Here is a 47,414-nt window from a genome sequence, read left to right as displayed (position 1 = left end):
AAAGAGTCGGGCCTTCCGAGCGGTGCTGATGCCGCGACTTTTCAAGAGTTGCGACCGAGGGTCGGGGCGGTCAGACCTCGACGTAGCCGCCGGTGCGCCAGTAGAGGCCGTCGGCGCGGGCCATCAGGCCGGCTTCGATGAGGTAGCGGCGCAGGGAGACCCAGTCGGTCTCGTAGAAGGCGCGCAGCACCGCGTCGACCTCGCGCTCGGTCATCTTCACGCCGGGCTCGAACGCCGCGACGATGTGCTCCAGCAGCACCTGGCGCTTGCCCGCCTTCGCCGGCATCGAGATCAGCCGCCCGTGCTCGTCGAGGAACGTCCGGAGCACCTTCTCCGCGTCCGCACCCATGGTTCCTCCTCGCCGTGCCCGAACATCCCGAATCCCGGGCCGTGTCCGTGAAAGTACCCGGCCCGGCCGCGTCCACGCGTTCTCATTTACGGCGGGTCCGCGAACCCGTTACCTCGGCGGGGCGGAGATCCGATAAGTTCTCGCCATGGCCCGCTATTCGGACGACCTTGGGCTTGCCCACGTGCTGGCGGACACCGCCGACTCCATCTCCATGTCCCGGTTCAAGGCGCTCGATCTCTACGTGGAGTCGAAGCCGGACCTGACACCCGTCTCGGACGCGGACACGGCGGTGGAGAAGGCGCTGCGCTCGACGCTGGCGCGTACCCGGTCGCGGGACGGCGTGCTCGGCGAGGAGTTCGGGGTCACCGGCAACAGCGGCAACCGGCAGTGGGTCATCGACCCGATCGACGGCACCAAGAACTTCATCCGCGGCGTGCCGATCTGGGGCACCCTGATCGCGCTGATGGAGGGCGACGAGCCGGTCGTCGGCATGGTCTCCGCCCCGGCGCTGGGCCGCCGCTGGTGGGCCGCGCGCGGGCTGGGCGCGTTCGCGGGCCGCCACCAGGCCGCAGCGCAGCCGATCCGCGTCTCCGGCGTACGCCGGCTGGCCGACGCGAGCTTCTGCTACTCCTCGCTGGACGGCTGGGAGCAGACCGGCCGGCTGGCCTCGGTGCTCGACCTGATGCGCAAGACCTGGCGCAGCCGGGCGTACGGCGACTTCTACGGCTACATGCTGCTGGCCGAGGGCGCGCTCGACATCATGATCGAGCCGGAGCTGATGCTCTGGGACATGGCCGCGCTCGTGCCGATCGTCACCGAGGCGGGCGGCACCTTCACCGACCTGTCCGGCCGCACGGGCGCGGGCGGCGGCTCCGCGGTGGCCACCAACGGGCAGTTGCACGATGACGTGCTGGAACGGTTGAGCCCGGCCGGACTTCGCGCGCTGTAGTCACTCTCATTCACTCGGTGAAGTCGCCGGGCGGGTAGGGCGCAGCCGACCCCTAAGGGTCTAAGCTGCGTGGGTGGTGTCCTCTGGCTGGTGGTTCCTGGTGGCGATGATCGCCGCGTACGGCATCGCCAACCTGCTGCAGTCCATCGCGGCGACACGCACAGCGACGACGGACAGCCTCGATCCAGGCCTGCTGCTGCGCCTGTTCGGCAACTCGACGTACCTGCTCGGCCTCGGCTGCCAGATCCTCGGATTCTTCCTCGCCCTCGGCGCACGACGCGACCTTCCGCTGTTCCTCGTGCAGTCCGCGGTGACCGCAGGCCTGTGCGTCACCGCGTTCGCCGGGGTCGTGCTGCTCAAGTGGAAGCTGCCGCTCGCCGAGATCCTGCTGCTGTTCGGGGTCATGGCGGGCATCGGCATGCTGGCCGTGTCCGCCGAGCCCGGCCACGCCGAGCCGCTGGACACCAAGGGCGTGATCTCGCTGGTCGTCGCGCTGGTCGCGATAGCCGGGGTGAGCGCGTTCGCGGGCAAGGTCAAGGGCGTGCTCGGCTCGGTGGTGCTCGGCTCGCTGGCCGGTCTCTGCTTCGCCTCCGCCGCCATCGCGGCCCGGCCGCTGGCCTCGGCGCAGACCATCGTCGAGTTCGGCCTGAACCCGCTGCTCTACCTGGTCATCGCGCACTCGCTCACCGGCCAGCTGCTGCTGGGCCTGGCCATGCAGCGCGGCTCCACCAACGCCGCCGTCGCCGCCATGGACGCCGCGGGCGCGGTGCCCGCCGCCGTGATCGGCATGCTGCTGCTGGGCGACAAGATCCGCCCGGGCATGTCGTGGGTCGCCGCGCTCGGCTTCGTGATCACGCTGGGCGCGGTCATCGCGCTCACCCGCTACGCCGAGCCACAACACGACCTGGTCGCCGAGCCGGTGCCGCTGCCGGTGCGGTTCAGCTCCGTCTCCGTGCCCGGCCTGCCCGAGCATCCGGCGCGCGGCGTGTTCCAGGTGCCGGGCGCGGGCGAGGCGGGCCCGCGTACGGGAACCATCCCGCTGCCCACCCGCACCCCCGACCCGGAACCGTCGCCCGGCGGCTACGTGCCGGTGATGGTCCCCGTGTCGACGAGTCACACCCCCGGCAACGGCCACGCGACGGGCAACGGCCACGCCGCCGGCAACGGCCACGTGCCCGCGCCGGCCGACCCGGGCGCGGCCAGCGGGCACCACCCGGCCGGGCACCCGCCGATGACGCTGCCCGGCCCGGTCCGCCGCCCGCTGCCGGTCAACGCCGACTGAGCGCCGGCCCGATCACCGGACCGGTCAGCTCCGCCGACGGATACCAGACGCCCCGCCAGGCCGGGTTGCCCAGCCGGCCACGCCACGCCGGATCGATCGCCGGGTAACGCAGGGCACGCTCGACCGCCGGCAGCGGCTCACCGGCGTACGCCTCCAGCAGGCGCAGACAGTCCTGCTCGTCATAGCCGGTCACGCCCGCCCCGCGCCACAGCAGCCCGTACAGGGTCGGCGTGCAGTCCATCACGAACCCGCCGCCTTCAGGTTCAGGCCGCGGCGGGGGACGGTGCTCGGTCAGGTCGAAGACGAACCAGTAGCGGACCAGACCGGGGTTGTCGATCTCCACCGGACGAGTATCAGGCGGGCTCGACCCGCGCGCACTTCCTTTGCATACCCGGGACATATCGCATCATCTCTGCGTACCGTGCGGTAAGGCGCGGCACGCGGCCGCGCGAGAGGTGCGCGTCATGTCCATCGCCAAGGAGATCCTGGCCGCCATCGGCATGCCCGAGCGCCTGGACACCCAGCTCGGGCAGTTCGGCTTCCACGACGGCCTGCCCACCGCGGACGGCGTCGACCGGCTGTTCGACGCGCTCGACCTGGTCCGCGCGGTCGAGGCGTTCCTGCTGGCCATGCCGGGCGCGGCGCTCGCGGCGATGCGGGCCGGCCTGCGCAACGTGGGCGTCACCTCGGCCCGCCAGATCGGCGTCACCGCACCCCGGCCCAGCAGCCTCTACCTGACTCCCGACCCCGACCTCACGTACGGCCAGACCTTCCTGAACCTGGACACCGACGGGCCGACGGTGGTCGAGGTGCCGCCGAACACGCTGTGCGCCGTCGACGACTTCTGGTTCCGCCACGTCACCGACCTCGGCCTGACCGGGCCCGACCAGGGCCGGGGCGGCAAGTACCTGTTCCTGCCCCCGGATCACGAGGAGGAGGTGCCCGACGGCTACTACACCTTCCGCAGCCCGACCTTCACCAACCGGGCGGTGTTCCGGGCACTCGACGGCGTCGAGGCGATCAGGCAGGTCCGGGTGTACCCGCTGGCGCAGGCCGCCTACCCGCCGCCGAACGAGTTCGTCGACCTCGCCGACCGGCCGCACAACACCGTGCACGCCGGCGACGCCGCCTTCTACGACGAGGTCGACGTGGTGGTCCAGGAGGAGCCGCTGGAGTCGCTCGACCCCGAACGGCGCGGCATCCTGGCGAGCATCGGCATGGTCAAGGGCGACGTGTTCGGGCCCGACCAGCGGATGCGCGCGATCCTCGCCCAGGCCGCCCCGCTGGGTGCGGGCATCGCCCGCGCGCTGGTCTTCCGCCCCCGCGACCCGCAGGCCTACCTGTACCCCGACTCCTCGTGGAAGCACCTGTCCGTCGGCGGCCGCGAGTTCCTGGACGAGGGTGCCCGCCTGCTGGACGCCCGCACGATGTTCCACTACCTCGCCACGGCGGCCACCCCGGCGGCATCGCCCGTGGGCACCGGCTCGGCGAGCGCCTACACCGCCGAGGACGCCGACGGGCGCTGGCTCGACGGCGGCCACCCGTACCGGCTGCGCCTGCCGCGGCGCATCCCGGCGAAGACGTCCTGGTCGGTGTGCGTGTACGACTGCCAGACCCGCTCCCTGCTCATCACCGACCGCCCGCAGCCGAGCGTGAGCAGCCTGTCCGGCACGGTCGAGGCCGACGCCGACGGCAGCACCGACGTGCACTTCGGCCCGGTGCCGCCGCCCGGCCGCGAGCCGAACTGGATCCCGACCGTGCCCGGCAAGCACTGGTTCACCGTGCTGCGCCTGCACGGCCCGCTCCAACCCTGGTACGACCAGACCTGGCGACCCGGCGAGATCGAACGCACCGGCTGACTCCCCGTCCCTTAGCATGTGCCCGATGGATGGCGGGCGGGGAACCGGAACATTCATGGGGCGGCTCGGCAGGTTCCGGCGCTGGGTCGGCACCCCTTTGCGCAGGCGATCGCATCGGTTCCGGGTCGATGCGCACAGTCTGGCGCTGACCCGGGGCGACTGGGCGACCGAGGTGCTCTGGTCACAGGTGGAAGCCGTGATCCTGTACCGGGGACCGGCCGCCGACGGCCGTGTCGTCTGCCGCCTGCTCCTCGTGCCGGTCCCGGACGCGATGCTCGACCGAGGGCTGGTGCACGCGCCCAACCCGGTCGACGGCCGCCCGTGCCGGGTGCTGCTCGACCTGGCGAAGGTCAAGGACACACCGGATCAGATCGCGGCCACACTCACGACGTACGGCGGCGCCCGCTTCCTCGACCACCGTCCCGCCTGAACAGGGCCGTCCACCAGGTTCGAGCGTTCGGCCGAGTCTCCGCCTCGCGCGACTCGGCTACCGTGCCACCCGGCACCACCGACAGGCCACGGGGGTACGGACGATGCGACAGCACCAGCAGAGGCGACTGCCCGGCGGATTCAGCCTGCTGGGCCGAGAGTAGGACCCTCCGATGGAACTGCGGCCAGGTCCGCACTGGGGTTGGCCCGCGACACTGTTCGCGGTGGCGGCCCTGCAACTGTCGTCGGCGTCGCTGGCAGACGACTGGGGCAGGCGGTTCGGGCCGCTGCTCTGGGGAACGCTCTACCTGACGGCGGCCCTGGTGACGCTGCTCATGCGGCTGCGCCCGTTCCGGTTCCGCATCGACGAGCGGGGCCTGACGATCCGGCACCGGGCTTACGAGATCGCACCGGCCTGGTCCGAGATCGAGATGGTGATCCTGGCGCAGTCACCGCCAACTGCCAGGACCTTCGGCGTCCGTAGGCCGGAAGCCCGGCTGTTGCTGGTGCCCGCCCCCGACGTGGACCTCGGTGTCCCGCTCACCGCCCGCAGCCCGCTGGACGGCCGACCCTGCCTTCCGGTGATCGACTTCGAGCTGGTCAGGGACAAGCCTCGGGCGGTGGCCGCGACACTGGCGCTGCACGGCGGCGACCGGTTCGTCGACGACCGGAAGTGGCTGCGCAAGGCGTTCAAGCAGCCGGACTTCACGGTGCGGCCGTTCGGATACGACCGCGCGCACATCGACGACGTCATCCGGCGCGGGCGGAACATGCTGGACTCGACGGACTGGCGGGCGCGGCGCGACCTGGCCCTCGAACTGCTCCCGCCGCATCCCATCAAGTCCGACGGCTACGACCGCGCACAGGTCGACAAGTTCACCAGCCGCCTCTCGGCCTTGATCGCCACTTTGCCCGGCGTCCCGCCGCCGCCCGACTGACCACCGATGAATCTTGTGCGGTTCGGGTCGTCCCGGCGACACCAACTGCACAAGATCCGATGTCGTCCGCGTCCGCTTGCGGCGATCCTCAGGAGCTGACGCTATTCGGCGGTGAGTTCGGCGGCTGCGCCCCGGGCGAGCTGACGGCCCGCGATCTCGTGCGGTTCGTCCGTGTGGTTGAAGAGCCAGACCCCGCCGGGGGCGCGCACCGCTTCCACGCCGTCGGGCAGATCGGGCAGGATCGGGGCGGACCCGGCGGCGGCACAGATCCCGTCGAGCACGCGGGCCGTCGCCGCCTCGTCGAGGGCGCAGGACACGTAGTACGCGACGCCCGCGCCGTGCTCGCGCCGGGTCACGGCCGGGCGGCCGTCCGGGTAGCGGGCGAGCACCACCGCGCCCGGCGCGGTCAGGTGCTCCGTCCAGCCCGTGGCCAGGTCACCGGTGTCGAGGGTGATCACCGCACCGGGCGGCAGCGGGTCGAACTCCTCGACCCGGATGCCGAGCAGATCACGCAGCGCACCTGGATAGCCCCCCGTCCGCACCCGCAGGTGCTCGTCCACGATCCCGGACAGGTAGGTCACCACCAGGTGCCCGCCCTCGCGCGCATACTCGTCCAAGCGGCGCGCGGACTCATCGGTGAGCAGGTACGCCGCCGGCACGACCAGCACGCGGTACCCGGCGAGCGTCGCCGTGGGCGGCACGACGTCGATCGGATACCCCCGCCGCCACAGCGCGCGGTGCCAGCTCTCGACGACGCCCTGATAGTCCAGCGGCGCGGGCAGGTGCGACGCCACGACGGCCCACCCGCACACCTCGTCGAACCACACCGCCACCTCACCGCGGCCGGCAACCCCCTCGCCGTCCGCTGCCACCGCGTCCGCCTCCGCACGCCGATCGGCTGCCCTCGCGCCGGACCCGCCTTCGCCGACCTCCGCCCCAGCACCGCCGGGTCCGTCGGTTAGGAAGGGCACCTTCTTATACGCGGAGCGATAAGAAGGTGCCCTTCCTTCGCCTGCGAGGGTTTCGCCGAGGGCGCGGAACTCGCGGTAGAGGCGGGTGTCGGGGCCGGGGTGGCCCACGATCGCGGTGTGCCACTGCTCGGCGCCGCCGGAGCCGGCGCGCCACTGGAAGTACATCGCGCCCTGGGAGCCGCGGGCGAGGTGGGCGAGGGCGATGCGGGCGAGCATGCCGGGTGGCTTGCGGCGCTGTACGCCGTTCTCGGTGACGTGCGCGGGGGCGTGTTCCATGAGCAGCCAGCGGCCGTCGTAACCGGCGGCGGCCGACCAGCCCCGGGCGGCGTCGGCGGCGAACGCGCTCTGGGCGGGGGTGCCGTCGAGGGAGGACGGGTAGTGGTCGATGGCGACCAGGTCGACCTCGCGGGACCAGCGGGCGTGGTCGACCGGCACCCAGCCGCCGAGCACGAAGTTCGTGGTGACCTGAGCGTCCGGCGCGACTGCTTTGATCGCGTCGCGCTGCTCGGTGTACGCGGCGAGCATGCTGTCGGACAGGAAGCGCCGGTAGTCCAGCTCGTGGGCGGGGTTGCCGAGGTACTGGGTGGCGCGCGGCGGGAGCACCTGCGCCCAGTCGGTGTAGCGCTGGCTCCAGAAGTCCGCGGTCCAGGCGTCGTCGAGGGCGGCCGTGGTGCCGTGGCGTTCGCGCAGCCAGGTGCGGAAGGCGCGGGCGCAGTGGTCACAGAAGCACCAGGTGCCGTACTCGTTGTGCACGTGCCACAGCCGCACGGCCGGGTGCCGGGCGTACCGCTCGGCCAGCGCGGTCGCGACGCGCAGGCTCGCGGCGCGGTACGCGGGGGCGTTGACGCAGTACGTGTCGCGGGAGCCGTGGACCAGGCGTACGCCGTCGCGCCGCATCGCGAGCGCGCCCGGGTGGGCCTGGGTGAACCAGGGCGGCGGGGAGGCGGTCGGGGTGGCCAGCACCGCACCGATGCCGTGCTCGTGCAGGCCGTCGAGGACCCGGTCGAGCCGGCCGAAGTCGTACAGCCCCGGGCTCGGCTCCAGGCGCGACCAGCTGAAGACGCCGACGGTGGCCGCGGTGACGCGGGCCTCGCGCATGAGGGCGAGGTCCTCGGCCTGGACGTGGTCCGGCCACTGCTCGGGGTTCCAGTCGGCGCCGAAGAAGTACGGGTTAGTTGGCACGGCGGCCAAAGTAGAGGGATCACTCACGAGCGTCAACCGTTGACGTTTGTTTGGCTACACGGAAAACTAAAAGGGACGTACCTGCAGCAGACGCCGCACTGGGAGCCGATCATGCCGTTCCGTCCACCGCTGGTGGCCCACGAGTACTTCTCCGCCGACCCACCGGAACTGCCCCGGCGCGCGTACGGCGAGCACGGCCCCGAGTCCGTCGTGTGGGCCGAGCTGACCGGCAAGGACTCCACCGGTGCGACGCTGCACGCGCACACCGACGCGGGCACCACGCTGCAGCTGCACGTCGGTGCGGCCGGCGACGGCATCCTGCGGGTACGCCTGTCCGAGGAGTCCGGCGCGCGCAGCCGCAGCGCCCGGCTGCTCCCGCTCACCCAGCCCGACCCGGGTGCGGTGGCGACCGTGGTGACCGGCGAGAACACCGTCACCGTCACGGCCGGCCCGCTGACCGCCGAGGTGACGCTGAGCCCGTGGCGGCTGTCCTTCCACGACGCCGACGGCCGCCGCCTGCTGGGCGCGGACCCCGGGCTCACCGACATCTCCGGCCGTATGCGCACCCTGCCGCTGGGCTGCTCCCGGGTGGACGGGCGGATCGTGGCCTACCACGAGAGCTTCCTGATGCCCGCCGACGAGGTGCTGTCCGGCACCGGCGAGCGCTTCACCGCGCTGAACCTGCGCGGCCAGCGGCCGGTGATGTGGAACTTCGACGCCTTCGGCAGCGAGTCCGACCGGGCGTACAAGAACGTGCCGTTCTACCAGTCCAGCCGGGGCTACGGCATCGTCGTCGACTCCGGCATGCCGGTCGAGTTCGACTTCGGCGCGTCGACCGGCAGCGTCACCCAGCTGATCGTGCCCGACGACCTGATCGAGTACTACGTGCTCGCCGGGCCCACCCCGGCCGACGTGCTCGCCCGGTACAACGCGCTCACCGGCCGCCCGGCCTGCCCGCCGAAGTGGGCGTTCGGCTCCTGGATCTCGTCGGGCTTCTGCCGCGACAGCCAGGAGCAGGTGCTGGCCCGCGCGGCGACGATCCGGGAGCACGGCATCCCCTGCGACGTGCTGCACCTGGACACCTACTGGCAGGCCGAGGGCACCTGGTCGCACCTGCTGTGGGACCCGGTGGCGTTCCCCGACCCGGACGCCATGCTGGCCACCCTGCACGAGCAGGGATTCCGGGTGTGCGTGTGGATGAACTCGTACCTGTCGCACCGCACCGACCGCTTCGCCGAGGCCGCCGAGCGGGGCTTCCTGCTGCGCCGGGCCGACGGCGCGGTGTACGTCGCCGACTCCTGGCACGGCTCGTTCCCGGCGGGCGGCATCGTCGACTTCACCAACCCGGAGGCGACGGCCTGGTTCCAGGACCTGCTGCGGCCGCTGGCCCGGCAGGGCGTGGACGTCTTCAAGACCGACTTCGCCGAGGGGGTGCCCGCCGACGCGGTCGCCTTCAACGGCATGACCGGCACCGAGCTGCACAACGTGTACGCGCTGCTGTTCAACGACGCGGTCGCCGAGGTCACCCGGGAGGTGCACGGGCACTCGACGGTGTGGGGGCGCTCGTCGTACCTGGGCGGGCAGCGCCATGCCGCGCAGTGGGGCGGGGACACGATGTGCTCGTACGAGGCCATGGCGTCGTCGATGAACGGCGGGCTCGCGCACGGGCTGTCCGGCGTGCCGTACTGGTCGCACGACAGCGGCGGCTTCTGCGGCACCCCCAGCGACGACCTCTACCTGCGCTGGGCCCAGTTCGGGGCGCTGTCGCCGCTGGTCCGCTTCCACGGCACGACGACCCGCGAGCCGTGGCGCTTCCCGGCCGTCGAGGCCGACGTGATCGAGGCGCTGCGGCTGCGCTACCGGCTGCTGCCGTACCTGTACTCGGCGGCGCTGCGCTCGGCGGAGACCGGCGAGCCGATGATGCGGGCGCTCGGCGTGGACACCCCGGCCGACCCGGCGTCGTGGCGGGCCGAGCACGTGTACCGCCTCGGAACGGATCTGCTGGTCGCACCCATGATCAGCGCGAGCCAGCAGCGCGACGTCTACCTGCCGCCCGGCGAGTGGGTGGACTGGTGGAGCGGTGACGTGCTCGGTGGCGGTGGCACGCATCACGTCGATCCCCCGCTGACCCAGCTGCCGCTGTGGGTACGCCGTGACGCTCTGCTACCGGTCACCGCACCCGCCGCGCACCTGGCCGACGGGCCGTGGGCGCAGCTCACGCTGCTCAGCTTCGGCGGCGGCGACGCCGTGTCCGAGATCCGGGACGACGGTTACGTAAGCACTGTCGCGGCGCGGCGGGACGGGGATACGCTCTCGGTGACCATCGCCGGGCCGGCCCGGGTCACGGCGATCGCGTTCCCCACCGTCGCCGGCGGCACCCCTCCGGCCACCGTGCTGGTCAACGGCGTGCGGGCCACGCTGGGCCCGGTGGACGGCCTGCTCACGGCGACCTGGCAGGCACCAGGAGACTGAACCCCATGGCACTCGTCGCCGGCATCGACTCCTCCACCCAATCGTGCAAGGTGGTGGTCCGCGACGCCGACACCGGCGCGCTGGTCCGCCAGGGGCGGGCGAGCCACCCCGACGGCACGTCCTGCCCGCCCGACGCCTGGTGGCAGGCCCTGCAGACGGCGCTCGGCGAGGCGGGCGGGCTCGACGACGTCGCCGCCGTCTCGGTCGGCGGCCAGCAGCACGGCATGGTCTGCCTCGACGCCGACGGCCAGGTCGTCCGCGACGCGCTGCTGTGGAACGACACCCGCTCCGCACAGGCGGCCACCGACCTGGTCGCCGAGCTCGGCGGCGGGCGGGCTTGGGCGGACGCGGTCGGCAGCGTGCCGGTCGCCTCGTTCACCGTGACGAAGCTGCGCTGGCTGGCCCGGCACGAACCGGACAACGCCGCCCGTACGGCCGCCGTCTGCCTGCCGCACGACTGGCTGACCTGGCGACTGGGCGGCACCGGTGACCTGTCCGCGCTGGCCACCGACCGCAGCGACGCCTCCGGCACCGGCTACTGGTCGCCGAGCACCGGCGAGTACCGCCGCGACCTGCTCAAGCTGGCCTTCGGCCGGGACCTGCTGCTGCCCACCGTGCTTGGCCCCGACGGCTCGCCCGGTCGCACCCCGGGCGGTGTCCTGCTCGGCCCCGGCGCGGGTGACAACGCCGCCGCAGCGCTCGGCGTCGGCGCGCAGCCGGGCGACGTGATCGTCTCCATCGGCACCTCCGGCACCGTGTTCAGCGTCGCGACGGTCCCCGCCGCCGACGACACCGGCACGGTCGCCGGGTTCGCCGACGCCACCGGCCATTACCTGCCCCTGGTCTGCACGCTCAACGCCGCCCGGGTGCTCGACGCCGCCGCGACCATGCTCGGCGTCGACCACGCCGAACTGTCCCGGCTGGCCCTGGCCGCCCCCGCCGGCAGCGACGGCCTCGTGCTCGTCCCGTACCTGGAGGGCGAGCGCACCCCCAACAAGCCCGACGCGACCGGCTCCCTGCACGGCCTCACCCTGGGCACGTCCACCCCCGCCCACCTGGCCCGCGCCGCCGTCGAAGGCATGCTCTGCGCGCTCGCCGACGGCCTCGACGCCCTGCGCGGCCAGGGCGCGACCGTCAACCGGGTGGTCCTGGTCGGCGGCGGCGCGAAGTCCGAGGCGGTGCGCCGCATCGCCCCGTCCGTCTTCGGCTGCCCCGTCGTCGTCCCCCCGCCCGGCGAGTACGTCGCCGACGGCGCCGCCCGCCAGGCCGCCTGGATCGCCACCGGGGCCGCCCCCACCTGGGCCCTCGACGGCCTGGAGTCCTTCGAAGCCGCCCCCGTCCCCGCCCTCCGCGCCCGCTACGCCGAAGCCCGCGACCTCACCCTCTGAAAGGAAGGGCACCTTCTACAACGCTCCGCGTTGCAGAAGGTGCCCTTCTTAACACCACGGCCACTACGGCATAGGTCAGGGCCGCGTGCCCGGCGTCGGCCCGGATACCGGCGAAGCAGGCCGCGGTCCGTCGCGGGCCCGGTGGGCAGGCCCGCCGTGGACCGGTGAAATCGCCGATGCCGCGGCGACGGGTCGGTACGCAAACTGATCAAGTAGCCGCCGGCACCGTGCGCCCTGGCCTCGCGTGCCCCGGTGGCATGCCCGGCCGGGTGCGGCGGCTCCGAGCCCTGACCTGATCGGAGAGCCGCATGCAGACCTTCCCGTCCTTCGACGGCACCATCCTGGCGTACCACACCTGGGGCGAACCCACCGCCGCCCTGCCGCCCGTGGTGCTGCACCACGGGTTCAGCACCTCCGCGGCCGCCAACTGGAAGGCCCCCGGCGTCGTCGACGCGCTGGTCGGCGCGGGCCGCCACGTCATCGCGATCGACGCCCGCGGCCACGGCGCGTCCGAGAAGCCCCACGACCCCGCCCGGTACGGCGAGGACAAGATGGCCCGAGACCTGGCCGCCCTCTTCGACCTGCTCGGCCTGGCACAGGTGGACCTGGTCGGCTACTCCATGGGCGGGGTCGTCGCCCTGCTCACCGCCGCCGCCGACCACCGCATCCGGCGGCTGGTCACCGGCGGCATCGGCGCGGGCGCGGTGGAGCAAGGCGGTGTGGACCGCGCCGCCCTGCCCGGCCGCGCACTGATCGACGGCCTGCTCACCGACGACCCGAGCACCATTACCGACGAGAAGGTGATGGGTTTCCGCCTGTTCGCCGACGCCTCCGGCGCGGACCGCCGGGCCCTCGCCGCCCAGGCCGAGGCAGGCCACCGCACCCCGATCGCCCTGGACCGCATCACGATCCCCACCCTGGTCCTCGCCGGCACAGACGACTGGCTGGCAACCCGCCCCGAGGTCCTCGCCGCCGCCCTCCCCGACGCCCGCTGGAAGGTCCTGGCCGGCGACCACCTCACCGTGGTCCGCAACCCCGAGTTCGCCGCCGCCATCGCCTCCTTCCTCGCCTAACCCACCCCACCCCCACCCCACCCCACCCGCCCCCTAGATCGCGACGATCTTGCGCGAACTGTTGGCGCTATACCCCATATGGGCGTGTCGTACCCACAGCCCACGCAAGATCGTCGCGATCTAGGCGGGTGGGGGGTGGGGAGATCGCCGCGGCGAAGGGAGAGCCGCGGCGATCAGTCTGGGGGTCGCGGCAGCCGCCGCGACGGGTCAGCCCTTGAGGGCGCCGGTGATGACGCCCTTGGTGAAGTGGCGCTGGATGAAGGGGTATACGGCGACCACGGGGATGAGGACCACCACGACCACGGCCATCTTGACGGCCAGGCTGGGTGGGGCGTTGAAGCCGAGGGCGGGTGGGGAGCCGATGCCGGCGGGGCTCTGGCCGGCGATGATGTACGCCTGCAGCACCTGCTGGACCACCCGGTCGTCGGCGTCGTTGAGGTACAGGACCGCGTTGAAGTAGATGTTCCAGTAGCCGACCGCGTAGAACAGGCCCACCACGGCCACCACGGCCTTGGACAGGGGCAGCACGATGCGGGTGAGGATGGTCCACTCGCCGGCGCCGTCGATCCGGGCGCTGTCGAGCAGTTCCGCCGGGATGCCCATGAAGAACTGGCGTACCACCATCAGGTTGAACGCGTTCACGGCGGCGGGCAGGATCAGCGCCCAGTGCGAGTCCTTGAGCCCGAGGCTGGTCACCACCACGTAGGTCGGCACCAGGCCCGGCCCGATCAGGAACGTGATCAGGAAGAACATCAGCAGCGGGCGGTGCCAGAGGCTGCCGGGCCGGGACAGGCCGTACGCGGCGAGCACGGTGCAGAGCACGCTGAGGGTGGTGCCGACGACGGTGACGAACATGCTGTTCCAGACCGCCTGCGACACCTCGCCCCGGGTGAAGATCAGGACGTACGCGGAGATGTCGAAGTCGCGCGGGAGGAACACCATGCCGCCCGCGTCGGCGATCGCCTTCTGCGACGAGAAGCTGGTCACGATCACCGACCACATCGGGATCAGCACGGCCAGCACGACAGCGGTGAGCAGCACGCCCTTGCCGATCCGCCCCGCGATCGTGGGCGGCTCCTCCCAGGCGGGCCGCTGGGCGCGTCGCCGACGGGACCTCATGGCCGGAGTGACGACAGTCATGCCTTCTCCTCGCTGTGCTCGTCGGCGGCATCGTCGGGCCATCCGATTCGCTCGCTCATGACCGGACGAACACCCCCTCCTCGCCGAAGCGGCGGGCGACCCGGTTCGCGACCAGGATCAGGATCAGGCCGATGACGGCCTTGAACAGCCCGGCCGCGGCGCCGACGCCGTAGTCCTGGGTGAGCAGGCCGAGGTGGTACACGTAGGTGTCGAGCACCTCGGCGGCCTGCCGGCCGACCGCGTCACGCTGCAGGATGAACTGCTCGAAGCCGACCGACAGCGCGTTGCCCAGCTGCAGGATCAGCAGCAGCACCACGACGGGACGCAGGCCGGGCAGGGTGACGTGCCACAGCCGCCGCCACCGGTTGGCCCCGTCGGAGGCGGCCGCCTCGTACAGGCTCTGGTCGATCGCGGTGAGCGCGGCCAGGAAGATGATGGTCCCCCAGCCGACGTCCTTCCACAGCGACTCCGAGCTGACCAGCAGGATGAACGTGTCGGGATTGGTCATGACGTCCCACGGTTCCAGCCCGTTGTCCCGCAGCACCTGGGCCAGCAGGCCGGAGCCGCCGAGCATCTGCAGGAAGAACGTGATGACGAGCACCCAGCTGAAGAAGTGCGGCAGGTACACCACGGTCTGCACGAAGCCGCGCAGCCGCGTCGACACCACGCTGTTGAGCAGGATCGCCAGCGCGATCGGCAGCGGGAAGAAGAAGACCAGCTGGAACGTGGTGATCAGCAGCGTGTTGCGCAGCGCGTCCCAGAACTGGGAGTCGGCGAACAGCTCCGCGAAGTTGGTGAAGCCGATCCAGCGGCTGTTGAGGATCGCCTCGATGGCGGTGTCGCCGGACCACTGGTCGTAGTCCTTGAACGCCACCACGTTGCCGAGCGTCGGCACGTAGTGGAAGACCACCAGCAGCAGTACGGCGGGCAGCGCCATCAGCAGCAACGGCCAGTCCCGCCGCCAGCGCGCGCCGAACGAGGCCCGCCGCCGGGTGGGCGGCGCGCCGTCCGCGGGCGCGGGAAGTGGCCGGGCCGCCGAAGACCCGGCCACTGGACCGGTGGGCGGCTCCGGCGGCCCGTCCTGAAGACGGACCGCCGGGGACTGCCCACCGGCGTCGGTGGTGCCTTTCACAGCGACTCCCTGTTCATCGACCGGCGTCGCTCAGCGCCTTCGCCAGGTGCGCGCGGCCGACCTCGCCGCCCCCGTCGCGCCACTCCTTGAGCACCACGTCCAGGTCGGACAGCGGACGCCGTCCGCGGGCGATGTCCTTGACCTTGTCCTCGGTCGGCTGCTTGACCTTCACGTACTCCGCCGGCATCTCGAGCTTCATGCCCAGCCACGGGTCGACTTCGAGGTGCTTGACCGCGGCGTTCTCCCAGTTGATCAGATCGGTCACGTAGTTGGGAACCCGTGCGTCGTACTTGATCGTGGGGGCGGTGCCGGCGATGAAGCGGAACTGGTCGGCCTTCTCCTTGCCCTGCAGGTCGGTGCCGGCCGGCCAGCCGTCGGCGCCCTTGGTGAAGTGCTTGCCCTCGACGCCGTACTCGATGAGCTCGAACTCCTTGGTGCCGAGCGGGGAGGCGACGAAGTTGAGGATGCGCAGGATCTCCTCGGTCTTCTCCTTGCCCAGGCCCTTCTTGACGAAGGTGTAGAAGACCGGGTCAGGCGAGCCCCAGACCAGCGGTGCGCCGCCGTCGGCGGCGAAGAACGGCACCGGCTGCATGTTGAAGCCGGCGGTGACCTTCTGCTGCTCGGCCTGCATGCCGAGCCACGCGCCCACGCCGTCCTGGATCATCGCGATCTTGCCGCCGGAGAACAGCAGCTTGGCGTCCGCGCCCTTGCTGGCCACGACCTCGGGGTGGATCAGACCGTCCTTGTACAGCTTGGCCATGAACTCCAGGGCGGCCTTGAACTCGTCGGTCTCGTACTTGAACTGGACCTTGCCGTTCTTGGAGCCCCAGCCGTCCTTGGAGTTCGGCACCCGGAAGATCATCTCCACCATGGCCTGGACGTCGTTGAACGCCCAGACGCCCTTGCCGGGGTTGGTCATCTTCTTGCCGAAGTCGTACAGCTCCTGGGCGGTCTTCGGGATCGCCACACCCGCGGCGTCGACGAGGTCCTTGCGGTAGAACAGCGCCCACGGGTACGGGCCGTCGGTCGGCCACGGCACCGCCATCAGCCGCTCGTTCCAGACGGCGTTGCTCCAGGCCACGGTCGGCAGGCTGGCCAGCATCTGGTACGGCTTGACCTTGTCCCCGGCCAGGTGGTCGGTCAGGTCCTCGAACAGCGCCTTGGCCGCCTCGGAGAAGTTGGGGATCTTGCTGATCTCCCAGCCCGGGATGCAGAGCACGTCCGGGATGTCCCGGGCGGGCAGGATCGCGTTCAGCTTGTCGGCGTACGTGTTGCCGTCCTGGATGCCCGGGGTGACCACGGCGCCCAGCTCCGCGTTGATCGCGTCGAGGTAGGCGTTCTGCCCCGGTCCGGCGGGCACCTGCCCCCAGTACGGCGTCATCGTGGTGATGGTGCTGCCCCGGCCGGGCTTCTCGGTGATCGCGTCGACCAGCGAGGACGGGTACTTGGTGAAGCCGTTGGCGACCGGCGAGACGCCCTTGATGTCCGGCTGCACCAGCTCCAGCGGCTGGTACTTGGGCAGGACCGCCTGCAGCTTGTCCAGCTGCTGCGTCGTGCCCTCGTCCGCCGCCTTCTCACCGCAGGCGACGAGCGTGCCGCTGCCCGCGACGGCGATCGCGCCCAGGCCGAGCAGGCTCAGGAACGATCGGCGGTTCGCCGCCGCGCCCGCGAGGGGGTTGTCCACGGCGTGCTCCCTTCGTCATTTGTCAAGCTCAGGATCAGGGAAAGGGGTGTTCATGGAGCGGTTACGAGGTACAGTTAGTTCGGCTTTCGACTAAACAAACTAGCCGAAGGTCAGAGCGACCACAAGGGAGCGTTCCCACGCCTGGGTCGGCGGCGATGCTCACCGACGGCTCCATACGGCATGATGGGGCGACCAGTGCAGCCACACCGGAGGGCAGACGGTGATCACGATGCAGCGCGGCCCTCAACCGGCGGACTTCGCCGATGTCAGGGCCACGAACCTGGCCGTCGTGCTGCGTTACGTGCGCAGCCACGCGCCATGCTCCCGCGCGGAGATCGCCGCCACCACCGGCCTCAACAAGGCCACCGTGTCCAGCCTCGTCGCCGACCTGATCGAGCGCCGGCTGCTGCGCGAGACCGGGCTGACCGAGCACCGGATCGGCCGCCCGGCGACCATGCTGGTGCTCGACGGCTCGCCGTACGCCGCGATCGGCATCGAGGTCAACGCCGACTACCTCACGGCGGTCGCGATCGACCTGGCCGGGCAGCAGGTGCTGTCCTGGCGGCGCTCGTTCGCCGGGCTGGCGTCCAGTCCCGCGCAGGCCGCGACCGCGATCGCGGCGCTCGGCCGGCGCGCGGTCAACCGCGTCCTCAAGGAGGACCGCCGGGTGCTCGGCCTGACCGTCGGCGTGCCCGGCCTGGTCTCCCCCGACGGCGCCGTCATCATGGCCCCCAACCTCGGCTGGCACGACGTCAACCTGCGCGACATCGTCAACCGCGCGCTCGGCGAACCCGGCTTCCCGGTCGCCGTCGACAACGACGCCAACCTCGCGGTGCTGGCCGAATCGCGCTACGGCGCGTTCGCCGGCTCACAGAACCTGATCTACCTGACCGGCGAGGTCGGCATCGGCGCGGGCATCATCAGCGACGGCCGGCCGCTGCGCGGCCACCGCGGCTTCCCCGGCGAGATCGGCCACATCACCATCGACCCGCAGGGCCCGCCGTGCGCCTGCGGCCGCCGCGGCTGCCTGGAGGCCATCGCGGGCATCAGCGCGATCATCGCGCGGGTGCTGCCCGAGGTGGCCGGCGACGGCGCCATCACCGACCTGCAACCCGAGGTCGACGAGGTGGTACGCCGAGCGCGCGGCAACGACCCCGCCGCCCTGCGGGCGCTGGACGAGGTGGGCCGGGCCCTGGGCCAGGGCGTCTCCATCCTGGCCAACCTGCTCGACCCCGAGGTCGTCGTGCTCGGCGGCTACTTCGTCCCCCTGGCCCCCTGGCTCCTGCCGCCGGTCGAGGCAGAGCTGACGGCCCGCCGCATCGGCCCCGAGCAGGGCGGCGCCCAGGTGGTCGCCTCCATCCTCGACCACGGCGCGGCCGCCACCGGCGGCGCCGCCACCGTCCTCGACCACGTCGACGCCGGCCGCCTCCCCCGCCTCTGACCCCGTCCTCCCACCCACGCCGCCCCCTCCCGCCGCAACTCTTAAAGAGTCGCGGCCTCCTGCCATCCCTGAAGGCGCAACTTTTTAAGAGTTGCGGCGGGGGCGGGTGGGGGTGGGGCGGGTGGGCGGTGGTGTCGGTGCGCATCGTGGGTCGGGCGGGGGTCGTTAATAAGGGTGTATTCCGGAAAAGACACCCTTATGGACGGAGCCACCTGTGGGCAGTGAGCGGCCGGTCTTCGTCGTGGGGTGCCCGCGGTCGGGCACCACGATGCTTCAGCTCATGCTGCACGCGCACCCGCGGATCGCGATCCCGCCGGAGACGCGTTTCCTGCTCGGGGCGTACACCGACCGGGCGAGCTTCGGCGACCTGCGCGAACCCGCCAACCGGCGCGGCCTGGCCGAGTGGATCACGAGCGGGAAGACCGCCTTCGCGGACCTCGGCCTGGACCCGGACTCGGTGACCGAGGAGATCGTGAGCGGGCCGCCGACGCTCGGCTCGGCGCTCGGCATCGTGTTCCGCGCGTATGCCCGCCGCTTCGACCGGCCGCGCTGGGGTGACAAGCGCCCGGCGTACCTGAACAATCTCGGGCCGCTGCTGCGCCTGTTCCCGGACGCGCAGATCGTCAACATCGTGCGCGACGGGCGCGACTGCGTCGCCTCGCTCGGCGAGACGCCCTGGCAGCAGGGCAAGGACGTGTGCCACGCGATCTCCGACTGGGCGCGGGCGATGGACTCCTCCGCGCTGGCCCGCCGGACCCTGGCCGCGGACTCCTACCACGAGGTGCGGTACGAGCGCCTGGTCGCCGACCCGGAACCGGAGCTGCGGGCGATCTGCCGGTTCCTGGGCGAGGAGTACGACCCGGCGATGGCCGAACCTGCCCGGCTGGCCGAGGTGGCCGTGCCCAGCCGCAAGAGCTGGCACCGCCTCACCCACGAGCCGGTGACCACTGAGCGGGTCGGCAGCTGGCGGGAGCGGCTGGCTCCGTGGCAGATCACGTTGTGCGAGGCGAAGCTCGGCGGCCGGCTGAAGGAGCTGGGTTATCCGCTGTCCGGGGACGGCTCGCCCTGGTGGCGCGGTCCGGGCCGGGTGCACCACCTGCACTACGCCCACATCGACGGCCCCCGCCGCACCTTGGCGACCCGCCGCGCCCTGGCCCGGTTCCGCGACCGGCTGCGCCCCGCCGAGGAGCTGGCCTACCGCCCGGCCGAGCCGCGCGAGCTCCTGCCTCACTGACCGCGGGACCGCCCGTTCTTGTTCCGTGCCGCCGGGCGGCATCGGCGCTGCTCGACGGAGCGTCGCCCGGCCAGGCCCGAGCTGCCGTGGGAACGCTCCCTTGACGACAGCCGGTGAAACACGGTAAATCTCTGGCGTACTCCGTTGCGAAAACCGTGTGAAACACCTGTCGCGCGGGGTCTTTTTCAGACGATCGTCGAAGCGCTTCGACTGGAGATCGGGATCGCCCGGTCCGCGATCCACTGTCGAAGCGCTTCGACTGCCCGCACCGCCCACTCCACGACGCACCTTCCGACCGTCCGCCCAGACGAAGGAACCCGGCGATGAACTTCCGCGACCCCTCCGCACCGCTCCCCGACCGCGTCGCCGACCTGCTCGGCCGGCTCACGCTCCCCGAGAAGATCGCGCTGCTGCACCAGCACCAGCCGCCCGTGCCCCGGCTGTCCGTGGGCGGGTTCCGCACCGGCACCGAGGCGCTGCACGGGCTCGCCTGGCTCGGCGAGGCGACGGTGTTCCCGCAGGCGGTGGGCCTCGGCGCGAGCTGGGACCCGGACCTGGTGCGCCGGGTCGGCGCGGCGGTCGGCGACGAGGTCCGGGCCAGCCACCACAAGGACCCGTCCGGGGCCGGCCTCAACGTGTGGGCGCCGGTGGTCAACCCGCTGCGCGACCCGCGCTGGGGCCGCAACGAGGAGGGATACAGCGAGGACGCCTGGCTGACCGGGCTGATGGGGCAGGCGTACGCGCAGGGCCTGCGCGGGGATCACCCCGTCTACCTGAAGACCGCGCCGACGCTGAAGCACTTCCTCGGCTACAACAACGAGAACGACCGGTGTGTCAGCTCCAGCAACCTCGGCCCCCGGGTGCTGCACGAATACGAGCTGCCCGCGTACCGCCCGGCGATCGAGAGCGGCGCGGCGGTCGCCGTGATGGCGTCGTACAACCTGGTCAACGGCCGTCCGGCGCACGTAAGCCCCCATCTGAACGACGACCTGCGGTCCTGGACCGGGGACGAGGTGCTGGTGGTGTCGGACGCGTATGCGCCGAGCAACCTGGCCGACCCGGCCCAGCAGGCCTACTTCCCCGACCACGCGAGCAGCCACGCCGCCTCGCTGAAGGCCGGGGTGGACAGCTTCACCGACGCCGACGCGAACTCCCACGTCACCATCGGACGGCTCACCGAGGCCCTGGAGCGCGGCCTGATCACCGAGGCCGATGTGGACACCGCGGTGCGGCGGGTGCTGACGATCCGGCTGCGGCTCGGCGAGTTCGACCCGGCCGAGGCGAACCCGTTCACCGGCCTCGACCCGGACACCGTGAACTGCCCCGCCCACCAGGCGCTGGCCCGCGAGGCCGCGACCCGCAGCATCGTGCTGCTCAAGCAGGAGTGCCGGCTGCTGCCGTTCGACCCGGAGCAGGTGCGCCGGGTCGCGGTGGTCGGGCCGCTCGGCGACCAGCTGATGGCCGACTGGTACAGCGGCACGCTGCCCTACCAGGTCACCGCCCGCGATGGCCTCGCCGCCCGGCTCGGCGCGGACCAGGTCACGTTCGCCGAAGGCGCGGACCGGGTGGCGCTGCGCCTGGTCGGCGGCGGTTACCTGGCGGTCGCCGACCCGGCGGAGGCCGCGCCGCTGCGGCGGGCGTTCGCGGACCCGCACGGGTTCGACGTGTTCGACTGGGGCAGCCACCCCGGCCCGGCCGGGCACCACGGGACCAGCGTGCTGGCGCTGCGCTCGGCCGCCAACGGGCGGCACCTGACCGTACGCGACAACCTGCTGGTCGCGGACGCGCCCGGCCCGCACGGGTGGGACGTGCACGAGACGTTCCGGCTGGTCGAGCGGTCCGACGGCACGCTGTCCCTGCACCACGAACTGAGCCGCAGCTACCTCGTCGTCGGCGAGGACGGGGTGGCCGCGGTCGGCGCGAGCTTCGAGCAGGCCGCCCGGCTCCAGGTGGAGCTGCGCCGCGGCGGGGCCGAGCAGGCCGCCGCGCTGGCCGCCGAAGCGGACGCCGTGGTCGTGGTGCTGGGCAACCACCCCCTGGTCAACGGGCGGGAGACCGAGGACCGGGAGAACCTGGCCCTGCCGCCCGCGCAGGAGGCGCTGCTGCGCGCCGTGTACGCCGCCAACCCGCGCACGGCCCTCGTGCTGACCAGCAGCTACCCGTACGCGGTCAGCTGGGCCGACGTGCACCTGCCCGCGGTGCTGTGGAGCAGCCACGGCGGCCAGGAGTTCGGGCACGCGCTCGCCGACGTGCTGTTCGGCGAGGCCGAGCCGGCCGGGCGGCTGCCGCAGACCTGGTACCGCAGCCATTGCGAGCTGCCCGACCTCTACGACTACGACATCATCACCAGCGACGCGACCTACCTGTACTACCGCGGCACCCCGCTGTACCCGTTCGGGCACGGCCTGAGCTGGGGCGAGTTCGAGTACGGCGCGGTCGGCCTGGACGCCGACGCGATCGACGCCGACGGCACGGTCACGGTGACCGTCGAGGTCGCCAACGTCGGGCAGCGCCCCGGCGAGGAGGTCGTGCAGCTCTACACGCACCAGCAGCGCTCGCGGGTCAAGCAGCCGCTGCGGCGGCTGCGCGGGTTCCGCCGCGTCCGGCTCGAACCGGGCGAGCGGACCGTGGTCAGCATCCCGCTGGCCGCCGCCGACCTGTCGTTCTGGGACGTGACCGCGGGACGGCCCGTGGTGGAGGCGGCCCGGCACAAGGTGATGGTGGGCCGCTCGGCGACCGACATCCGCGGCTGCGCCACGCTGACCGTACGCGGCGAGCGCATCGGGGCACGCCGGCTGCCCGGCCTGCTGCGCGCCGTCGACCACGACGAGGGCTGCGGCGTGGTGCTGGTCGACGCGGCCCCGGACCGCGGCGACGCGGTGCGGGCCACCGACGCGGGCGCCTGGCTGTCGTTCGGCGCGACCGACCTGACCGGCTGCGACGAGATCGTCTTCGCGGTCGCGGGCGGTGCCGGCCGGGTCGCGCTGATGGCCGACGACCCGCTCGACGGCGAGGTGCTGGCCGAGGCGGTCGGCGCGGGCACCGGCCGGTACGCGTACCAGAAGATCAGCTGCGCGCTGAGCACATCCGGCCGGACAGACCTATACCTGGTGTACGACGCACCGGGCATCATCGTGAGCGAGCTCGTCTTTTCATGAGCGATCGGGTGACGGTGCCGGTTTCGCGCGGCGGGCGGCGGGCATGAACGGGAGCAGCGGGGAGGTGCCGCCGATGAGGAGCCGTCCGCGGCGGTCGTCCCAGCGCGACAGCGTGGTGACCATCGCCGACGTGGCCCGGCACGCGGGCGTGTCCACCAGCACGGTGTCGTACGTGCTCAGCGGCAAGCGGGCCATCTCCGCCACGACCAGCGCCCGGGTGCACGCCAGCATCCGCGCGCTGGGCTTCCACCCGCACGCGGGCGCGCGCTCGCTGGCCAGCAACCGGTCCAGCGTGATCGCGCTGGTGCTGCCGCTGCGGCAGGGCATGCACCTGCCGGTGCTGATGCAGTTCGCCACCGCGGTGGTGACCAGCGCCCGGCAGCACCACCATGACGTGCTGCTGGTCACCGCCGACGAGGGCCCGGCCGGGCTGCGCCGGGTCGCCGCGGGCGCGATGGTGGACGGCCTGGTGCTGATGGACGTGGAGATGCACGACCCGCGCGTGCCGACGCTGCGCAGGCTGGAGCGGCCCAGCGTGCTGATCGGGCTGCCCGCCGACTCGGCCGGGCTGACCTGCGTCGACCTGGACTTCCACCGGGCCGGGGCGGTGTGCGTGGAGCACCTGGCGGCGCTGGGCCACCGGGAGATCGCGCTGCTCGGCGCGCCGCGGGTGGTGTACGACCGGGACACCGGCTTCGCCCACCGCACCCGCGACGGCTTCGTGGAGGCCGCGAAGCGGCTGCGGCTGACCGCGTACGCCCAGCCGTTCGAGGAGCATCCGCAGGCGGTGCAGGAGTCCCTCGCCCAGCTGCTGGCCCATCACCCGCGGCTGACCGGCCTGGTGGTGCACAACGAGGCCGCGGTGGCGCACGTGCTGAACTCCCTGCGCGCGCTGGGCCGCCGGGTGCCCGAGGACATCTCCGTGGTGGCGATCTGCCCGGACGAGCTGGCCGAGCGGTCGTCCCCGGCGCTCAGCTCGGTGCAGATCCCGGCCGAGGACGTCGGGCGGCAGGCCGTGGAGCTGCTGATGCGCAAGCTCGACGACCGCGCGGTGCCGCCGGCCACCCTGCTGCCGCCGATCCTCACCCCTCGCGCCAGCACCGCCCCCGCCGCCGGCTGACCCCGCCCGTCCCGCGCTGTCCACAAAGCACCTGGTCAGGCCATGACCATCGGCGGGCGGCGACTCCCGCGAAATCGGGGCTTCACAAGAAGGCAACCGCGCGGTTAAATCGTGCTTGACAGAGGTGGGAGCGCTTCCATCGATGTCGACCGAAACGTACAGGAAAACCCTGACTAACCCACCGCACCGCGAACTGCGATAGCGGTGGGGCGGATGCGCCCACATCCGCCCCACCTGTGCCCTACCGCAGCGACTCGCGTCGCGCGGCTCCACGGACAGGAGAATCCTAGTGCCTACTTACAGTGACGGCATCCGCCCTCCGGGCCCGTGGCGTCGGTTGTTCGCCGGAGCCTGCGGCGTGCTCGTCGTCAGCTCCCTGGCAACCGGCCTGGCCGCAGCGCCCGCCGCGGCCGCCGCTCCGTACAACTACGGCGAGGCGCTGCAGAAGTCCCTGTTCTTCTACGAGGCGCAGGCCGCCGGACCCAAGCCGTCGTGGAACCGTGTCACCTGGCGCAGCAACTCCGCCATGAACGACGGATCCGACGTCGGCGTGAACCTCACCGGCGGCTGGTTCGACGCGGGCGACCACGTCAAGTTCGGCTTCCCGATGGCCGCCACGGCGACCATGCTGGCCTGGGGCGCGGTCGAGTACCGTGCCGCCTACTCGGCATCCGGGCAGCTCACCCCGCTGCTGAACAACCTGCGCTTCGTCAACGACTACTTCATCAAGGCGCACCCGTCGGCCAACGTGCTCTACGGGCAGGTCGGCAACGGCGGGGCGGACCACCAGTGGTGGGGCCCGGCCGAGGTGATGAAGATGGCGCGGCCCGCGTACAAGATCGATGCGAGTTGCGGCGGCACGGACCTGGCGGCGGAGACGGCGGCGGCGATGGCCGCGGCCTCGATGGTCTTCCGGCCCACCGACCCGACGTACGCGAACACCCTGGTCAGCCACGCCCGCCAGCTGTACACGTTCGCCGACACGGTGCGGAAGAAGTACAGCGAGTGCATCACCGACGCGAGCAGCTACTACAACTCGTGGAGCGGCTTCAACGACGAGCTGGTCTGGGGCGCGATCTGGCTGCACCGGGCCACCGGCGAGGCGGCCTACCTGAGCAAGGCCGAGTCCTACTACGCCAATCTGGGCACCGAGCCGCAGTCGAGCACGCACTCCTACAAGTGGACGCACGACTGGGACGACAAGACCTACGGCTCGTACGTGCTGCTGGCCAAGCTCACCGGCAAGCAGCAGTACATCGACGACGCCAACCGGTGGCTGGACTACTGGACCGTCGGCGTCAACGGCCAGCGCATCACGTACTCCCCCGGCGGTCAGGCCTGGCTGCAGCAGTGGGGCTCGCTGCGCTACTCGGCGAACACCGCCTGGGTCGCCTTCGTGTACTCGGACTGGATCAGCGACGCCACCCGCAAGGCGCGCTACCACGACTTCGCGGCCCGGCAGATCAACTACATCCTCGGCGACAACCCGAACAACCGCAGCTACGTCAACGGTTTCGGGAACAACCCGCCCCGTAACCCGCACCACCGCACCGCGCACGGCTCGTGGACCGACAGCCTGCAGAGCCCGGTGAACAACCGGCACGTGCTGTACGGCGCGCTGGTCGGCGGGCCCGGCTCGGCCAACGACGCGTACACCGACGACCGCGGCAACTTCCAGATGAACGAGGTCGCCACCGACTACAACGGCGGCTTCACCTCCGCGCTGGTGCGCATGTACAGCGAGTTCGGCGGCACGCCCCTGGCGAGCTTCCCGCCGGCGGAGACCCCCGACGACGCCGAGTTCTACGTCGAGTCCGGGCTGAACACCACCGGGACCACGTTCACCGAGGTCAAGGCGCTCGTCTACAACAAGTCGGCGTGGCCGGCGCGGGCTTTGAGCAACGGTTCGTTCCGGTACTACTTCACGCTCGACGGGGCGACCACACCGAGCCAGATCAGCACGTCGGTGGCGTACAGCCAGTGCTCGCCGCCGACCGGGCCGACCCAGCACAGCGGCAACGTGTACTACGTGACGATCTCGTGCGCGGGGCAGAACATCATCCCGGCCGGGCAGTCCGACTGGCGGCGCGAGGTCCAGTTCCGGATCACCAGCGCCGGGACCTGGGATGTCAGCAACGACTGGTCCTACCAGGCGACCCTGGCCCGCAACAGCAAGATCACGCTGTACGACGGCACCACGAAGGTCTGGGGCGACCCGCCCGGCGGCGGCACCCCGGACACCGTCGCGCCCAGCACCCCCGGCACTCCCGCCGCGTCCTCGATCACGGCCACCTCGGCCACGCTGAGCTGGACCGCGTCGACCGACACCGGCGGCAGCGGCCTCACCGGCTACCGCGTGTACCGCGAGGCGGGCGCGACCGACGTGCTCGTCGGGTCGCCGGCCACGAACACCTTCACGCTGACCGGCCTGACCGCGTCGACGTCGTACACCTACTTCGTCGTCGCCGTCGACGGCGCGGGCAACACCTCGACCGCCTCCTCCCCGGTCACCTTCAGCACCACCGCCCCGCCGAACGACACCACCGCGCCGACGCAGCCGGGCACGCCGGCGGCTTCCTCGATCACGCAGACCGGGGCGACGCTGAGCTGGACCGCCGCCACCGACACCGGCGGCAGCGGCCTGGCCGGTTACCGCGTGTACCGCGAAGCGGGCGCCACCGACGTGCTCGCCGGGTCACCGACCACCAACACGTTCACGCTCACCGGCCTGACCGCCTCGACGTCGTACACCTACTACGTCGTCGCCGTCGACGGCGCGGGCAACACCTCGACCGCCTCCTCGCCCGTCACGTTCGCCACCTCGGGCACCGGCGGCGGCGCGAGCTGCGACGTGGCATACCTGATCGAGAGCCAGTGGCCCGGCGGCTTCTCCGCCAAGGTCAGCATCAAGAACACCGGCACCACGGCGATCAACGGCTGGACGCTGACCTATTCCCTCCCCGCGTCGGGGCAGGCCGTCAGCAGCGGTCACAGCGCCAACTGGTCGCAGAGCGGCCTCAACGTCACCGCCACCAACCTCTCCTGGAACGCCACCGTGGCTCCGAACGCCTCGATCCAGATCGGTTACAACGGGGTCTGGACCACCGCCAACCCCGAACCCACCGCCTTCAAAGTCAACGGCGCCACCTGCACTGTCAGCTGAATCACGAGGGGCGCTTTCCACAACACAATGTGTTGTGGAAAGCGCCCCTTCCATCCTCATCGGACTTCTTCCGCCGGAGCACCGGGCCTAGGCTGGCGAAGCAGCGTGCCGGTGGCGGAAGGGGAGGTTCACGTGACGGCCGATCAATGCCTCACATCCGAGGTCCGCGATGTTCGGTGATCCGGAGCAGGCGCACCAGCGCATCGACGACTGGCAGGCGGCGATCGAAGCGCGCGCGGCCCGCGCCCGCGAGCTGGCGCAGCGGCAGGGCGAGCTGGCCGCCACCGTCTCGGTCGCCGAAGGGTCGGTGACCGCGACCGTCGACCACACGGGCCGGCTGACGACGCTGAAGCTCGACGACCGCGTCCGCGCCTGGTCGCTGGAGAAGCTGTCACGGACCGTCATCGAGGCCAACGACGCCGCCCGGTCGGCGCTGCGGGCCGAGCTGAGCCGCCTCATCGACGAGTCGGGACTGCGTGATGCGCCCTGACGACGGCGGTGCGCCGCTGCAGGCGCTGCCCGACCAGATCCGCGGCCACGGCCGGACAGTCGACCGCCTGGTCGAGCGCGTCGCCGAGACCCGCGCGGCGGCCGTCCGCGTCGGCTACGACACCGGCTCCTACGGGCTGCTCAACTCCTGGCTGCCGCGGCTGCTCGACGGCCTGGTCGACCGTGCCGTCGAGTGCGTCGACCAGACCTCCCGCACCATGGACACCATCGCCGACGGGCTGCGCACGGTCGCCGACAACTACGCCGCCACCGATGCCGCCGCCGACACCACCGTGCGGGGCGTGCGATGAACGAGCCCGGGGATTCGCTGGTCGCCGACCGGGTCGACAGCACGACCTGGTTCTCCGGGGTGGGCATCGCCGAGTCGCTGGACATGCTCATCGACGGCGTCGAGAACGGCTCCTGGATCGACGGCACCCTCGGCGGCGTGACCCTGGTCGTCGAAGGTGCCGCCTGGGCGCTCGACCCGTTCGGCATGCTGGTCACGGCCGGGTTCGGCTGGGTCGTGGAGCACGTCGAACCGCTGTCGTGGTGCCTGGACCAGCTCGCGGGCGACCCCGACCAGTTACGGGCGAACGCCCAGAGCTGGCGCAACATCGCCGCCGAACACCAGCGGATCGCCGACGGATACGGCCGCGGCACGGTCGCCGACATGCCCGACTGGACGGGTGAGGCCGCGGCGGCGTACGCCACGCACGCCCAGCGCAGCATGGAGATGCTGTTCGCGCTCTCCAAGATCGGCGAGTGCATGGCCGTCATCGTCGAGGCGTCCAGCTCGCTGGTCGAGGCGGTGCGCACCATCGTGCGGGACCTGATCGGCGAGTGCATCGCCACGCTGCTGGCCCGGCTGCCGATCTGGACCGCCGAGGAGGTGTTCACCTTCGGCCTGGCCACCCCGGTGGTCGCCGCGCAGGTCAGCACCGTGGTCGCCCGCTGGGCGGCGAAGATCGCCCGGATCATGAAGGCGCTGGTCCGCAGCCTCGGCAACCTCATTCCGGTGATCAAGCAGGTCGACACCGGCATGGGCACCTTCATCGTGTTCGCCAAGCGGCAGCAGCCCGAGCTGCCCGGCCGCGGCGGCCGGGGCGTGACGCCGACCGGCGACCTCGGCGGCCTCACCCGCCCGCCCGACCCGGCGAGCCAGGCCGGTGACGTGGGCCTGCTCGCCGACAAGATCGCCGAGCACGCCGGGCAGCGCAGCATCCCCGGCGTCGAGGACGCCGACCTGGCCGGCCACCTGGAGGACGTCATGCGGGCGAACCCGGGCCACCGGGTGCGGGACACCCCGAACGGCACACCCCGCTACGTGTGGTGGGACGCCGACACCGGCACGATCATCATCAGAGAGGGCGACCGGGGCACGTTCATGCAGCCCGACAACGGTTACGCCTATTACCTGCAGCAGCTCAACGAGTGAACGGGCACCGGCATATGGCAGTGAACTGGGCCGATGACGCACCGGCGACGGAAGCCGCCTGGACGCGGCTCACCCCCGCGGAGCGTACGTCGATCGAGCGGGTGGACGCCGAGCGGCTGGAGCGCGAGCGTGCGGGCATGGCGGCCCGGTTCGCCGCCGCCCTGACAGAGCCGAAGTACGCGGTCCGCAACCGGTTCCGGCTCTGGGAGCACCTGATCCGCCGGCTGGAGCAGGACCGGCTCGACGACGGCTACCTGATCGACCTCTACTTCAACGACCTGGCCAACCGCGACACGCTCGGCACGGTCCTGGACGCGCAGCCGGGGCTGGCGACGGGTGAGCTGGGCTCGCTGCTGGCCGAGCTCGACCGCAGGTTCGAGGCGGTGACCGAGTTCGACGGCGGCGCGGAGCGGCGACGGTGGACCTCCCGCTTCGAGTCCGAACAGCTCAGCCCGCGCTGGTCCCGCCGCCCGCGCCGCATCCCCTGGGAGCACTGAGAAAGGAGGGGCCTGCTGCGACACGATGCGTCGCAGCGGGCCCCTCCCCGCGCCGGACCACCCGAGAGCAGGCAGTGGCGACGCCGTCGGACATGCTCAGATCCGGCCCACCCCGGCACCGGCGGCGACCTTCGCCGGAACGGTGGCGGCGTCGTCGAGCTGGTAGCCGTAGAGGCCTCCCGGCTCGGTGACGCTGCCGTTGGCTTCGCAGGGGCCCGAATTGACGAACGCGTTGGCGCGCTGGACCAGCCGGCCCGGAGCGCTGTCGGCGTAGCCGTTCGTCGAGTAGCACGGGAACGCCACGTTCTCGAAGTAGTTGCCCTCCACCACCACTCCCGCGTTCTCCGTGGACGCCACGCCGTACAGGCCGACGTTGCGGTAGTGGTTGTTGTACACGTGCACCGGCTCGCCGAAGCGGACCCGCGGATGCCGCTGGTTCGACCCGTCGAACAGGTTGTGGTGGTAGGTCACCTTCAGGCGCCCGATGTCGTCGGGGAACGTGTCGGAGTGCCCGAGCAGCATGGACTTGTCGGTGCCGTGGAAGACGTTCCAGGACACCGTGACGAAGGTCGACTGCCGCTTGACGTCCACCGAGCCGTCGAAGCCCGGCCAGAACTCGTTGTGGTCGATCCACACGTGGTGTGAGGCGTTGTGCACGCTGACCGAGTCGTCGGACGCGTCGCGGAAGGTGAGGTTGCGGACGATGACGTTGTTGCCGGGCCGGGTGGTCGAGCCCATCTGCAGCCCGCCGCCCGTGATCTCGGCGGTGGAGCCGACGCCGATGATGCTCTTGTTCGCCACCACGGTGATCATGCCGCTGACGGAGATCCGGCCGGAGACCAGGATGACGAAAGGCTCCGCCCGTCCCGCGTAGTCGGCCAGTTGCGCCGCGCTGGTGACGGTGACGGTCTGGCCGCCCGCGCCGCCGTACGTGCCGTTCTGCCCGAGGGCGTTGACGGAGGCGTAGCCGTCCGCCTGGCCGGGTGGGGGCAGGGGCGGCGGGCTGGTGCTCGGCGTCGGGGAGGCCGGCGGCGAGGCGGGCGAGGACGGCGACGGGTCGGGGCCGCTGCCCGTGACGACCTGGACGTCGTCGAAGGCGGCGCTGGCGTACGAGCCGAGCAGCCCGATCCGCCCGGTGGCGAAGGAGCCGTCGGTGGCGGTCACGAGCTGGGCGCCGTCGACGGAGCCGCGCAGCGTGCTCCCGGTGACCTGCAGCGCGAGCGTGTGCCACGCGCCCGGGGTCACCGTAGTGGCCGCCTGGGCGAGCACGGTCACCCCGCCGCCGCTGGTGCGGCGCAGCTCGGCGCGGCCCGCGCCGACGAGCACGAGTGAGTAGAAGCTGGACGTGCTCGACGCGCGGGCGGCGATCCCGGCCGCGCGGGTGCTGTTGCCGAACGCGATCGGCTTGACCCGTGCCGAGACCGTGTAGTCGGTCCAGGTCGCGGTGCCGGACAGGGACTTCGCGTCGGCGCTGGTGCTGCTCTGGCGGTAGGCGCGGGAGCCGTCGGTGACCACCGACCAGCTGCCGCCCGAGCTGCTCCAGCCGGTGGCGTTGCCGTCCTCGAAGTCGTCGCTGAACAGGGTGGCCGCGGACGCGGCGGTGGTGAGGCCGACCGCCAGGGCGAGGGCGGCGGCGATGGTGCCGGCGAGCAGTGCGGTGCGCCGGCGGTGCGGGATCGTCATCTCTCCTCCGGATCGGGGTTCGGTGCGGGCGGATCGCGTGCGGGAGCCGGTCGTCCGGCGGCGCGCTCGCGGTCCGCCCGCGGCAAGCTGGTCTGTCTGTGCAGCTCGAACACGGTGCGGAGTTAGGAAGGGCACCTTCTACAACGCGGAGCGTTGTGAAGGTGCCCTTCCTTTCATCAGATCTTTCCGGTGCCGGCGCCGGCCGTCACGATGGCCTTGACGTCGGCGGGGTTGTCGAGGGTGTAGCCGTAGTAGGCGCTGGGCTCCTCGACGGTGCCGGAGCAGTCGGGGGCGCCGGGCTCGTTGCCGGTGTAGACGTTGTTGCGGGCCACGCAGCGACCGCCCGGACCGGCGTAGCTGTTCGTGACGGGCTCCTCGACGCTCTCGAAGTAGTTGCCCTCGACCACGCAGCCGGCGTCGGTCTGGCAGGCGACGCCGACGTCGGTGTTGTGGAAGTAGTAGTTGTTGTAGATGTGCACCGGCTCGCCGTAGCGCACCCGCGGGTTGCGCTGCGGGGTCCCGTCGAACCAGTTGTGGTGGTAGCTGACCTTCAGCCGGCCGGTGTCCTGCACGTCGTCGGCGTCGTCGCGGCCCAGCAGCATGTTCTTGCTGTGGTCGTGGGTGTGGTTCCACGAGATGGTCACGTACGACGACCCGCGCTTGACGTCGATCAGACCGTCGTAACCCTGGGCGAGGTCGTTGTGGTCGAGCCAGATGTGGTGCGAGAACATCTGGACGTTGATCGAGTCGTCGCTGGCGTTGCGGAACACCATGTTGCGGATGATCACGTTCTGCACCGCGTTCGCGGGCGGGGAGGTGATCGCGTCGTCGATCGGCAGGCCGATGTTGAAGCCGCCGCCGGAGATGCCGGAGTTCGCGCCGACCCCGATGATCGACTTGTGCGAGCTGACGTTGTACATGCCCGCCGGTACCGTGATCAGGCCCTGGACGCAGATGTTGAGCGGGCCGGTCTGCGCGATCGCCGCGATCAGCTCGGCGGCGGTGTCGACCTCGATGGTCGCGCCGCCCGCGCCGCCGGTGGTGCCGTTGCGGCCCCAGGCGTTGACGGCCGCGAAGCCGACCGGGCTGCCGCCGGTGTTGCAGGTGCCGGGCGGCGGCGGGGAGCTGCTCGGCGAGGGCGACGGCGGTTGCCCCGACCCGGACGGGCTGGGCTGCCCCGGACCGGCCGTGTCGGTGACGGTGACGTCGTCGAACGAGGCGCTGGCGTACGACGCCATCAGGCCGACCTTGCCCGACGTGAACGTGCCGTCGGTGGCCGTGGCCACCTGGGTTCCGTTGACGTATCCGGTCAGGCCCGAGCCGAACGCGTCCAGCCGCAGCGTGTACCAGGTGCCGGGCGAGACCGCGACGGTCGCGGTGGCCAGGGTGGTGACGCCGCCGCCGGACACGCGGCGCAGCTGCGCCGTGCCGGAGCCGGTCAGCACCAGCGAGTAGTAGTTGGACAGGCTCTGCAGCCGGGCGGCCACGCCGACCGAGCGGGTGCTGCTGCCGAAGGCGATCGGCTTGACCCGGGCCGACACGGACTGGCCGGTCCAGGTCGAGCCGGCCTGTGCCTTGGCGTCGGCCCCGGTGCTGGTCTGGCGGTACACCTGGCTGCCGTCGGAAACCACCGACCAGCTGCCACCGGACTTGGACCAGCCGGTGGAGTTGCCGTCTTCGAAATCGTCCGAGAACAGCGTCGCCGCGTACGCGGTCCCGCCGAACTGGGTGGCCCCGAGCGCCACGACGAGGGCCGTGAGGCCCGCGCCGAACGCCGCGGCCAGCCTGCGCCGCCGTGGAGCCGCGCGCATGGAGATGGACATGAGCGGTACCTCCTTGGGAGGAACCGCACCCGGTGGTCCGGCACGGGTGTGCCGGAGGGCGCCACCAGGGTGCGGGAGCTCTGTTGCCGCGGGCGGACCTAGCCGTCGCGGCTTACGGTGCCCGGCGGCCGGGCAGGGTCCGGCCGCCGGGCGCCGGGTCAGCGGGCGCCGAGCTTTCCGGCGCCGGAGAGCAGCGTGGCCAGCGGCACCGCCCAGCCGGGCAGCGGCTGGTACGCGCGCAGCGTGGGCGTCCAGCCGGCGTCGGAGCCGAAGTCCGGGTCATGGGCCGTGTTGTACGCCGCGAGCAGGTCCAGCGGCCCCGGACGGCCGGTGCCGACCCGGCCGAAGCTGCCGCGCTCGGTGACGGCGGTGCCCTTCCAGTCCTTCAGCACTCGGTCGGCGGTGATGCCGTCGGTCAGCGTGAAGTGGTTGTTCTCCAGGTACACCGCGGACTGGATGCCCAGGCCGACGCTGTAGTCGTAGAACTCGGCGATGCGGAACGTGTTGTTGTACACGTCCACCTGCCCGAACCGCACGCGCGGCGCGCGCTGGCCGACCCCGTCGAACACGTTGTGCCGCAGGGTGACCCGCAGCTTGCCGACGTCCGGGCCGACCGTGTCGGACGAGCCGATCAGCATGGTCTTGTCGTGGTCGGTGAACACGTTCGCCGACACGGTGACCAGGTCGGAGGTGTGCGTGATGTCGCACGCGCCGTCGTGCACCTGCCACGGGCGGCCGAAGTACACCGGCTGGTTCGAGTCCGGGTTGTCGCCGTCGCTGAAGGTGTTGTGGTCGATCCACACGTTCGTCGAGCGGCGCACCGAGACCAGGTCGTACTCGGAGTTCCAGTTGCCCTCGGCGCCGTCGGTGGGCCGCCAGCGCGGGAAGCAGTCGGCGGCGTCCTCGAAGTTCAGGTTGCGGACGATCACGTTGTTGCCGCCGTCGATCATCAGGGTGAGGTGGCGCAGGGTGGCGCCGCCCAGGCCGAGGATCGTGGTGTTCGGGCCGACCCTGAGTTCGGTGCGGGCCCGCTGGTTGGCCACCGAGCGCACCCGGGCCTGCTCGATCGGCCCGCTCGGGTCGGTGGCGCGGCCCCAGACCGCCGGGTCGTACGCGGCGAGGTAGCTCTCCAGCGTGTAACCCGGGTCGGCGAGGTCCGCGCAGGTCAGCGCCGTGCCGTCGGCGGTCTTCAGTCCGTCGATGACGCCCTCCACGAAGACGATCTTCGGCTCCGCGCCGGTCAGCGCCGCGGCCAGCTCGTCCCGGTTGCGCACCGTGAACACGTGCGCGTCGTCGGCGGCCGAGCCGCCCGTGGTGCCGGCGCCGGAGGCGGCCCAGCCGTCGTTGGCCGCGAGCGGCTGGCGGGCGAGCTGCTGCGCCCACCAGCCGGGGCCGCTGGGGTCACCGGTCGCCACCGCGGGCGACGCGCCCGTCAGCAGCAACAGGACGCCGAGGGCGGATCCGGCGACGGCCCGCCGGACCCGGCGACCGACCACATTGTCTTGCCTTCGCATCGCGCTCTCCATTATGTGTCCGACGTGTTACTTATCAGGCAACATAAGAAGAGACGACAGTGAAGTCAATGGATGATGAATGCAGCTTTGTTGCAGCCTTTATTGCACAGTATTCCCTGTTCCAGCTACCGGAATAGCTGGAACCAGCGACTATTCAGATCGACCTTGCCGCGCCTGTTCAATCGTTTGCAGTCCCGTCCGGAACAGTTGCACCCCACGTCGTGGAAAGCTCGTTCATCAGGGCCCCCTCGGTGGCGCAGCGGCGCAGCACGTCGTTCACGCCGACCAGTGTCCGGTGCCCGTCCTCGACGGCCAGCGCCTCCGGCGCGACCTGGTAGGGCGGTGCCGCCGCGCGCAACTGCTCGATGACCGTGGTGAACGAGGCGGTCCGGGCCAGCCCGGACAGCAGCGGCGTGCCCGACGCGCGGAACGCCAGCAGGTTCTCCAGCAGCGTCGACCGGCCCGCCACCAGCTGCGCCGCCGGTTCGCCGGGCAGGCGCAGCCGGTCCTCGCGGAAGGTCAGCTCGGCGGAGCCGCGGTCGCCGTACACGGTGAGTTCACCGTCCACGAAGTCCTCCCCCGCCAGCGTCACCGCGACCAGCACGCGTACCCCGCCCGCCAGGGTGATGCGCAGCGTGGCGGTGTCCTCGACCTCGATCGGGCGCACCTTCAGCCAGTCGACCTCGACCCGGATCACCGGCGTGTCCAGCACCGCCAGCGCCTGCATCACCGCGTGCGCGAACGGGTTGGCCAGCGCGCCGTCCAACGACGGCCGGCCGTTCACGGTGCGCCGCCCCGACCAGGGCGAACGTGCCCAGTAGGCGTCGTCGCGCCGCCAGCAGCCGAGCACCGAGATCTGCCGTACCGTGCCCAGCCCGCCCGTCGCGACCGCCTCGCGCAGCCGGACCAGCGCCGGTGAGGCCAGCGACTGGAAGCCGACCTGCACCACCCGGCCGGTCGCGTCCTGCTCGGCGAGCAGCGCGTCGTGCTCAGCCCTGTCGAGCACGGGCGGCTTCTCCAGCAGCACGTCCGCGCCGGCGTGCAGCGCGTCGCGGGTCAGCGCCAGGTGCGTGTGCGGCGGCGTGCACACGATGACCACCTCGGGCTTGGTCTCGGCGAGCAGCGCCAGGTGATCGGCGTAGACCGGCACCCCGTCCGGCGGGTCCGTCACCGGCTGCGTGTCGGCGAGCGCGACCAGCCGGACCAGCCCCCGCCGCTCGTGCTCGGCGAGCTGCTCCCGGTGGTGCAGCCCGTGCCCGTTGGCCCCGATCAGCGCCACCGACGTGGCTGTCATGCCGTCCTCCTTCGAGTGGCCGTCCGGGCGGCCCGGTCCCCACGCTGCGCACGGCCCGCGGGACGGACCCGTGGGCGATGCCCGCGCCGGACCGGCCGGGAGATCGCGAAGACCGGGCACGCCATCACCGCACCGCCGTCCGGACCACGTCGGCCGCGCCGTGGGCGGCCAGCGCCGTACGCCATGCCTCGATCATGAGGCGGTGGGCCGGGTTCGGCACCTCCAGCACGCCGCCGGGGCCGAACAGGGCTTCGGTGCTGAGGTCCGCGCGGACCTCGGCCGCGCGCGGGTCGTCCAGTGGCAGGGCCTGGCCGGCGTCGCCGGTGCCCTCGGCGAAGCGGGCCCAGGCGGCGACGATAAGCGTGGCCAGGGCGGGATCGGGGACCGTGTTCAGCACCGACAGCACCCGCTGGGTCAGCTTCTGGGTGCCGTCCATGGCGACCTGGAGGCAGCGGTGGCCGAGCCGGGCGTTGGCGAAGCGCTCCAGTGCCGCGTCGCCGTAGTCGACGACCGTCACCCCGTCGGGAGGCGTCATCGAGGCCCCGACCTCGGTGGCGATGTAGCGGCGGAGCAGGTCGGTCATGCCGGGCAGGGCCAGCGCGTCGGCGATGCTCTCGCAGCCGGCCAGTGCGCCCAGGTATGCCAGCGCGCTGTGCACGCCGTTGAGGCCGCGCAGTTTGAGGTGCTCCCAGGGGGTGACGTCGCCGGTGAGCACCGCGCCCGCCGCCGCCCAGTCGGGATGCGCTCCGGCGAAGGAGTCCTCGATGACCCACTGGTGGAACGGCTCCCCGGCCACCGCGGCCAGGTCCCGGGCCCCGAGGCAGCGCTCGGCGGCGGCCAGGGTGGCGGCCGTGGTGGCGGGCACGATCCGGTCCACCATGCTCGACGGGCAGCGCACCGAGCTGGAGAACCAGTCACGCTGCGCGTCGGGGATCATCCTGGCCAGCAGGTTGCCCAGCACGACGCCGTTCGACGGGAGGTTGTCGCAGCTGAGCACGGTGATCGGGCCGCTGTCCGCGCGGGCGCGGGCGACCAGGCCGTCGATCAGCAGGCGCGGCACCGCCGCGTCCGGGGCGTACGCCTTCTCGGTCACCGTCAGCGTCACCACCCGGATCGCCGGGTCGGCCAGCTGCGCCACCACGGCCTCCGGGTCGCTCGCGGCGTGCACCGTGCCGGTCAGCGCGCCCAGCACGCGGGTGCGCTCGGCCGACGCGTCGAGCGTCACGATGCTGTACAGGTGGTCCTGCGCCCGCAGCGCCTCCAGCACGTCCCGCGAGCGCGGCGCGACCGCCACGATGCCCCAGTCGCCGCCGCGCGCGGCCATCGCCGCCTCGATGTAAACGGCCTGGTGAGCACGGAAGAACGCGCCCAGGCCCAGGTGCAGCACGCCGGCCTTCGCCTCGCCGGGCCGCACCGCCGGGCGGCATTCGGCGGGCAGCCGGGACAGTGTGGCCCGGCCCAGCCTGGTCGCGGGGACCGTCATCGCCATGTCGGGCCGTCCGGGAACGAGAACTCGGCGATCGACTCCGGCTTGAAGGTGACCGAGTAGCCGGGCTTGCTCGGCAGCCGGTAACGGCCGTCGACCACGGTGATCGGGTCCTCGAAGTGCTCGTGCAGGTGCGCGACGTACTCCACCATGCGCCCGTCGAGCGAGCGCCCGAGCCGCAGGTAGTCGAAGACCGACAGGTGCTGGACGTACTCGCACAGCCCGACGCCGCCCGCGTGCGGGCACACCGGCACGCCGAACTTCGCCGCCATCAGCAGGATCGACAGCACCTCGTTGACGCCGCCGACCCGGCACGCGTCGATCTGGCAGACCTGGATCGCGTCGGCCTGCATGAGCTGCTTGAAGATGACCCGGTTCGCGGCGACCTCACCGGTCGCGACCCGGATCGGGCGCACCGCCCGGGACACGGCCGCGTGGCCGAGCACGTCGTCGGCGTGCGTCGGCTCCTCGATCCAGTACGGGTTCACCTCGGCCAGCACCGCCATGTTGGCGATCGCCTCGTCGACGTCCCAGACCTGGTTCGCGTCCATCATCAGCAGCGCGTCGGGGCCGATCTCCTCGCGGATCAGCCGGGCACGGCGGATGTCGTCCTCGATCGGCCCGCCGACCTTCATCTTCATCGCCCGCCACCCCTGGGCGTACGCCGCCCGCGTCAGCTCGCGCACCTGCTCGTCGGGGTAGCCCAGCCAGCCCACCGACGTGGTGTACGACGGGAAGCCGTCGCGCTCCAGCACGGCCAGCCGCTCGGCGTACCCGTCGTCGACCCGCAGCAGCTCCAGCGCCTCCTCGCGGGTGATCGCGTCGGTGATGTGGTGGAAGTCGACGCTGTTCACCAGCTCCTCGGCCGGCATCTCGGCCAGCAGCCGCCACATCGGCTTGCCCTCCGCCTTGGCCCGCAGGTCCCACACCGCGTTGACCAGGGCGCCGGTCGCCATGTGGATGACGCCCTTCTCCGGGCCCAGCCAGCGCAGCTGCACGTCGGCGCTCAGCGAGCGCCAGAACGCCACCGGCTCGGCGAAGATCTCCTCCAGCGTCCTGCCGACGACGTGGTGGGACAGCGCCTCGATCGCCGCGCAGGCGATCTCGTTGCCTCGCCCGTTGGTGAAGGTGAAGCCCGCGCCGAACAGGCCGGACTCGGTGTGCAGCTCGACGTACGCGGCGCTGTAGTCCCCGCGGTTGATCGCGTCCGAGCCGTCGCCCGCGGCGGCGGTCGGGAAGCGTACGTCGTGCACCTTGGCGTCGATGATTTTCATGACTGTCCTACTCGGAAGATCTTCTTGGGCAGGTGGTATGCCAGGTCGGCGATGGTCTCGGCGGCCTCGTCGAGGCCCAGGCGGTGCTCGGCGACCAGGCGCGCGAGCCAGCCCGCGTCCACCCGGCGGGCCACGTCGTGGCGCACCGGGATGGAGCAGTAGGCACGGGTGTCGTCGACGAACCCGGCCGTGTTGTAGAAGCCCGCGGTCTCGGTGACCGCCTCCCGCCAGCGGCGCAGCGCCTCCGGCGCGTCGAGGAACCACCACGGCGCGCCGACGAACATCGCCGGGTAGCCGCCGGCCAGCGGGGCCAGCTCGCGGGTGAAGGTGTACTCGTCCAGCGTGTAGACGACGACCCGGAACCTCGGGTCGTGCCCGAACTCGTCCAGCAGCGGGCGCAGCGCGTTGGTGTACTCGGTGGCCACCGGGATGTCCCCGCCCACGTCGCGCCCGTGCGTGCGGAACAGCGCCGCGTTGTGGTTGCGCGACGAACCCGGGTGCAGCTGCATGACCAGCCCGTCGTCGACCGACATCCGGGCGAACTCGATCAGCATGTGCGCCCGGAACGCCTCGGCCTCCGCGGGGGTGGCGGGCGGCCCGGGGATGATCGGCGTGCCGTCGGGCGTCGCCGCCAACCCGTCGTGCAGGGCACGCTCGAACAGCAGCTTGGCCTCGTCGGCGGTCAGGCCGCCGGTGGCCGCGGTCGGGTGCCCGTGGTCGGAGCAGGTCGCCCCCGCGGCGATGAAGTCCAGCCGCCGCTGCGCCAGCGCGGCCAGGAAACCTTCGTAGGTGGTGGTGTCGTGGCCGGTCATGTCGCCGAGCTTCGCCACCCGCGCGGCCCAGCCGGGCCAGTCCATGTCCACCAGGTCGTCCGGGCGGAACGTGGTGATCACGCGCCCGCCGGGGCCGCCCCAGCCGTCCGCGGCCAGCTTGGCATGGCGGGACAGGTCGTCCAGCGGCGACTCGGTGGTGGCCAGCACCTCCAGGTTGAACTTGCCGAACAGCGCCCGGGGCCGGTATTCCGGCTGCTCCAGGCGCGCGGCCAGCTCGTCGTACACCCGGTCGGCGGTCGACGGCCCGAACGGGGTCTCGATGTCGAACACGGTCTTGAACGTCTGCTCCAGCCACAGCCGCGACGGCGTGCCCCGGAACAGGTGCCAGTGCTGGGCGAACGTGCGCCAGATGACCCGCGGATCGGTCTCCACCGGGCCGCCGTCGATGCGCGGCACGCCCAGCCGGTCGGGCGTGACGCCCTGGCTGAGCAGCATGCGCGTCACGTAGTGGTCGGGCACGATGATGAGCCGGGCCGGGTCCGGGAACGGCGCGTCCTCGGCCAGGATGCCGGGGTCGACGTGGCCGTGCGGGCTGATCAGCGGCAGGTTCCGCGCATGCGTGTAGAGCTCCCGGGCGATCGCCCGGGTGCGCGCCTCCGCCGGGAACAGCAGGTCGTCCACGTGGTCACTCCCATTCCGAGATGTCGAGCAGTTCCGCCACGTCCACGCTGCGCCCGGAGGCGATCGACGCGTTCGCGGCCAGGCCGGTCAGCAGCGAGCGCGCGCCGTCGAGCGCCGTCGCGGACCGGTGCAGCGGGTCGGCGTCGCCGCCGAAGAGCACCCCGGTCATGCGTACGTCCGCGCCGCCGTGGCCCTGCCGGTCGTACGCCGCCACCGGCACCTCGACCGGCGGCTCCCAGTACCGGCGCAGCCGCAGCGAGACGCTGCCGGACTCGGCGGCCGCCTCGACGCCGTGCAGCGCGGCCGAGTGGCCCTTGACCGCGCCGGCCACCCCGGGCGCGACGTGGTCGGACTCGACGATGTCCAGCTCCAGGCGGCCCCGGCTGCCGTTGAAGGCGATCCGGTAACCCTCCCAGGGCGAGTACGCCGTGAGGTGGTACGACATGGTCGCGCCGCTGGCATAGCGGACCAGGACCGCCATGTCGTCCTCGATGTCGGTGCCGGGCGCGAACACGTTCACGTCCCGGTGGTACCCGTCGTGGGACTCGGCATCCAGGTAGAGCTCGGCCAGGTTCGGGTTGTCGGCCAGGTGCAGCGCGAACGGGTCACCCTGGGCGGCCTGCGCGCCGTGGGCGCGGGCGTAGTCGCGGGCGTAGCCGTGGCGGGCGCCGTTCTCGCCGTACAGGAACAGCCGGCCCTCGGCGGTGACCCGCACCGGCGTGCTGTTCAGCCACCAGTTGACCAGGTCGAAATGGTGGGTGGCCTTGTGCACCAGCAGGCCGCCGGAGTTGGCCCGGTCGCGGTGCCAGCGGCGGAAGTAGTCCGCGCCGTGGCGCACGTCGAGCAGCCACTCGAAGTGCACCGAGCCGATCTCGCCGATCGCGCCCTCGGCCAGCAGCGTCTTGACCTGCTCGTGCACCGGGTGGAAGCGGTAGTTGAAGGCGACCCCGACCTTGCCGTCGTTGCGCCGCACCGCCTCCAGGATGCGCCGGCACTTGGGCACGTCCACGGTCATCGGCTTCTCCGTCACCACGGAGCACCCCGCGTCCAGCGCCGCGACGATGTACTCGTCGTGCGTGGCGTCGACGCTGCACACCACGAGGGTGTCGACGCGTTCCTTCCGCAGCATCGCCGGCACGTCGCCGGCGTCGTAGGCCGTGGCGGGCGGGGCGCCCGCCGCCTGCAGGCGGCGCTGCTGGGCGGCGATCCGGGCGGGGTTGACGTCGGCGAGTGCGACGAGTTCGCCGTGCCTGGTGAGGGCCTGGGCGAACATCTGCGCTCGAGCCCCGGTCCCCACGATCGCGTACCGCGTGGTCATCCGGCCTCCTGGGCCTCATGCGACTACAAACGTTTGCAGCAGAACTAACCATCGCGGTCCTATCGCGTCAATGGCTGGCCCAGAATCCGCCTTGATTGTCCGGAATTTTCCGGCTACCGGCACCGCCAAGGTCCACTGTCGAAACCAGATCGACATCTTCGACCGTTGACACGGTCGCAACCGTTTGCATTAATGGGTCACCACCGTGATAGCCGTCTCAGGATCGCGTGTACACAAAGGAGTGCAGGTGCCGGCCACTATCCGCGATGTCGCCAAGGCCAGTGGCGTGCACGTCTCCACCGTGTCCCGCGCGTTCAGCGCACCGCAGTTGGTGAACGCCGAGACCCGGGCACACGTGCTCGCCGCGGCGGAGGAGCTGGGCTACCGGCCCAACCGCGCCGCCCGCGCGCTGATCACCGGGCGCACGCACAACATCGGGCTGATCGTGGCGGACATCGCCAACCCGTTCTTCCCGCCGCTCATCAAGGCGGCGGAGAGCCACGCCCGGGGCCGCGACTACCACGTCTTCGTCGCCGACACCAACGAGGACGCCGGTGTCGAGGAGGAGCTGGTGCTCGCGCTCGCCAAGCAGGTCGACGGGGTGCTGCTGTGCAGCCCTCGCATGAGCAACACACAGATCGAGCAGCTGTCCCGCGAGGTCCCGCTGGTCGTGGTCAACAGGCCGGTCCCCGGCCTGCCCGCGGTCGTGATGGACGTCGCGCAGGGCGCCCGGCTCGCGGTCGAGCACCTGGTGAGCCTGGGCCACCGCGAGATCGCCCTGCTGGGCGGCCCGCGCGGGTCCTGGACCAACCGCGAGATCCGCCGCGCGGCCACCCTCGCCGCCCGCACCGCCGGGGCCGAACTGGTGGTCCTCGGACCCAACGCGCCCACCGAGGAGAGCGGGTCGGCCCAGGCCGAGGCCGTGCTGCGGGCCGGCGTCAGCGCCGTGCTCGCGTACAACGACCTCATGGCCGTCGGCCTGATCGACGCGCTCGACCACCGCGGGGTCAAGGTGCCGGACCAGATCAGCGTCGTCGGGATAGACGACACCGCGCTGAGCCGCCGCACCCGCCCCATGTTGACGACGGTGGCCACCCCCACGGCGGCCGCCGGACGGGCGGCCGTCGACATGCTGCTCCAGCATGGCGACGACCGCCGCACCACCGCACTGGTAACGCTCCAGACCGAGTTGGTCATCCGCGACTCGTCAGGCCCGGGCCCGCATCGCACTGCGGGCCCGGGCAGGCGGCAGCAACCGCCCGTTGACGGTGTCGCTTCCGAGAGCAGGGAGTGAAAGCTATGCACCCAGCGACACCCGCGCCGGCCGACGAGCCGACGCAGCACCACGGTAGCCTGCCGGCGGGTGGCTTGAATCGCCGCCATCTGCTGCGTCTACTCGCCGGAACGGCCATCGCCGTGCCCGCGGCCGGCCTGCTGGCCGCCTGCGGCGGCGAGGAGGAGCCCGCGGTCGACCCGAACGCCCCGGTCACCGTCGCCTTCTTCTGGTGGGGCGGCGAGGCCCGCGCCAAGCTGACCGAGGAGGCGCTGAAGCTCTACACGAGCAAGCACCCCAACGTCACGATCACGCCCACCTGGCAGGCGTTCACCGGCTACTACGACAAGCTGGCCACCATCTCCGCCGGCGGCAACGCGCCGGACATCTTCCAGATCGACGACAACGGCCTGGCCGAGTACGCCGGCCGCAACGTCACCCTGGACCTGTCCAAGTACACGGCGAACAAGAAGATCGACGTGTCCAAGCACCCCGAGAGCCTCACCAAGTACGGGCAGCTCGGCGGCAAGCAGGTGGCCATCGCCACCGGCGAGAACACCCCGGCGATCATCTACGACAAGACGAAGCTGACCGAGCTGGGCATCGAGGTGCCGCAGATCGGCTGGACGTACGACCAGATGATCACCTGGGGCGCCGGCGTCACCACCAAGGCGGGCGGCAAGTACTGGGGCCTGATGGACCCGAGCTCGGACTACAAGGCGCTGTGGCTGTGGCTGCGCGCCCAGGGCAAGGAGTTCTACGACGGCCCCAAGATCGCCTTCAGCGAGGCGGACCTGGTCGCGTGGTTCCAGCTGTGGGTGGACGCCCGGACCAAGGGCGCGACCCCGCCCGCCGACGTCTGCCACGAGGCCGTCACCGGCAGCGTCGCCACCCAGCTCGTGGTCACCAAGAAGGCCGCCGTGTCCTTCATGTGGTCCAACCAGCTCTCCGAGATGCAGAAGGCCACGAAGAACGACCTCGGCATGACGGCGTACCCGGGTGACCCGAAGGGCCAGTGGGCGCGCGCGTCGACGTACTGGGCGGCCTCGCGCACTACCAAGGCTCCCGACGTGGTGGCCGACATCATCAACTTCCTGGTCAACGACGTGGAGGCCGGCAAGATCCTGGGCGTGGACCGGGGCCTGCCGAACAACCTCGACGTGCGCAAGGCCGTCTCCGACGCGCTGACCGACCAGAAGATGAAGGACACCGTCGCCTTCGAGAACGAGATCACGCCGAAGTTCGGCCCGGCCCCCGCGCCGCCGCCGAAGGGCCACAGCGGCCTGCGCAACACGCTGCGCGACATCGCCGAGACCGTTTCCTACGGCAAGGCGACCCCCGAGGCCGCGGCCAAGCAGTTCTTCACCGAGGCCGCCGCCGCTCTGGCGTGACCTGACGCTGGTGGGACTCCTCCCCCGGCGGCCCGTGGTACAGGCGGGCCGCCGGGATCACCCACCGGCGGACACGGGCCCGGCCCGGCCGATCCCGAGCCGGGGCCGGGCCCGTTCCATTTCCGCAGTTCGCAGATCTCGTTCCTGGAAGGGGACCGCGCGTGGCACTCACCACGGCCTCCCGACCGGCCCTCCCGGTCCCGGCGGCAACGCCGCCGCCGGCGCGCGGCCGGCGCAAGAAGAACTACGCCGCCCGCCGCTCCGAGGGCCTGGCGGGCTACGTCTTCCTCTCCCCGTGGCTGATCGGCCTGATGGCGATCACCGCGTTCCCGATGCTGCTCTCGCTCTACCTCAGCTTCACCAACTACGACGTGCTGTCGAGCTGGGAGTTCGTGGAGTGGGTCGGCTTCGACAACTACGAGAAGATCTTCACCCTCGACCCGACCTTCTGGCAGTCGGTGCGGGTCACCCTCACCTTCGGCCTGATCGCGATCCCGCTGAAGCTGGTCGCCTCGCTCGGCGTGGCCCTGCTGCTCAACCGGGAACGCCGCGGTGTCGGCCTGTTCCGCAGCATGTTCTACCTGCCGTCGCTGCTCGGCGGCTCGGTCGCGCTGGCCCTGGTCTGGGTCGCCATGTTCAACGGCGAGGGCGCGTTCAACGCCGGCCTGAGCATCTTCGGCATCGAGGGCAAGAACTGGATCAACGACCCGGACTGGGCGCTGGCCACCCTGATGGTGCTCACCATCTGGCAGTTCGGCGCACCGATGGTCATCTTCCTGGCGGGCCTCAAGCAGGTGCCCACCGAGCTCTACGAGGCCGCGCAGGTCGACGGGGCCAGCAAGTACAAGCAGTTCTTCCACATCACGCTGCCGATGCTGTCGCCGGTCATCTTCTTCAACCTGCTGCTGGAGACCATCAACGGCTTCCAGGGCTTCACCTCGGCGTTCGTCATCAGCAACGGCACCGGCGGTCCGCTGGGCGCGACCAAGCTCTACACCCTGCACATCTACGACAAGGCCTTCACCGACTTCGAGATGGGCTACGCCAGCGCGCTGGCCTGGATCTTCCTGGCGGCGATCGGCCTGATCACGATCGTCTTCTTCAGCACCGGCAAGTTCTGGGTGCACTACTCGGACGGAGAGAACTGATGGCCCGCGTACGTGGCTGGGTGCGGGTGCTGGCCCTGCTCGGCGTGCTGGCGATCGTGCTCTACCCGCTGATCTGGGTGCTGGGCTCGTCGCTGAAGTCGCCCACCGAGGTGACCAGCAACCTCTCCGTCTGGCCCGAGGAACTGACCTGGTCGAACTACTCCGACGGCTGGAGCTACATCCCCGGCGTCAGCTTCGCCCGGTTCTTCGGCAACAGCCTGCTGATCTCGCTGGCCACGGTCGTGGCGAACGCGGCGTCCTGCCTGGTCACCGCGTACGCCTTCGCCCGGCTGCGGTTCTGGGGACGCAAGGGCTACTTCGCCCTCATGATCGCGACGCTGCTGCTGCCCGGCCACGTCCTGATCGTCCCGCAGTACGTGCTGTTCAGCGAATTCGGGTGGATCGACACCCCGCTGCCGCTGATCCTGCCGAAGCTGCTGGCCACCGAGGCGTTCTTCATCTTCCTCATGGTCCAGTTCATGCGGGGCATCCCCCGCGAACTCGACGACGCCGCCAAGATCGACGGTTGTGACCCGTACCGCACGTTCTGGCACGTCATCCTCCCGCTGTCGCGGCCTGCCCTGATCACGACGGCGATCTTCTCCTTCATCTGGACCTGGAACGACTTCTTCACCCAGCTGGTCTACCTGCCCAGCGTGCCCAGCTACACCGTGCCGGTGGCGCTGCGCCTGTTCATCGACTCCAGCGGCCAGACCTCCATCGGCCCGATGCTGGCCATGTCGGTACTCTCCCTGCTTCCGGTGTTCCTGTTCTTCCTGGGCTTCCAGCGCTTCCTGGTCCAGGGCATCAACACCAGCGGACTGAAGGGCTGAGACATGACGGCGACGACCACCACGGACTGGCGCGACACCCTGCGTGACGCCGCCGACCTCGCCCTGGTCGGCATCGTGGTGACCGTCGCGGCGGTGCCGGTCGTGACGACCGGCGCCGCCCTCGCCGTCGGCGCCGAGGCCGTGCACCTGCGCTTCACCGACGGCCACTGGCCCGGCCCGCGCGACCTGCTCCGCTCCTTCGGCCGCCGGCTGCTGCCCGGCGCGCTGGCCACGATCGTCCTGCTGGGCGCGCTGCTGCTGCTCACCCTCAACATCTTCTGGCTGAACCAGGGCCTGGTCCCCGGCGGCGGCGTGCTGCTGGCCGTGACGGCCATCGCGGCGGTGGCCCTGCTCGGCCTGGCCGCCCTGGCCCTCCCCTTCCTGGGCCGCGGGTACACCTACCGCCGCGCCCTGCGCACCGCACTCTCCCGCCCGACCCTGATAGTCACCTGCGCGGGCGTCATCGGCATCGCCTTCCTCCTCGGCTCGGTCCTCCCGGTCACCGCCCCGCTCCTGGTCGGCTACCTCCTCTTCGCCCTCCACACCATCACCCGCCGCGTTCCCACCACCTGACGCGGCCATCCCGCAGTTTCCCCGAAACCGCAGCGGTCAAAGTCGGGGCGAGTCGGTGGCGACGGATCTCCTGTGGCTCAGTGGCGGGAGCGCCGCGCGTGGCGTCGCATTCCGTCGACCTTCGCCGCGAACTCCTTCGGCCGAAGCATCGGCGTGCCACGCCATGGCGACATGCTGGTGAGGTCCGTGTCCTCGGAGACGATCAGGAGAGCACCGACCTCGGCCGCCAGGTCGAGGATCCGGTTGTCCTCCCAGTCGGCGCAGTCCGACACCGTCTGCGGCGGGTCGACCACGCCACCGCCGCTGTGCTCCGCTGTCTGTACAAGCACTGACAGGAACAGTTCGACCTGCTCCGGTGCCCACTTGAAGCCCTCGGTGAGCACCCTGGCCGCGTTGCGCAGCAGGTGCGGCGACAGCCACAACCCGAACTCCTGGGCGTCCACGACGATGCCCATGCAGTCCGCGTATGGGTTGCCGGACGTGGGAGGGGGCGACGGCCAGGACCGGAACGGGCTGTTGCCGCCGGCAGCCGCGCCCACCAGGACGTTGACGTCGAAGACGACGTACACCGGGGTGATCACTCGCGGTCCTTCAGCACCCGCCTGGTGATCTCGGCGACGTCCTCGACGCCGAGGTTCTGCTCGGCCAGTCGCTGCTGTCCGTAGGCCTGCAGTTCGCGCCACTGCTCGGCGAGCTTGACCGACTCCATGATCTTCAAAGTCGCGCGCAGGTATGCCGAACGGTTGCCGTTCCCGAAATACCGAACCAGCTCGTCGAGCTTCTCCCGGTCCTCGTCCGCCACCGCGAACCCGACTGTCGTCGTGCCCATCGCCTCACCTCGCTCTTGATACCTCGAACGATACCAGGCTATGCACCTGCGTTGCATTCGAGAAGCGCCTCAGCTGCACCGGCAGGCAAGAGCACATGCAACGTGATGTGGCGGGCGCCTCGGGCGCCCGCCA

General features: G+C 71.5%; 37 protein-coding genes and 1 pseudogene. 22 read left to right on the top strand and 16 right to left on the bottom strand.

Translation table 11 applies throughout. The features are described from left to right. Window positions 1-70: 70 nt before the first annotated feature. Window positions 71-349, bottom strand: coding sequence for a DUF2087 domain-containing protein (locus tag Cco03nite_RS33020; RefSeq protein WP_203697504.1), 279 nt, complete (start codon window positions 347-349; stop codon window positions 71-73). A gap of 145 nt (window positions 350-494) precedes the next feature. Here Cco03nite_RS33020 and hisN point away from each other — a divergent pair, with 145 nt between their 5' ends. Beyond that, the gene (hisN, locus tag Cco03nite_RS33015) at window positions 495-1,298 is read left to right on the top strand and encodes a histidinol-phosphatase (RefSeq protein ID WP_191841793.1); all 804 of its coding nucleotides are present in this window, start codon (window positions 495-497) and stop codon (window positions 1,296-1,298) included. Between the two features lie 106 nt (window positions 1,299-1,404). Next, window positions 1,405-2,259, top strand: a pseudogene (locus tag Cco03nite_RS33010) (hypothetical protein); the annotation flags it as partial. Between the two features lie 307 nt (window positions 2,260-2,566). Here Cco03nite_RS33010 and Cco03nite_RS33005 read toward each other — a convergent pair. Next, entirely contained in the window at window positions 2,567-2,923 is a 357-nt protein-coding gene (locus tag Cco03nite_RS33005; RefSeq protein WP_203697500.1) for a hypothetical protein, read from the bottom strand. Between the two features lie 121 nt (window positions 2,924-3,044). Between Cco03nite_RS33005 and Cco03nite_RS33000 the strand changes: the two genes are divergently transcribed. From Cco03nite_RS33000 to Cco03nite_RS32990, 3 genes are all read left to right on the top strand, one after another. Further along, window positions 3,045-4,439, top strand: coding sequence for a DUF1214 domain-containing protein (locus Cco03nite_RS33000; protein WP_203697498.1), 1,395 nt, complete (start codon window positions 3,045-3,047; stop codon window positions 4,437-4,439). Window positions 4,440-4,635: 196 nt separating this feature from the next. After that, window positions 4,636-4,869, top strand: coding sequence for a hypothetical protein (locus Cco03nite_RS32995; protein WP_203697496.1), 234 nt, complete (start codon window positions 4,636-4,638; stop codon window positions 4,867-4,869). A gap of 172 nt (window positions 4,870-5,041) precedes the next feature. After that, window positions 5,042-5,806, top strand: coding sequence for a hypothetical protein (locus Cco03nite_RS32990; RefSeq protein ID WP_203697494.1), 765 nt, complete (start codon window positions 5,042-5,044; stop codon window positions 5,804-5,806). A 101-nt stretch (window positions 5,807-5,907) separates the two neighbouring features. On the opposite strand, the gene Cco03nite_RS32985 is transcribed toward Cco03nite_RS32990, so the two are convergent. Further along, window positions 5,908-7,959, bottom strand: coding sequence for a beta-galactosidase (locus tag Cco03nite_RS32985; protein WP_239167859.1), 2,052 nt, complete (start codon window positions 7,957-7,959; stop codon window positions 5,908-5,910). Window positions 7,960-8,070: 111 nt separating this feature from the next. On the opposite strand from Cco03nite_RS32985, the gene Cco03nite_RS32980 reads away from it, so the two are divergent. The 3 genes from Cco03nite_RS32980 to Cco03nite_RS32970 all read left to right on the top strand — a co-directional run bounded on the left by Cco03nite_RS32980 (window position 8,071) and on the right by Cco03nite_RS32970 (window position 12,892). Then, complete coding sequence (locus Cco03nite_RS32980) at window positions 8,071-10,431, top strand: TIM-barrel domain-containing protein (protein WP_203697490.1); 2,361 nt, start codon at window positions 8,071-8,073, stop codon at window positions 10,429-10,431. Window positions 10,432-10,436: 5 nt separating this feature from the next. Beyond that, a complete protein-coding gene (gene xylB / locus Cco03nite_RS32975) occupies window positions 10,437-11,819 on the top strand; it encodes a xylulokinase (protein ID WP_203697489.1) in 1,383 nt (460 codons plus the stop codon). Window positions 11,820-12,127: 308 nt separating this feature from the next. Then, the gene (locus Cco03nite_RS32970) at window positions 12,128-12,892 is read left to right on the top strand and encodes an alpha/beta fold hydrolase (RefSeq protein ID WP_203697488.1); all 765 of its coding nucleotides are present in this window, start codon (window positions 12,128-12,130) and stop codon (window positions 12,890-12,892) included. A 207-nt stretch (window positions 12,893-13,099) separates the two neighbouring features. On the opposite strand, the gene Cco03nite_RS32965 is transcribed toward Cco03nite_RS32970, so the two are convergent. From Cco03nite_RS32965 to Cco03nite_RS32955, 3 genes are read right to left on the bottom strand one after another with little or no spacing between them, the layout of a single operon-like run. After that, complete coding sequence (locus tag Cco03nite_RS32965) at window positions 13,100-14,032, bottom strand: carbohydrate ABC transporter permease (RefSeq protein WP_239167858.1); 933 nt, start codon at window positions 14,030-14,032, stop codon at window positions 13,100-13,102. A 55-nt stretch (window positions 14,033-14,087) separates the two neighbouring features. Then, the gene (locus Cco03nite_RS32960; protein ID WP_239167857.1) at window positions 14,088-15,164 is read right to left on the bottom strand and encodes an ABC transporter permease; all 1,077 of its coding nucleotides are present in this window, start codon (window positions 15,162-15,164) and stop codon (window positions 14,088-14,090) included. 13 nt (window positions 15,165-15,177) lie between these two features. Continuing rightward, window positions 15,178-16,848 (bottom strand): extracellular solute-binding protein, encoded by a 1,671-nt coding sequence (locus tag Cco03nite_RS32955; protein ID WP_203697487.1) that lies wholly within the window; start codon window positions 16,846-16,848, stop codon window positions 15,178-15,180. A gap of 229 nt (window positions 16,849-17,077) precedes the next feature. Here Cco03nite_RS32955 and Cco03nite_RS32950 point away from each other — a divergent pair, with 229 nt between their 5' ends. The 9 genes from Cco03nite_RS32950 (at window position 17,078) to Cco03nite_RS32910 (ending at window position 29,388) form a co-directional block, all read left to right on the top strand. After that, a complete protein-coding gene (locus Cco03nite_RS32950; RefSeq protein ID WP_239167856.1) occupies window positions 17,078-18,289 on the top strand; it encodes an ROK family transcriptional regulator in 1,212 nt (403 codons plus the stop codon). Between the two features lie 280 nt (window positions 18,290-18,569). After that, window positions 18,570-19,523: a sulfotransferase gene (locus tag Cco03nite_RS32945; RefSeq protein WP_239167855.1), complete on the top strand. Its 954-nt coding sequence runs from the start codon at window positions 18,570-18,572 to the stop codon at window positions 19,521-19,523. 323 nt (window positions 19,524-19,846) lie between these two features. After that, window positions 19,847-22,681, top strand: coding sequence for a glycoside hydrolase family 3 protein (locus Cco03nite_RS32940; protein ID WP_203697475.1), 2,835 nt, complete (start codon window positions 19,847-19,849; stop codon window positions 22,679-22,681). Window positions 22,682-22,754: 73 nt separating this feature from the next. Then, window positions 22,755-23,801 (top strand): LacI family DNA-binding transcriptional regulator, encoded by a 1,047-nt coding sequence (locus tag Cco03nite_RS32935; RefSeq protein WP_203697473.1) that lies wholly within the window; start codon window positions 22,755-22,757, stop codon window positions 23,799-23,801. 289 nt (window positions 23,802-24,090) lie between these two features. Then, window positions 24,091-26,964, top strand: a complete 2,874-nt coding sequence (locus Cco03nite_RS32930) for a glycoside hydrolase family 9 protein (RefSeq protein ID WP_373314385.1) — start codon at window positions 24,091-24,093, stop codon at window positions 26,962-26,964. 169 nt (window positions 26,965-27,133) lie between these two features. Next, the gene (locus Cco03nite_RS32925) at window positions 27,134-27,454 is read left to right on the top strand and encodes a YbaB/EbfC family nucleoid-associated protein (protein WP_203697471.1); all 321 of its coding nucleotides are present in this window, start codon (window positions 27,134-27,136) and stop codon (window positions 27,452-27,454) included. After that, window positions 27,444-27,764 carry a type VII secretion target gene (locus Cco03nite_RS32920; RefSeq protein WP_203697469.1) on the top strand — a complete coding sequence of 107 codons (321 nt, stop codon included), beginning with the start codon at window positions 27,444-27,446 and terminating at the stop codon, window positions 27,762-27,764. Before Cco03nite_RS32925 ends, Cco03nite_RS32920 begins: the two co-directional genes overlap by 11 nt. Next, the gene (locus Cco03nite_RS32915; RefSeq protein WP_203697467.1) at window positions 27,761-28,891 is read left to right on the top strand and encodes a hypothetical protein; all 1,131 of its coding nucleotides are present in this window, start codon (window positions 27,761-27,763) and stop codon (window positions 28,889-28,891) included. Before Cco03nite_RS32920 ends, Cco03nite_RS32915 begins: the two co-directional genes overlap by 4 nt. 20 nt (window positions 28,892-28,911) lie before the next feature. After that, on the top strand, window positions 28,912-29,388 hold the full coding sequence (locus tag Cco03nite_RS32910) for a hypothetical protein (protein WP_203697465.1): 477 nt from the start codon (window positions 28,912-28,914) through the stop codon (window positions 29,386-29,388). A 96-nt stretch (window positions 29,389-29,484) separates the two neighbouring features. On the opposite strand, the gene Cco03nite_RS32905 is transcribed toward Cco03nite_RS32910, so the two are convergent. The 8 genes from Cco03nite_RS32905 to Cco03nite_RS32870 all read right to left on the bottom strand — a co-directional run bounded on the left by Cco03nite_RS32905 (window position 29,485) and on the right by Cco03nite_RS32870 (window position 41,234). After that, window positions 29,485-31,071 (bottom strand): pectate lyase family protein, encoded by a 1,587-nt coding sequence (locus tag Cco03nite_RS32905; protein ID WP_203697463.1) that lies wholly within the window; start codon window positions 31,069-31,071, stop codon window positions 29,485-29,487. A 176-nt stretch (window positions 31,072-31,247) separates the two neighbouring features. Continuing rightward, entirely contained in the window at window positions 31,248-32,894 is a 1,647-nt protein-coding gene (locus tag Cco03nite_RS32900) for a pectate lyase family protein (RefSeq protein ID WP_239167854.1), read from the bottom strand. A 158-nt stretch (window positions 32,895-33,052) separates the two neighbouring features. Then, window positions 33,053-34,408 (bottom strand): pectate lyase family protein, encoded by a 1,356-nt coding sequence (locus Cco03nite_RS32895; protein ID WP_203697461.1) that lies wholly within the window; start codon window positions 34,406-34,408, stop codon window positions 33,053-33,055. Between the two features lie 178 nt (window positions 34,409-34,586). After that, window positions 34,587-35,702, bottom strand: a complete 1,116-nt coding sequence (locus Cco03nite_RS32890; protein ID WP_203697459.1) for a Gfo/Idh/MocA family protein — start codon at window positions 35,700-35,702, stop codon at window positions 34,587-34,589. A 124-nt stretch (window positions 35,703-35,826) separates the two neighbouring features. Further along, window positions 35,827-37,191 carry a mannitol dehydrogenase family protein gene (locus tag Cco03nite_RS32885; protein WP_203697457.1) on the bottom strand — a complete coding sequence of 455 codons (1,365 nt, stop codon included), beginning with the start codon at window positions 37,189-37,191 and terminating at the stop codon, window positions 35,827-35,829. Next, the gene (locus Cco03nite_RS32880) at window positions 37,182-38,462 is read right to left on the bottom strand and encodes an enolase C-terminal domain-like protein (protein ID WP_203697455.1); all 1,281 of its coding nucleotides are present in this window, start codon (window positions 38,460-38,462) and stop codon (window positions 37,182-37,184) included. Before Cco03nite_RS32880 ends, Cco03nite_RS32885 begins: the two co-directional genes overlap by 10 nt. Beyond that, window positions 38,459-39,916, bottom strand: a complete 1,458-nt coding sequence (uxaC, locus tag Cco03nite_RS32875; protein WP_203697453.1) for a glucuronate isomerase — start codon at window positions 39,914-39,916, stop codon at window positions 38,459-38,461. The genes Cco03nite_RS32880 and uxaC overlap by 4 nt, the downstream gene beginning before the upstream one ends. A gap of 4 nt (window positions 39,917-39,920) precedes the next feature. Continuing rightward, the gene (locus tag Cco03nite_RS32870; protein WP_203697446.1) at window positions 39,921-41,234 is read right to left on the bottom strand and encodes a Gfo/Idh/MocA family protein; all 1,314 of its coding nucleotides are present in this window, start codon (window positions 41,232-41,234) and stop codon (window positions 39,921-39,923) included. A 247-nt stretch (window positions 41,235-41,481) separates the two neighbouring features. Between Cco03nite_RS32870 and Cco03nite_RS32865 the strand changes: the two genes are divergently transcribed. The 5 genes from Cco03nite_RS32865 to Cco03nite_RS32845 all read left to right on the top strand — a co-directional run bounded on the left by Cco03nite_RS32865 (window position 41,482) and on the right by Cco03nite_RS32845 (window position 46,452). Beyond that, entirely contained in the window at window positions 41,482-42,528 is a 1,047-nt protein-coding gene (locus Cco03nite_RS32865; protein WP_203697444.1) for a LacI family DNA-binding transcriptional regulator, read from the top strand. Between the two features lie 74 nt (window positions 42,529-42,602). Further along, entirely contained in the window at window positions 42,603-43,898 is a 1,296-nt protein-coding gene (locus tag Cco03nite_RS32860; RefSeq protein ID WP_239167853.1) for an ABC transporter substrate-binding protein, read from the top strand. Window positions 43,899-44,059: 161 nt separating this feature from the next. Continuing rightward, window positions 44,060-45,046, top strand: coding sequence for a carbohydrate ABC transporter permease (locus tag Cco03nite_RS32855; protein WP_373314384.1), 987 nt, complete (start codon window positions 44,060-44,062; stop codon window positions 45,044-45,046). After that, entirely contained in the window at window positions 45,046-45,879 is an 834-nt protein-coding gene (locus tag Cco03nite_RS32850) for a carbohydrate ABC transporter permease (protein ID WP_203697440.1), read from the top strand. The genes Cco03nite_RS32855 and Cco03nite_RS32850 overlap by 1 nt, the downstream gene beginning before the upstream one ends. Window positions 45,880-45,882: 3 nt before the next feature. Further along, window positions 45,883-46,452: a hypothetical protein gene (locus tag Cco03nite_RS32845; RefSeq protein ID WP_203697438.1), complete on the top strand. Its 570-nt coding sequence runs from the start codon at window positions 45,883-45,885 to the stop codon at window positions 46,450-46,452. 77 nt (window positions 46,453-46,529) lie between these two features. Here Cco03nite_RS32845 and Cco03nite_RS32840 read toward each other — a convergent pair whose 3' ends face one another. Continuing rightward, on the bottom strand, window positions 46,530-47,033 hold the full coding sequence (locus tag Cco03nite_RS32840; protein ID WP_203697436.1) for a PIN domain-containing protein: 504 nt from the start codon (window positions 47,031-47,033) through the stop codon (window positions 46,530-46,532). Continuing rightward, window positions 47,030-47,281 carry a hypothetical protein gene (locus tag Cco03nite_RS32835; protein WP_203697434.1) on the bottom strand — a complete coding sequence of 84 codons (252 nt, stop codon included), beginning with the start codon at window positions 47,279-47,281 and terminating at the stop codon, window positions 47,030-47,032. Before Cco03nite_RS32835 ends, Cco03nite_RS32840 begins: the two co-directional genes overlap by 4 nt. Between the last annotated feature and the right edge of the window lie 133 nt (window positions 47,282-47,414).

This window comes from Catellatospora coxensis (assembly GCF_016862635.1).
Lineage (GTDB): Bacteria > Actinomycetota > Actinomycetes > Mycobacteriales > Micromonosporaceae > Catellatospora > Catellatospora coxensis.
The sequence above is the reverse complement of the archived record's forward strand: the minus strand, read 5'-3'. Positions and strand labels throughout refer to the sequence as shown.

Bases quoted from the DNA above. Each gene is read 5' to 3' on its own strand.
- Cco03nite_RS33020 (WP_203697504.1), bottom strand. From the start codon at position 349: ATGGGTGCGGACGCGGAGAAGGTGCTCCGGACGTTCCTCGACGAGCAC.
- hisN (WP_191841793.1), top strand. From the start codon at position 495: ATGGCCCGCTATTCGGACGACCTTGGGCTTGCCCACGTGCTGGCGGAC.
- Cco03nite_RS33000 (WP_203697498.1), top strand. From the start codon at position 3,045: ATGTCCATCGCCAAGGAGATCCTGGCCGCCATCGGCATGCCCGAGCGC.
- Cco03nite_RS32990 (WP_203697494.1), top strand. From the start codon at position 5,042: ATGGAACTGCGGCCAGGTCCGCACTGGGGTTGGCCCGCGACACTGTTC.
- Cco03nite_RS32980 (WP_203697490.1), top strand. From the start codon at position 8,071: ATGCCGTTCCGTCCACCGCTGGTGGCCCACGAGTACTTCTCCGCCGAC.
- xylB (WP_203697489.1), top strand. From the start codon at position 10,437: ATGGCACTCGTCGCCGGCATCGACTCCTCCACCCAATCGTGCAAGGTG.
- Cco03nite_RS32970 (WP_203697488.1), top strand. From the start codon at position 12,128: ATGCAGACCTTCCCGTCCTTCGACGGCACCATCCTGGCGTACCACACC.
- Cco03nite_RS32965 (WP_239167858.1), bottom strand. From the start codon at position 14,032: ATGACTGTCGTCACTCCGGCCATGAGGTCCCGTCGGCGACGCGCCCAG.
- Cco03nite_RS32950 (WP_239167856.1), top strand. From the start codon at position 17,078: ATGCAGCGCGGCCCTCAACCGGCGGACTTCGCCGATGTCAGGGCCACG.
- Cco03nite_RS32945 (WP_239167855.1), top strand. From the start codon at position 18,570: ATGCTGCACGCGCACCCGCGGATCGCGATCCCGCCGGAGACGCGTTTC.
- Cco03nite_RS32940 (WP_203697475.1), top strand. From the start codon at position 19,847: ATGAACTTCCGCGACCCCTCCGCACCGCTCCCCGACCGCGTCGCCGAC.
- Cco03nite_RS32935 (WP_203697473.1), top strand. From the start codon at position 22,755: ATGAGGAGCCGTCCGCGGCGGTCGTCCCAGCGCGACAGCGTGGTGACC.
- Cco03nite_RS32925 (WP_203697471.1), top strand. From the start codon at position 27,134: ATGTTCGGTGATCCGGAGCAGGCGCACCAGCGCATCGACGACTGGCAG.
- Cco03nite_RS32920 (WP_203697469.1), top strand. From the start codon at position 27,444: ATGCGCCCTGACGACGGCGGTGCGCCGCTGCAGGCGCTGCCCGACCAG.
- Cco03nite_RS32915 (WP_203697467.1), top strand. From the start codon at position 27,761: ATGAACGAGCCCGGGGATTCGCTGGTCGCCGACCGGGTCGACAGCACG.
- Cco03nite_RS32905 (WP_203697463.1), bottom strand. From the start codon at position 31,071: ATGACGATCCCGCACCGCCGGCGCACCGCACTGCTCGCCGGCACCATC.
- Cco03nite_RS32900 (WP_239167854.1), bottom strand. From the start codon at position 32,894: ATGTCCATCTCCATGCGCGCGGCTCCACGGCGGCGCAGGCTGGCCGCG.
- Cco03nite_RS32895 (WP_203697461.1), bottom strand. From the start codon at position 34,408: ATGCGAAGGCAAGACAATGTGGTCGGTCGCCGGGTCCGGCGGGCCGTC.
- Cco03nite_RS32890 (WP_203697459.1), bottom strand. From the start codon at position 35,702: ATGACAGCCACGTCGGTGGCGCTGATCGGGGCCAACGGGCACGGGCTG.
- Cco03nite_RS32885 (WP_203697457.1), bottom strand. From the start codon at position 37,191: ATGGCGATGACGGTCCCCGCGACCAGGCTGGGCCGGGCCACACTGTCC.
- Cco03nite_RS32880 (WP_203697455.1), bottom strand. From the start codon at position 38,462: ATGAAAATCATCGACGCCAAGGTGCACGACGTACGCTTCCCGACCGCC.
- Cco03nite_RS32870 (WP_203697446.1), bottom strand. From the start codon at position 41,234: ATGACCACGCGGTACGCGATCGTGGGGACCGGGGCTCGAGCGCAGATG.
- Cco03nite_RS32850 (WP_203697440.1), top strand. From the start codon at position 45,046: ATGGCCCGCGTACGTGGCTGGGTGCGGGTGCTGGCCCTGCTCGGCGTG.
- Cco03nite_RS32845 (WP_203697438.1), top strand. From the start codon at position 45,883: ATGACGGCGACGACCACCACGGACTGGCGCGACACCCTGCGTGACGCC.
- Cco03nite_RS32835 (WP_203697434.1), bottom strand. From the start codon at position 47,281: ATGGGCACGACGACAGTCGGGTTCGCGGTGGCGGACGAGGACCGGGAG.